A 57,671-nucleotide genomic window follows, 5' to 3' on the forward strand; every position below is an offset into this window, starting at 1 on the left:
CAAAACAGTTCAGGCAAGAAGAACAAAAGTAAAAGTAAGGGTAAACCTGCCGTCGGTCAGATCTTCAAACAAATGGCCCAGGGCTTGCTGAACAGCAAATACATTGGCTGGGGTGCGTTTGCCAGGCGGCTAAGGGGACGTAAAGGGCCGGCAGTCGCCATAAAGGCTACTGCAAGAAAACTTGCCGCTCAATATTGGCGCCTGATCGTCAAGGGAAACGAGTTCGTTGAAAGAGGTATGGAGGCCTATCAAACGATCCTTATCCAGCAGAAAAAGAAGCGCTTAGAAAAGTTAGCCCTCGAATTAGATATGAAACTTGTACCTGCTTAATTAAGTATGTCATGGGTAGCCTGTCGAAGGGCGCGCGCAGAGGCCCTGCCCACCATGCTTCGACAAGCTCAGCATGACAGCCTTTTATATTTTATCCCAGCAAACTCTTAAAATACCCATCCGTGAAATCTGCCGCGAAATGCAGTACGTTGGACAGTTTTTCAAATTCATGTGGTTCATGAGTAGTGGTGATCACAACGGCATTCATCCCGGCATTGGCGGCTGCTTCGGCGCCTTTGGGTACATCTTCAAATACGGTACAGTCTGTAGGATTTGTGTTAAGCAGGGCCGCGGCCTTTAAAAATGTTTCGGGATGGGGTTTGCTTAACAATACATCATCGGCGCTTACAATGGCCTTAAAATAGTGCCTGATGTTCAGATTATCCAACACAAAATCAATATTAAAAGGGATAGCTGCCGAACCGATGGCCATGGGGATGCCTTGCTGATAAGCTGCTTCTAAAAACTCTGGTAAACCGGGCAAGAGAGCCAGGTACGGTAAAAACTCCTTTTGATATTTTTCCTCTTTTTCGTACGATAATTTGTTCATCTCCTCTAAAGTGAACCTGTCGGGGCCAAACATCCGTACCAGCACTTCGGGGTTTTTGCCATACATCTGCTGTTTTACTTCGTCCCAGGTAAAGCTGCCACCCAGCTGGTCATTCAGTAAGGTTTGCCAGGCTTTGGTATGGTAAGGCATATCATTAATCATGGTTCCGTTAAGGTCGAAAATAAAGGCTTTCATGTACGCGATTTTTTTTGGCAAACATACCCATTTTGAAAATTAACCCGGATGCAGTATCGCTCATGATCCGGTGATTTTTTTTAAATGACATTATGGTCTGTAAATAAGGTGTTTAACTAATTGTGGCGATGGTGGATTTACGCCACAGACTTGGGTTTATAAAATATTGTTGTACCTTGCGGCCTTTAATAAATAAAATAATGCAAAAAGAAGGAACAGTAAAATTTTTCAATGAAACAAAAGGTTTTGGTTTTATTACACCAGCTGGTGGTGGTCAAGACATCTTTGTTCATTCAACAGGCCTGATCGATGAAATCCGTGAAAATGATAAAGTAGAGTTTGAAGTTGAGAACGGAAGAAAAGGTTTAAATGCGGTAAATGTAAAAGTTATTTAATTATAATATAACCATTAAGCATACAGGCATCCACTTAGTGGATGCCTTTTTTTATGCACCTCACCCAACCCGCTCCAAAGGAGAGGGCTTTAATAAATGTGTTTACTCCGCCTTTCCACCGTAGGCGAAGCGACGACAGGGCGGGTAGATTCGTGAACAGTTTTATTTCTAAATCCTTGTTCCTTGCTCCCCTAATCCTTCCATCCCCAGAAAACTGGCATTGTTGTTGTTTACATCTATACAGATTAAGTCATCTAACTAAAAAATTGAAAATGAAAGATCAAGCAAAAATTATAGCAGCACTTTTAGTAGGCGCGGCAGCTGGTGCCGCACTGGGTTTATTATTGGCTCCTGAAAAGGGCGGTGACCTGAGAGAAGACATTGCCGATTATGTTAATGACCTGGTTGGTGCCGCTAAAAACAAAGCGCAATCAACCGCTCATGATATCAAAGAATATGGCAGCAATGCCGTTGACAAGGCAAAATCAAGGTTTAGCGGTACTGTTAGCGATTTGCGTGATCGTGGCGAAGATGTAGTTGACGCTGTAAGATCAAAGGTGCATGATGTTGCTGGTAAGGCAAAAGATGCAGGTGAAGATGCTGTAAATGAGGCCAAATCAAAAGTGAAAAATACTGCCGACAACTGGAACGATTCTGTACAGGGCGCATAATTTTTAGGACTACTATACAACAAAAAAGCCCGGCATTTGCCGGGCTTTTTTGTTGGCTGTATGAATATTTTATTATTTAACAGTGAATTTATTGTTGCTTACATCTGCATCCATAAATATGCCGCCATCTAGTTCGGCTGATTGTATGGCTTTTGTAGTTTTGATATTCACACTAATCTGCTTTTGATTTTTCTCCCAAACGCCTGGCGTTTGGTGTATGCTTTCGGTTGTTCCGTCGGTGTAAGTTAGTTTAATATCAAACGGAACGGCAAAACCGCCAATGTTTTTGATGGATGCGGTATAGCCACCGTTCGCTTTGCTGATGTTTTGCAGCCCCAGGTCGATATAATAATTAGTGAAGAACCAGTTGTTAAAGAACCAGTTGAGGTTACGACCCGATACACTGCTCATGGAGTTAAAATAATCCCATGGGATAGGGTGTTTGCCATGCCAGCGATCCATATAGCCATGCAAGGCCTTTTTGAACAGGGCATCGCCCAGCATATCTTTTAACGCGAAATAGCTTAAGGATGGTTTACCATAAGAGTTATTGCCATAACCAGCTTTTAACTCGCTCGATGGAGTAATAATAGGCAGATCTTCGGCCGTAGAGGCGTCATTGATCCATCTTTCAACCCTGAAGTTTTTATACAAGGCATCGGCTTTTTCCTGGCCTACTTCTGATGCACCTATCAGGCGTTCAAAGGTTGTAGCCCAGCCTTCGTCCATAAAGGCATAACGGCTCTCGTTTATACCCATATAAAAAGGGAAGTAGGTATGCGCTATTTCATGATCCTGTACAAATTGCGAAAACCGTACGTCTTCGGTATGGCTGTCGTTTACCATCATAGGATATTCCATATCGGCAAAGCCCTGAAAAGAGGTCATTTTTGGGAACGGATAAGGCACACCCGGCCAGTTGTGTGATAGCCAGCTTAAGGAGTTACGGCCGTTTTGCACCGCATGGTGAAAATCAATAGCATTATCCAGAAAAGCTGCCTGCATGCTGGCTCTGCGATGTGTAGCATCATCAACAATGGTGCTGGCTGCATCCCAAACATAATGATCGCTAATGCCTACAGCCATATCGCTGATGTCATTAGCTTTCCATAACCAGGTATTCACATCGTTTTGTGCGGTGATGTTTTTAGTGGCCAGGTCGGCAGCGGTAGCCACGTGGATGGTGGAGTCGCTGGTCATAGATGCCTGTAAACGTTTGGCATATTCTGGCTGTAGTACCTGGTTAGGGTTTTGCAGTGTTCCGGTGGCCCAAACAATGTAATTTTTAGGCGCTTTTATCTGCAGGGTATAATCGTTAAAGTCGTTATAAAATTCCTGACCGTCTGTGAAAGGGAGCCTGTCCCAGCCATTATAATCGTCATATACCGATACGCGGGGGTAAAAATAAGCCAGGTAATAGGTAGTCGAGTCGATCATTCCTTCGCGGCCACTCTCTTTGGAGATCTGGAAATGCCAGGCTATATCCAGCTTAACCGAATCATGGGGCATCAGCGGTTTTAACAGGCCCACCATCTGGTTGGTAGAGGCTGTGGCATTGTTTACCTTTTTAACTTTACCATTGATCAGGAAAGTATCAATCTGTATGCCCGGAGTTAAATAATCTGCCTGTGCGCCGCCAAAACGGGCAGCTCCTGGTCTGTGTACATTTAATATGAGCTTCATATTAAGCGATCTCAAGGTATCCGGACTATTGTTAATATAAGTGATCTGCTCGGTGCCCTTAATGTCCCTGCTGGGTGGCAGGGCGGTAATGGTGATGTTATACCGGCCATAGTTTTGCCAGTAGTTTTTTCCGGGTTTGCCATCGGCAGAGCGGGTTCCATTTTTGAAGGCATGTTGTATATCCCGCGGCATATACAAATCCTGCGCCTGTACCTGTGCCAGCATCAGACAGGCAAAGGCTGATAGAATAATAGATTTGATCATGTTTTTAGTTAATTCAAATGCAAATTAATGTAAATCAATTGATAATTAATAAGCGATTATCACGAAATTAAAGCGAAGGAAGAGTAGCCCGGAGTAATTGGGGCGAGTCAGTATTTATGATTTCGTAACAAATTTGTAACAAAGGTGAATTTCACACGAAATCGGTTGCGTGGTTGGGATATATTTTTTTACTTTGCTTAAGTTATTTTAATAGGGGTATTAAATAACTAATATTTAAGCCATCCGCTTTAGTGCGGATGGCTTTTTTTATATGACCCAACTCATATGGGTTGTTGAGTTAGGTAATTAGAAAAATCTGCATTAATTTTTTATTTAAAGCCATTTACCAGCTTTTGGCTTTCATCTTTAAGCATTCCGCGTCTATTAGTTTTCTGTAAGGTACTCTTTCGATATCAGCATAAAAAGCTGGTCGTTATCAATAGATTCATCAAAACACTCGGTAAGCAATTGTTGGGCACCATCATATTTTAATAGCTTGGCTACCATAATGAGCATACGACAGGAGGTAATGTTGATATGTTCCAGCAGTTGCAGGTACATGATGAGGTCCATATCACCCAGCATAGACATGGCATGCTTTTCATCCAGACAAAATTCATCTCTGACGATTGATTTGATGGGGTTGCAATTTTTATCAGACGGGGTTTCATCAATGAGTTTATATATCTCATCCATCCTGGTTATTTGTTTCTTTACATCATCCCAAAATTCCTGTATAGCCTGTTGCAGGGCGGTAAATGATGCCTGTTTTATCAAGTGAGCCAAATTATTGTCGAGATAGCGCTTCCCAAAATATATACGGTTAAGATTATGTATAAATACTTCTTTTAACAAGCTGGTGTCTAAAGCTTCGGCTTTCAAATTATCCATGATATGAATTTTTAAATGGTGCAGTAATTCAACTATAAAAAAGCCAAATTGTTTAGGTTAATGCCATATTACCCCACATGGTTTTATTTATATACCCGTTTGCAGATATAAACTAACTTTGCAGCCTGACACAGACTACTATGAAATATAAATTGGGCGACTTTGTGCGCTTTGTTGACGAAAAGATGGAGGGTTTTGTAACCCGTATAATTGACGACCAGATGATAGGCGTTACCGGCGAGGATGAGTTTGAAATACCCGTGCTGGCCAGCAAAGTAACCTCTGTACATGGCTATGAACCTGCCGGTGCAAAAAAAGCTGCTGTTGATAACGAAGCACCGGTACTTGCCGGTGAATTTGAAAAAAAGGGAATTTACCTGGGTGTGGTTGCCGATACTAAAGCCAACTCGGTAGTACATTTTCATTTGGTGAATACCACCTCGTTTACGCTGCTGGCGGCGCTCACTACCGAAAAGCAACAGGTGTTTAAAGGTGAGTTTGCCGAAGCGGTATCGCCGGGATCGGTTGTGAAGATCTACTCGGCTCAACTGGCCGATCTGCAATTGTGGCCTACGTTTATTTTTAATGTGGTTTACAGCACCAAACAAAACATAGAACCACCTGCACCACTGGTAGTACGCGAAAAGTTTAAGGCCAAGGATTTTTCGACTAGCAAAAAGCAGATCCCTTTACTGAAAGATACCGGCTGGCTCATTCGCCTGGATGAACCTGAAGTGGTGATAGATGCGCAAAAACTAAAGGAAAGCTTTTTTAAATCGCCGGAAGAAAAGGTAGTATTGGACAAACCATCCAATGAGATCGATCTGCATATCGAAAAACTACGTGATGATTACCAGTTTTTACAAAATAGCGAGATGCTGAACATACAACTGGCACATTTTCATAAAACACTTGATGCGGCCATTGTACACCAATTACCCGATATGGTATTTATTCACGGTGCCGGAAACGGTGTATTACGCAACGAACTGCATAAGGCCCTGGGCAAACATCCTAAAGTACAAACCTTTATGGATGCCCGTAAAGAAAAGTTTGGCTATGGTGCTACTAAGGTGATATTTAAGTAAGTCTGAAGCCCGGAGTCGATAGTCTTGAGTTCTGAGTTTGAAGTCATCAAAATAAAACTTTGCAGTCGCTCGGCTCCAGTCCACGAGTGTTGGGAAGATAAAAAAACGTAATACCGGGGTTAGGCTAAAGCAGTAACTGTTTCTTTGTAGCCCGTTGGTTAAAACCAACGGCAATGAAAGATAAATCAACTGTTTTTTATTCATTGCCGTCTCATTTATGGAGCGGATAATAGCAGTATTTTCTGGCTTTAGCCTAAAAACAATCTTCCCTCTGCCGTCGCTCGGCTCCAGCTGAGTGACGGCTATTACCCGGCCTCCGGCCGCAGTAAAAACAAGGTTATATTTAACTCGCAGGCCGGAGGCCTGAAAATAATTGTCATTCGGCCGGAGCTGAGCGACTGCGTACGGTGTTAATTATGTCAAAAATGGGCTGTCAGCCTGAGGCTTCGACGGAGCACCTTGAAAAATAAAAGCAAATAAGGTTTCATTGCTGTACAGATTTATAGGTTAATGGAAGGCGTTTATTGATGCTGAAATTTGCGCATTTATACCACCATAAAATGTTATCTACCAGTAAGTAGCACGGTTTTTGGGATATGTTTTTTGGGCTATAATAATATATTATTTATTAACGTTAGCATGATACAATAACTCATAAACCAATTTATCTTTTAACCAATTATTTACTTTGTATGAAAAAAATGCAACTAAAAGCCTCAAATATTGGAGGTGCTTTATCAAGAGAACAAATGAAAAAAATCGCAGGCGGAGGGTTTCATCCATGTGCGAGTCAATGTAGCAGCGATGCTGATTGCGCGTCTGGCCGGTGTGTGATAGCACCTGATCCAAATTGTCACAACAGGGACGGTTCTATTCAATATGTGGGAACTTGCGGGGCTTAGCTTTTATCCCGCTAAAAAAGTCAGTATATTTGTATACATAGCGGCCCGGTTTTCCTGAGTAAAAGGAGAACCGGGCCGTTGTATTAAAAATAAAACAAGGGTCAAAAACTGACTTTTTGCATATAGTTATTTGATAATCAATAATTTAATTCTTTTTAAAGTTTTCAAAATTGCTCAAAACCATGTTTAAATTTGTTAAAAAGTGTTAAAATCGATGGTTTTGAGTCAATTTTAGATGGTTTTAAACCCATTTTTGTGCAGAAAAGTGTTAAAATTTAAGGTTTAAAAAGTTTTAAAAAGCTATTTTAAACCAGGCAGGGAGTAGCAAAACGCGGCACCTTTCTGACTGCCATTTTCGACCCAGATGCGGCCGCTCATTTTTTCGATAAAATCTTTACAGATCATGAGGGCCACGCCGGCACCTTTTTCTTTTTCGTTGTTATAGTGCATGGCTACCTTAAAGTTAAATATCGACTCCATTTTTTCTGAAGAGATGCCTTTACCTTCGTCCAATACGCAAACTGTGGTTTCGCCCGAATGCGCTGAGGCAGAAATAGATATAGTAGAGTATCGGGGTGAAAACTTGATAGCATTGTGTATAAAGTTGCGGTGGATGAATTGCACCAGTTCTTTATCTGCATGTATCACGATATCGCCACCTACATTATTCAGAAATTTTAGCTGATATTCTTCGCCGATGAGGCTAAAGGGCTGTAGGGCATCATCAATCAATTCTTTGAGCCGTAATGGTTTAGGTTCATAACTAAAGCCAGAGAGTTGTTGTTTGATCCATTGTAAAATGTTCTCGAATATTTCGAGCGAGATACTGGAGGTGTGTTCCATAGTGTCTACCAGTTCCATCAACTCCTCGCGGGTAAATGAATCGGCATCTTTTAAAACCGTGGCTAAGGTTTTCAGGGTGCCTATCGGTTGCCTGAAATCATGCGCCAGGATGGATACCAGGCGGTTATTGAACTCATGATCGATCTCCAGTTTTTCGTTACGCAGCAATACCGACCGGTTAAGCGCTTCGAGGGTTACGGTATGTTTCTTCTTGAGGCGGTATAAACGATAAATGAAAAGCACGGTTACTGCCGTTAGTAAAAAAAGCACACCCAGTATAATGGCCACTATTTGCCGGTTTTTACTTCGGATGGTTATGGCCTCCAGCTGTTGGTCTTTTAAAGCATAATCAATATAGTCAAAGCCCGAAGTGTTGTTGAATTGTTCCTCGTCGTCATACAGTTTGAGTAGTTTCTTGCCGTAATATTGAACCTCGGGCAGATTGTTACGGGCTATATATATATCATATAAGCGCTTACCAAATATCTTTTGATACATATGGTAGCCTTTTACATCGGCAATGTTAAGACCCTGTTTATAGCGCGCAATAGCTTTAGCCGTGTCAACAGGATTATACAGGTCTCCCAGGGATTGGATAATATCAAGGCTCAGGTAATTCAGGTCCATGGCTATACCTTTAGCCGCTGTTTTTTCCAGCAGACTGATACCTTTTTCGCGTTGCTTACTTTTTAAATATAGCTGCGCCTGTATCTGGTCGGTAACCAGTAACGACCGGTTGTCTTTGTATTTGGTGGCCACCTGTCGGGCTTGGGTCAAATAAATGGTAATAGAATCTTTAGGAATACGATCTGGATATAAAAGCAAATAATCACAAAGCACAAGCGACATGATCGAATCTTTTTTTAGCTTGTTGCCCATGTTTATGGCCTTTCTTAATATCTCTATGGATTTTTTTTCTTCATTATTTTCACTGAAGACAAGACCTATATTCATGAGGGTTTGCACCACGTTTGCTGAGTCATGTATGGTCATATAATGATTATGGGCATCATTATAATAGCGCAGGGATAATTGAAGGTTGCCTCTCAGGTCATAAACTATACCGAGTGTGTTCAAAGCATCGGCAATACCCTGTCGGTATTTTAACCTTTCGGAGATGGCTCTGGCTCGTTTAGCGTAATAAAAGGTACTGTCGAGGTTATTCTCATACATTAATATCCCTAAACGGTTAAGTGCATCAGCATATTTAACACTATCGGTAATATGGGGCAGCGCTTTTTTAATTTTGGCAATATCCTGCACCTGGCTATAACTACAGATAGCAGCAAACAATAGCGGTATGAAACAAATTACGCGTTTTTGCATTAAATGGTATTTCGTTAACCAGCAACTTTTACGGAGTTGAGACTATAATATAAATATAATGTATACGAAATAAAATACGCAGGGTTGAATATATATTAAATAAAAATATCAGGCGAATAAGATGAATGATTGGCGGCAATAAAAATGAAAAGTTATTCGCCCCAGGCGGTAATAATCAGGTTACGTTGGCCACCATAATTGCGGTGTTCGCACAAATAAATACCCTGCCACATACCCAATGCCAGCCTGCCGTTACGGATGGGAATCATAACGGAACTACCCAGTAAGGCTGCCTTTAAATGCGCGGGCATATCATCAGGTCCCTCATCGTCATGATGATAGTCGGGATCATTTTCAGGAACGGTTTTACTGAAATACATTTCAAAATCGCGCCTAACGGTAGGGTCGGCATTTTCGTTGATAGTTAAGGAAGCGGAGGTGTGCTGGATAAAAACCTGCATGATGCCGGTTTTAATTTGCCCCAGTTGAGGCAGGGCATGTATAACTTCGGTGGTGATTAAATGAAAGCCTCTTTTTCGTTCTTTAAGCAGAAGCATTTGCTGATGTATTTGCATGAGATATAAAACAAATATTTGTATTTTAATAAATATAGTATTATTAAGGCTGCTTAATATAGTGTATTTTTTAATAGAGAGAGTTAATTACGACGTCTTTTTATATTTGTAAATAATAATTTTAATTTGTAGTATAGTGTGCGATTAAAAAACAGAAATTGGTAGATATTGAAACGGATTTTACAGCTGATGTTGAAGCTGTAAGCAGCATAGACGCGGTACCCTCCATATTAGAAGTTATTTGCCGAAGTACAGGGATGGGCTTTGCCGCCGTAGCCCGTGTTACTCCCGAAAGGTGGATTGCCTGCGCCGTTCGTGATGAGATACAATTTGGGCTCAAGCCCGGCGGTGAGTTAAAAGTAGAAACCACCATTTGCCATGAGATACGTCAAAATCATCAGGCTGTTGTAATTGATCATGTGGCCGAAGATGGGCTTTACGCGCATCATCATACCCCGGCAATGTATGGTATTCAAAGTTATATTTCTATACCTATTATGTTAAAGGATGGGAGCTTCTTTGGAACATTGTGTGCTATCGATCCCCGGCCGGCTCGTTTAAACAACCCTGAAACCATAGGCATGTTTAAACTTTTTGCCGAGTTGATTGCTTTTCATCTGAATGCCATAGAACGGCTTGCTATAAGCGAATCAAAATTGCAGGAGGAGCTCAAAACAGCAGAGCTGCGTGAGCAATTTATCGCTATACTGGGTCATGATCTGCGCAATCCGCTTGGAGCAGTGTCAAATGTGGCCCAGCTGTTATTGCGGATGCCGCTCGATGAACGTACAAAGCGTCTGGCTACCATTGTGCAGGACTCATCATATCGGATGAAGGAAATGATAGAGAATATTCTTGATTTTGCAAGCGGCCGGCTTGGTGGGGGAATTACTTTGGCCAGGAAAAATGATGAGCCTTTGTTAGATACACTTAGCCAGGTGCTCACCGAGCTAAAATTAATATGGCCTGATCGTGTTATCAATGCCCAGCTCAATATAACTCAACCGGTAAACTGCGATAGAAGGCGCATAGCCCAGCTGTTTTCAAATTTATTAAGTAACGCGCTCACGCATGGAGAAAAAGATACTCCGGTTGATGTAAAGGCTTTTAATGCAGAAAATGAATTTGTTTTGTCGGTATCTAATTCTGCCAAGCAAATATCCGATGAAATCATGGAACGACTTTTTCAACCATTTTCACGCGGAGATATCAAACCTGGTCAAAAAGGATTAGGACTGGGATTATATATTGCCTCTGAAATTGCTAATGCACATGGCGGCACACTTACCGTAAGCTCTGCCAATAACAAAGTTTGTTTTACTTTACAAATACCTACTACTATTTCCTGAATACGATTTCCAGCAATATGCCAGTAGGCGTATGCAAGAAGATACGCCGTTCACCAATATCGGGTAGATCCATCAGAGAGTGAGGTATTTTCAGACCAAATAGTTTCTGTTTAAAGGCATCATAATTTTCCAGGTAAAACGCGGTATGGTCAATAGCTTCGGAGGCATGGTCAGGTTGTTGATTATAATAAAAGGAGCTTTGGATCAAGTGTATGAGTGGGGAGCCTTTATGATACAGCCAATAACCAGGAATATTAGCCGCTATCACAGTTGGGCGCGGGCCTTCTGTCAAATCAAAAATGCTTATTAAAAAGTCCTTTGTTTTTTCCAGTTGCGTAGTGCGCAGGGTGGTATGATCTATGTGCATGGTCTTTGTGTTTAAACGATGCACAAAATTGGTTTACATAGGCACTGAAACCTATGTAATTAATAATGAAAATGTTGCATAAAAGATGGATGGTTACTTTTACTATACCCGGTTAGCCTTTTTGAAGGCTGAAGGGGTTTGTTGGAAATGTGCTTTAAAGGCATTGCTTAAATGGCTTTCATCGGTATAGCCAAATTCATCTGCCAGTTGCGACAGGGTTTTATCACGATGGATCAATTGATAGGCTATCAGCTTTAGGGCGTATTCCTGTATATATTTTTTATATGAACTGCCTGTAGCCTTACTAAAATACTGGTTGAAATAGGTTTTGCTGATATGAAATGTATCGGCAATGTTTTGCAGTGATAGTGATTGCTTGTTGGTTATATGCTGGTCAATATAATTGAGTATGGTCTGTATTTTATCATCTTTTGGCTTAACCGTATTTTGATCGGTTTCTTTAGCCATAATGGACAGCACCAATGCCAGTGCATTTTTGATGATGATATTTTGATAGCTGTTTTCTTTCCGGTGTTCGGCTATAATCAAATTCATCAGTTGAATGATGTGATCCCGGCTACTCGCGAGATCCATTTTACGATGTGGTGATGATAAGCGTGTGAATACCTGTTTAAAATCGGCATCCAACAACAGATCCTGGAAAAAGCCTTCGTGAAATTTAATGATGCAAATCACACATTTTTCCTCAAAAACAAAAAAGTGGGTATCCTGTGGTGCCAGTACAAATAGGTCGCCTTTTTGGTATGGATAACTACGATTGTTAATCATGTGCTGCCCTTTGCCGCGCATAATATATTGCAGTTCATAATGGGTGTGTTTATGCACAGGCAGGTGCCATTCATTTTTAATGACATAGGCGATGTCGAACTTTTGAGTAAGATTCCTGATATGCATGGACGAAAATTACGACTTAAATTTAATTTTCGCCTACAGATAAAAAAGGGCAGCCTACCAGGCCACCCCATTTTAAACCATAAAAGGTGTGTTTTATACTAATAGCATCCCACCATCTATAATAAATTCAGAACCGGTGATAAAACCAGCCGCATCAGCACAAAGGTAAGTTACCACGCTGGCAACCTCTGCGGATGTACCCATGCGTTTCAAAGGTGATTTAGTGATCAGGCTATCTTTTATGATACCCAGGGTGGCATCGTCTAACCCGGCTTTGTGCATAATCTCGGTTGTTATAGGGCCAGGGCTTACCGCGTTCACCCTGATCTTGCGTGGTGCCAACTCCAATGCTGCCGACTTCATTACTGAGTTTAATGCCGCCTTACTGGCCGAATATATAGATGAGGCAGGACTGGTTGTACTGGCAACTATAGACGACAGGAAAACAACGGAACCGCCATCGCGCAAAACAGGGATAAACTTGCTCAGCGTAAAATAGGCCCCCTTGAAATTAATATTCATGATATCATCAAAGTGCTGTTCTGAAGCGTGTTCAATGGGAGATATGGCAGCGATGCCTGCATTGATGAATAGAATATCAACTTGGCCATAACTTTCGGTAACGGTTGCCACCAGTTGCTCTGTTGCATGAATGTCAGACTGGTCGGCAACAATTCCAGTTACACCCAATTCAGAAGCGGCCTTCTCTATGGCGTCTTTTCTGCGCCCGGTGATAATCACGGTGGCACCTTTTTCTTTTAGTTCCCTGGCAGCTGCGTAACCAATGCCGCTATTGCCACCGGTAATTAAAGCTATTTTGTTCTGAAAATTGTTCATTTCTGTATTTTTTTATTTAATGATGCAAATGTATCTCTGAAATGGTATAATTTTGTAACCAGTATCACAGAGTATACCAGCAACAATATGGGAACAGAATATACAACAGACAACATGACGCCAGAAATTAAAGCCATGCATGAGGTTATTTATGGCATTGATGGTCAAAGAAATCAGGCACGTGAAATACAGGCACTGCAGGATACCATTTATGTAATCGGTGGGAAATGGAAATTGCCCATTATCAACTCTATATGTAACGGCAACAAACGTTTCAGGGAAATTGAACGGAGCATACCGGGCATAACCACAAGGATGCTATCCAGAGAATTACGGGACATGGAATTGAACAAGTTAATAACCCGCACAGTGAGCCCTGGTCCGCCGGTTTTGGTAGAATATGAATCAACCAGTTATTGTAAAACTTTTGGTCATATCATATTTGAAATGATCAAATGGGGGATTGATCACCGCGAAAAGCTTAAAAGGGAGCAATAGTTTAACTCGTTTCATCTGCTAAACCCAATCGCATGGTTAGCATGTGCGGTGCAAATCCTACTTTTTCGTAGGCTTTTAACGCGGCGGTGTTAAAAGCGTAAACCTCCAATCTTATTTCGGTGATACCCTGCTGCTTCGACCATTGTTTTAGTGCATGGATGATCAGTTTATTTACACCTTTGCCCCTGTGCTCGGGCATTACATACATAAAACCGAGGTGGGTGTGCTGCTGATGTTTTAAATAAGGTTTCGAATCCACAATATGGGCATAGCCACAACCAATAAGTTTTGAATCGATCTCGGCTACCATCATTCTGGCGCCTGCTGCCTCAATTAATTCAGGGATATTATAATAATAAAGCGGTCCAGGTTTTAGGGTAGGATCAAAGGGACGTTCAGCTTCTACTAAAGCTTGTTTAAATTCAAACAACACGTCCAGGTCTTTTAACTCTGCTTTTCTGATATTTATTTGCTCCATTTTATAGCCTCCGATATCAGGTAAAATTATAAGTTTGTTTTGGAATTCGGGATCACTCCATGATTTTCCATCGCCTTAAAAATATTTTGACCAATTTGTCCAGTTTTGAAAACGGTGTTCGTCATCTGTTTTTAAAACTTAAAAACTTAATAAAATGAAAGAGTTCCTATTTGTATTCAGAAACAATTCTGTTGGTGCACCACAGGGTTCACCAGAAGAAATGCAGGCCGTTACCCAGAAATGGATGGATTGGGTTGGGGGTATAGCTGCCCAAAATAAATTGGTTAATCGTGGAAATCGCCTGTTTGGGGATGGTAAAGTGGTACGAAGCAATAATGTTATTACCGATGGCCCCTATACCGAAATTAAAGAACTGATAGGTGGCTACACCCTGGTTAAAGCCGAATCATTAGAAGAGGCTGCTGAACTGGCTAAAGGCTGCCCAATTTTAGCATTCGGAGGTAATGTAGAAGTAAGAGAAATTAACCCTTTATAAAATAATAGGGTTTAAACAAGGGGCCTTTACCTGGCGTAAAGGCTTCTTGTTTTTTAGTAATTGGCTTGCCCAATATCCAGGCGGCTTATTCTGCCTTCGGGGTTAATGATTGATCACCATTAATTAAAATACCCGCATCATATCAATAGCAACCTTAAATCGTTCGCTTTTCATAGCTGATAGCATTGTATTCAGCAATATTTTACCATACTGTAGTTTACCTTCATAGGTATCCAGCAATATTTTTCCGCTCATCAGCATTGCCCCAAACTCTGGCATATTAGGTTGGTTCATATCAGGATCATGCAGGTGATCTGCCGGTTTTTGGGCAGCTGCTAACTTGAGCATGATCATAGCATAATACATGCGGCATATTTGCTGCATCAGGAAAAAGCGTGCTTTTTTATATTCATCCAATTCCTCCCCAAAATAAGTCTGCAGAAAAATAAATTCCTCCTCCTGATTGTGGACAAAAGTTTGAGCTACAATGGCCAGATCCACATATCTATCGTTTTGAAAAGCGGCCTCCCAGTCAATCGCCCAGATCTTTTTTCCATCAAACAAAATGTTATTGGGGTTCAAATCGTTATGGCTCGATACCAGGTCGGTATCATACCGAGGATAAACTTTTTGAATTTCGGCATATAAAGAAAAATGTTCCGCAGTGACATGTCCTGGGAACATATTCAATGATTTAAATTGCTGTATAAAAGTATCAACCCCATCTAAAAAGTTTACCAGCTTGGGGAAAAGGGGCAACTCATGTATAGTTTTAATGGTGCTTCCCAGCGCTGTAATAAGATCCTCGCCAGAAGCAAAACCCTCACGCACAGGTTTATTTTGCACGAAATCGGTTATAGCCAAAGCATCTTCATCATTGGAATAATAAACATGTGGCGCAATGTTAGCCGAAGCAGCTAAACCCATGCAAATATGCTGGCGTTGTGGATCATGCACTTCATCAGCACGCATCACGATACGAAGTAGATAATCTTTGCCTGCTATTGTTATCCGGTATACCAATGCCGATGAAAGGCCACCAGTAAGTAGTTGTATATCCTCAATATCGCTCTGATTAAATAGGTATTTAAGCGCATTTTGTACCGCAGGCAATTTACCTTCAGGTATAGCATTAGTCAATAGATTCGTTTTCATAAAAGGCCTCCTATGCCATCCAATATTTCAGGAAGCTTTTCAATTTTTTTAGTTTTTGATTTTGGGAAAATATCGAGTGCTACGTGTTCGGCTGTTTTTACTGATTCTTCCAGCAAACGTTTACCACCCGGAGCCAGCACCACATAACTTACCCGGGCATCGCGTTCATTGCTTTCTCGGGATACCAGCCCGATTTTTTCCATGGGAGCCAGCATTCGGGTAATGCCCGATGCGGTAAAGCCAACTTTATCGGCCAGGTCAACCCTCCTCATTTTTTCATGAGGTGCCTGCGACAGGTGATATAGAATTACAAAATCATTAAATCCTAAGCCGTAACTGCTCAACTGGGCGTCAAAGCGGCGATTTACTATGGTTTGCGCTTTTGCCAGGTTGATGATGAATTTTAATGTTGAATTAATATCAGTCATTTTTATTGTAAAGTGCTTGATTTGTCAAGTATTTTACAAATATATAAATATTTGGAACATCAAAGTGTATTTCTTAAAATAGGTCAGGATTCGAAATATTCAACTGGTTCCAGATCATTTAATTCATCATCGGTAAATAATCTCGACCGGATGATAAAACGGATGCCCATAGGTATTTCCAACGAAAAGCTGGAACCTCGGCCGGGGGTAACATCAAGTGTTAAGTGTGTATGCTTCCAGTACTCAAACTGATCAATGCTCATGAAAAATTCACAACCATAAATGTCGCCTATTTTAACATCGCTGCTGCCTATTTTGAACTCGCCCTTTTCAAAACACATCGGCGATGAGCCATCGCAGCATCCGCCGCTTTGGTGAAACATCAGCTCGCCAAATCTGCCGCGTAAGTCGTCAATCACTTTTTCGGCCGCGGGTGTAATAGAAACTCTTTTAGTCATGATCATTAATTAAAAAAGGCGCTGCAAAACCCAATCTTTTGCAGCTGCCTTTTATTACAGACTAAAAGAAGCCCAGTTTGTTTTTATTATAAGAGATCAGCATGTTTTTTGTCTGGCGATAATAGTTCAGCATCATTTTATGATTTTCCCTGCCAAAGCCCGATTTTTTATAACCGCCAAATGGTGCATGAGCGGGATAGGCATGATAGCAATTTACCCAAACGCGACCGGCTTGTATGGCACGGGGTACCTGGTAAATCTCATGCGCGTCGCGGGTCCATACGCCGGCGCCTAAACCATATAGGGTGTCGTTAGCAATGGCAATAGCTTCTTCGGTGGTTTTAAAGGTGGTCACAGAAACTACGGGGCCAAAGATTTCTTCCTGAAAAATACGCATCTTGTTATGACCTTTAAATATGGTAGGTTTTATATAGTAACCACCACCCAGCTCGCCACCAAGTTTTTGTGCATCGCCACCAGCAAGCACTTCGGCACCCTCTTTTTTACCAATGTCCAGATAGCTCAGTATTTTTTCATACTGATCATTAGAAGCCTGGGCGCCCATCATGGTATCTGAATCAAGTGGATCGCCCATTTTGATGGCATTGGTACGGGCCAGAACACGCTCCATAAATTTGTCGTAGATTTTTTCGTGCACCAGCATCCGCGACGGACAGGTACAAACCTCGCCCTGGTTAAGTGCAAACAGAACGGCGCCTTCTACAGCCTTGTCAAAAAACTCATCATCTGCATCTCCTACCGATTCAAAGAATATATTAGGTGATTTACCCCCAAGTTCCATAGTTACCGGGATCAGGTTTTCTGAAGCATATTGCATGATCAGGCGACCCGTAGTGGTTTCGCCGGTAAAGGCAACTTTACTTATTTTGGATGATGTGGCCAGGGGTTTACCGGCTTCAGGTCCGAATCCTGTTACTACGTTCAATACTCCGGGAGGCAGTATATCGCCAATCAGTTCCATCAAAATCATGATGCTGGTTGGTGTTTGCTCGGCAGGCTTCACTACGGTACAGCACCCAGCTGCCAGGGCAGGCGCAATTTTCCAGGTAGCCATTAACAATGGGAAATTCCAGGGTATAATTTGTCCTACTACACCCAAGGGCTCCTGTAGATTAATGCTTACGGTAAACTCGTCATGTTCAGATATGCTGCTTTCTTCTGCACGTATAGCACCGGCAAAATATCTGAAATGATCAACCACCAGGGGCAGATCGGCGGCCATGGTTTCGCGAATGGCTTTACCATTATCAATAGTTTCTACTGTTGCCAGGTAGGAGAGGTTGTCTTCCACCACCTGCGCTATCTTCAACAGCAGGTTACTCCGGGTTGTGGCTGATGTTTTGCTCCATGTTTTAAAGGCTTCGGTAGCGGCATCAACGGCGGCATCAATGTCTTCTTTGGTTGAGCGGGCCGCTTTGGTAAAAGGTTTACCATCAATAGGCGATATATTATCAAAATATTCTCCCTTAATCGGTGGCACAAATTTGCCTCCAATAAAATTGTCGTACTTATCCTTAAAGGATGGTCTTTGTGCAATACTCATAGTTGTTTTTCAGTTTAATTGGTAGCACTAAGTTAGTTGCTTGCGCCCTAAAGTTTTTGCACTATACTATCAATTAAGTGCACTATTGTTACATTTTATAAAATGATTGCCAACTGTCATAAACTATCCCTAACTTGTTTTAAAATAAGCCCGTTATGAATGAGAGAAACCTGGTATCGCCTTTTGCCCTTACCGGTAAAAAGGAACTCAGAACATTGGTTGAAAACCGTAAAGCTTATACCTTAAATCATTGCGAACTGAATATATACGAAACCTATGAACGCAGTGAACTGGTTCCCTTAACTTTTAGCGACCTGGTAATTACCAGCATGTTGAGGGGCAAAAAAGTAATGCATTTGTTTGATAAACCCGGGTTTGATTATTTACCAGGCGAAACTGTTATTGTACCGCCAAACGTAACCATGACTATTGATTTTCCGGAAGCGTCAGAAATAAACCCATCGCAATGTACAGCCCTGGCCATCAACCAACAGGAAATACGCAATACGCTCGATTTTTTGAATGAAAATTATCCGCGGGCCAATAATGATCTTTGGCAGCTTAATTACCAGCAATTTCACTTTTTTAACAATTACGAATTGGCCCAGTTGATCAATAAACTTATTGGTATCAGTACTGGTGATAATTTAGCTAAAGATGTGCTTGCCAATTTAACGCTCAAAGAATTATTGATCCGCATTATGCAAATGCAAAATCTGCATGAAATGAAAGACAATCTTACCCAAATGTCAACAAGCAACCGTTTTGCTTATATTTTACAATACATCAAAGCACACCTGACTGAAAAACTAAACATTGATGCCTTGAGCCAGATGGCTTATATGAGCAAAGCCAGCTTTTTTAGAACGTTTAAACATGAACTAGGTGTTTCGCCGGTTGATTATATCATTAAGGAAAGAATACAACTGGCTAAGCAATTTATGCAAAACCCTTATTGTAGTATTGCTGATGCCTGTTTTAAAGCGGGATTTAATAATCAGCATTATTTTAGCAGGGTTTTTCGTAAAATGGTGGGTACTACGCCAAGTCTTTACAAAGCAGGGATCGTCAAAACAATCAATTAGTATTTCTGTGAGGATAACATATTCTTAAATAAACGATTTGATAGCCGCAATCACTGCCCTGGGGGAGCTGATATGAGGAAAATGCCCTTGTGCATCAATGAATTTTAATTTGCTGTTTTCGATGTGCGCGTGCAGATAATAGGCTACTTCTGCAGGTACAGCGATGTCATCCCAGGATTGTAGCAGCAGTACTTCTTTTTTGAGTTGGTGTAGCTGTTCGCGAACATCAGATTCAAATATGACCCGGGCTACCTCTAAAGCAATATCGGGCCTAATGGCCGATAAGGTATAGGCAAATTGTTGCGCCAGTTCTGGCTGCTCTGGGTTGCCCATGGCCACTTCAGAAAAGCCATTGGCCCAGGCGCAATAATTACCAGCCATTGACCCATACATAGCATCCAAAACGGCTTGGGTAAAGCCTCCTGTATAATGATCCTGTTCGTCATTTAAATATCGTGGTGAGGCACCAATAAATACCAGCTTTGAAAAATGTTCGGGCTTTTGAGCAGCGGCAAGTAGGGTGACCATCGAGCTGACGGAGTGTGCAATTATAATGGCATTTTGTAAATTCAAATCGGTCAGTATATCCAGCATATCATCAGCATAAGCCGAAAGCTTGTTGTATCTCTCAGGAATATACTCATCGGGGTCTGCGCTGCCTGCGCCAACATTATCAAACAACACAATACGGTAATCGGCTTTGAAATCGTCTTTAACCCAGTTCCAGGCGGTTTGGTCTGTTCCAAAACCATGGGCAAATACAATTGTTTCGGCGGCATTAAGGTTACCCTCAATAGTTATATTATTCTTTTTTTGAATTATACTATTCATAAAACAGATACATAAATATTCAGGCAGATGGGGCTCTAAGATATCATTTCTATTGATGAAAATATAGGAAAACTAAATAATCTGTTTTAAATGTTAATTATACAGTATATATTAGCCCTGCTTAAACCAAGCACCATTATATAGCTAAATCGATCTGCCCTGCAGGTATTCTAAATCTAAAACCAATGAAAAAACTACTTTTGTGTGCTTTCTTTTTAAATATGGTAACCGTGGCAATGGCGGCCGGGCCCAGGCTGGCTGATACCGTGGTTAAAGGCGCCCCTGTGCCAACGGAGATTGAAGATCCGCGAAATATCGGTATCAATAAAGAGCCCGCGCATGCTTCATTAATGCCTTATGCCAATTTGCAGGAAGCACTTAAAGCAAACAGGCATGCTTCGTCATTATGCAGAAGTTTGAATGGTTTGTGGAAGTTTAATTGGGTATCATGGCCGCAACAACGCCCTGTTGATTTTTATAAAACAGCTTACGATGTATCTGCCTGGAAAGATATCAAAGTTCCCTCAAACTGGCAGATAGAAGGTTATGGCACACCTTATTACAGCAATTTTACCTACATCTTTAAAAAGGACTTTCCTCATATCATGAGCGAACCACCCAGAAAATATACGGCCTATGCCGAACGCAACCCTGTAGGTAGTTACCGCCGCGATTTTGAGGTGCCTGCTGACTGGAAGGGCCGCAGGATATTTATCACTTTTGATGGCGTAGACGCGGGCTTTTTTATCTGGGTAAACGGCAAAAAAGTAGGTTATAGCGTAAATAGCCGTAATGCTGCCGAGTTTGATATAACCAAATATGTACAACCGGGAAAAAATATGGTAGCTGTTGAGGTTTACCGGTTTACCACCGGTAGTTACCTGGAAGATCAGGATATGTGGAGGTTGAGCGGAATTTTTCGTAATGTAAGCCTATGGAGTACTCCACAGGAGCATATCAGGGATTATTTTATTAAAACCAATCTGGATAAACAATATAAGAACGCCGTGGTTGAGGTAAATGCCCAGGTAAAAAATTATGGCAGCAGTGCTACTAAAGCTAATCAATTAAGTGCAACGCTTTATAATGGCAGTACCGTGGTAAAAGGCGCTACCGGTAATGTACCAGCTTTAAAACCGGGCGAAGAGACGACTGTAAAACTAAGCTTCCCGGTTAATAACCCGCAGAAATGGACTGCTGAAACACCCAAATTGTATACTACCGTATTGAGCTTAAAAAACGGAAATAATACAAGCGAAACCATTTCCTCACGTACCGGTTTCCGCACAATTGAGATCAAAGGGCGCATATTTACCATCAATGGGGTGCGTGTTAAGCTAAAAGGTGTTAACCGCCATGAGAACTGGCCGGAGGTGGGGCATGCGGTTACCGAAGAGCAAATGATCAGGGATATTGTGCTGATTAAACAAGCCAATTGTAACCATGTGCGTACCTGTCATTATTCTGATGATCCGCGTTGGTATGAACTATGTGATCAATACGGCATTTACCTGGTAGCCGAAGCTAATCTCGAAAACCACGGTGCCTGGGATGATTTTAATGAAGACCCACGAATAAAAGATGCTATTATCGACAGAAACGTGGCCAACGTGCAAAACTTTAAGAACCATCCGTCGGTAATCATTTGGTCGTTAGGTAACGAATGTGGCAGCGGGGGCTCCAATTTCAGAGCAGCTTTGGATATGGTGAAAAAGCTCGATCCAACACGCCCTACGCACTACCAGGGCTTTGGCATCGGCGAAAAAAATCCGGCAGATATCGACAGTGATATGTATACCGATTTGGAAAACACCGAAAAGATAGCTAATGATGATAAATACACCAAGCCATTTTATTTATGCGAGTACGCCCATGCTATGTTTAACTCTATGGGCTCTGTTGATGAGTATAATGACCTGTTTGACAAATACCCAACGCTTTTAGGTGGTTGTATATGGGAATGGCAGGATCAGGGCATCTGGAACAGGCGCGATCCGAAGCATCCGATACTGGCTTTTGGTGGCGGCTTTGGAGAGTATCCCAATGATCATTATTTTATCCACAAAGGGGTGGTTGCATCAGACCGTTCACTTAAACCACATTATCCCCAGTTAAAACATGCTTATCAATGGATAGGGGTAAAAGCCAAAGATATAACCAAGGGCATCATCACCATTAAAAACAAGTATCAATTTATTAATCTCGATGGTTTTAGCGGTAACTGGGAACTAAGTGAAAATGGAGTGGTAACTACTAAAGGTAATTTTGATATAGGTAAAATAAATCCCGGAGAAGAAAAAGATGTGAAGATTCCTTATGATATTATCAGTAAACCTAAACCCGACGTGGAATACTTTCTGCGGATATCGTTTACCTATAAAGCCGATAAGATGTGGGCCAAAAAGGGCTTTGAGGCGGCATCGCAGCAGTTGGAGTTTCCAGTAAAGAGCATTGCTTTGAAGAAAGACCCTGCGAGTGAACAACCGCTTGAATTGTCAAACGGGAATAGCGAGATAAAAGTAAAAGGCAAAAACTTTAAAATAGAGTTTGATAAAAAGACTGGCACATTCAGTAAGCTGGAAAAGAATGGCGAGAACGTATTGGAAGATAACGGAGGACCTAAGTTACACTTATGGCGTGCTCCGCACCGTAATGACGACATGTGGGCTAATGAAGGCTGGGAGAAAAATGGCATCAAAAGCCTTACGTGGGTAGCTGATAGTATTACAGCAACTCAGCCCGCTCCTAACAGAGTAGTGATTAGCGCCAGCTTAACCGGTACAGGTAAACAAGGTTTTACAGTACATCATAAGGTAACTTATGAAATATGGGGTAATGGTGTTATCAAGGCTCAAAACAAGGTGTCTTTTAGTGATCCTAAAGTAGTTTTGGCCAGGTTAGGCGTGCGTTTGTTCCTTAAAAAAGATCTTGATCAGTTCTCTTATTTTGGTCGTGGCCCAATGGAAAACTATGCTGATAGAAAAAGCGGCTTCGATATAGGTGTGTATTCAAGTACGGTAAAACAGCAGGTAACGCCATATGAAAAACCAATGGAGAACGGCAATCACGAGGATATTCGCTGGGCAAAACTTACTGGTAAGGATGGATCGGCTTTAACGGTTAAACATGTTAGCGGATTTCTGCAGGTTTCGGCACAACCCCATAGCGATGAAGAAATGGAGCCGGTTGAATATAAAATAGATCTTCCAAAAAGCAAGGCTACAGTGTTAACCATAAGTACCCATACTCTCGGTGTAGGCTCAAATTCCTGCGGACCGCGACCGTTGGAGAAATATACGGTATATGCGAAACCAGATAATTTTACGTATGAGATAGATCTGTAAGCAAATATGCTTTTACTTTTATAAGCAATAAAAAGAGACCGTGTGATAAATCAAATTGACCACCTTTATGAAAACAAACAGCACTGGTGTTCTGTCGCCTGTGAATTGGCGTTTAGCCAGTAATATTGATAAATAAAGTGGGTTTACACTTTTTGTATAGAAAAATATATAATAAATTGATTATCAATTATATAAGTTGATGTTAACCATGAATTGTGTAAACCATGTAAACCCACTTTTTTTAATGGAGTCAATCCAAGATTATACACCAATTCGTGATTGACATAACACAAAGTATTCGTATAAACCAAAGAAAAAGAGGCTGATCATGATTTATGATACAGCCTCTTAATTGTTATGAAAAAAACTAAATTAATTAGGCGCAACAGGTGAACTAGCATTGGTATAAGGCCAGGTACCCGGAGTTGGTACCGATACACCTTTATTATTGCCGCGTTGGTTGTTGTCAGCACCGAAGTAATATAATGGCCAGCCTTTATAAACCAATTGTGTTTTTCCAAATACGGTTATGGTTTGAAACTGGGTTTTATCCAAAACAGAAGGTACATTCAAAACTGTTTTAATGGTATCAATAGGCCAAACCTTATTATTGCTGAAAGTGGAGTTTGTAAAGTTGTTGGTTTTGAACTTATCATGGCTGAATGAGTATAGCGTTTGACCACGATCATCAACAATGTATTGAGTTATGCCATCACCTGCTTTAAGATCACTGTTATATTTAACACCATCATTGCCGGTTAACTGGTTGTTACTTACCATAACGGTATAGTCAGGTTTGGCAACAAACCAGGTGCTGCCTATTTTATCACCATTAACATCACCTGCATTAGTATCATTCTGATAATAATAAAGCGGCCAGCCTTTGTAAGTGGTTTGTTTTGACCCATCGGTGCGGGTTATGGTACCAAAATCTTTGGTATCTAAACCATTGTCCAAAGTGAGATTTGCCTGATAAAAAGTGGGCCAAACTACAGAACATCCACCATTGCAGCCTGAACTGCCGTTGGCATCAATGGCAAAAAAGTAAAGTGTTTTTCCTTTGGAGTCGGTAAGGACATTACCAAATTTTGCGTTTGCTGATAATTTAACTGCATTAGCCGGAGCAGGCTGATCTGGTGTGTTTGTATTATTGTTGTTTTTTGAGCATGATGAGCTGGCAAACATCACAGCAATGCCGGCAATTGCGAGGGGTAGATTTTTAAGTAAATTCATTGTACTGGTTAAAAATGGTTAATAATAATCCTTTATAACTCCAATACGTTGTGAAAATGACCTTTGGTTGCCTGCAACGAAAAATAATATCAGTAGAAATAATTTATTGTAAACATCGATCTCAAATACGAGGCTTTCTGATATAGTCTCCAGATGGCTACGCTTTTAAATGCTAACACCTTATTGTTAATTTAGCAACAATAAGGTGTTAGCATTTGTATCTTTTTATTTTTTGTAACACTTTAATGTAATTTTGTTCCAATAGTGGCGTTTTATCGGCAAATACTTTAAACTTTATCACCAAATCTAGGCCAAGGCATTTTAGAGATAATTTTTATCAAGAAAAATGGATTGCTTGTTATGTTTAGATGAATTACTACGTCCTTATCAATAATTATGAAGAAAAATTTATTACTAGCCGTTGTACTAATATTTTTAGGTATAAAAGCCTTTTCACAAACTATACAGGTAGGGAGCTACGCGGAGGATATTGCCAGGCGAAACCAGTTATTGGGCAAAAGTGATAATACTTCATCTTTTACTGTAAGGCCTGTAAATGATGAATGGCATGATATCGACTCATCTTTTAAACAACTTTTAGCCAGCAAGACATACGGTCATTTTCAGTTTATGGGAAAGCCGTCTGGTATTCAAATATTACCATTTAACTGGTTAAATGATTATAATGTTAAAAGACCTTATGGCTATAATAACTCTTCCTTATATCCTGCCGCCGGGTATCAGACCAGAGTTAGCGGAGGATTTTTATTAAAAGCGGGCATATTTACAGTGCAGGTGAAACCAGAGTTTGTATATGCGCAAAACAAAAGATTTGACACTTTTGCCGATGTACAGGTCAATAGTACCAACACACGACTTATAGGTTCGTATTATTTCAACATAAATGGTATTGATGCCCCTGAAAGATTCGGTCAAAAATCGCTACAGCATTTATATCCGGGACAATCAAAAATAACGGTCAACTTTAAAAATATAGAAGCAGGTGTTTCAACGGAAAATATATGGTGGGGGCCTGGTGTTCAAAATTCCATCATGATGAGTAATTCTGCACCGGGTTTTTTGCACTGGACATTTAATTCAGTTAGGCCCATTAAAACTATAATAGGCTCATTTGAATGGCAGATAATAGGAGGTAACTTAAAACAATCAGGCTATCTTCCAATTGATACAAACAGAATAGTGAATCGTAAAGGTTTATTTAGCCCTAAGCCAGTGGTTACTCGTTATATATCGGCTTATACGGTTAACTGGCAACCTAAATGGTTAAAAGGCTTATATCTAGGACTCACAGGATATGATTATCTGGACAAGGATTCACTTTATCATAATAGGAATATTTTTCGGAAATTATTTCCTGTAATTACGGGCTCGTCGCTCAAAGCTAACGACGCTTCTAATAGTACCAATGGCGATGGTCAGGATTTTGCCTTCGCGCTTAATATACGCCAGTTATTGCCTCTTTATAACGCCGAGCTTTACTTTGAATGGGCAAGAAATGACAGAACAGGTAGCATTAACGATTTTTTGCAGGAGCCTGATCATTCGGCTGCGACTACCTTAGGTGGCCGTAAGTTATTCGAGCTTTCTAAAGATAGTTATATACAAGTAAAAGCCGAATTAACTCGCTTGCAGCGGCCATCTACGTTTCTGTTAAGGGATGAACCTTCCTGGTACACACATTCTCAGAGTCCTCGTGATGGATATACTAATGATGGAAGGTATATTGGTGCTGGCATAGGACCGGGTGGGAACAGCTTTATGTTTGATATCAGTTATTTAAAAGGTATGAATTCCTTTGGTTTAACACTGGAGCGACAGGTTCATAATAATGATCTGTATTATAATGCTTTTAGTGGTACCGGTGATTTTAGCTCGCATTGGGTAGATATAAACAGTACTTTTTATACTAATATAAAATTGAAGAGGTATTTGGTTTCGGCCGAAGTAACGCCTGTTTACTCTTTAAATTATCAATATAACCATGGAAATAGCTTTAACTTACATGCAAGACTTAATCTTACCTATTACTTTGAATAACTAATAAGGTGAATTTATTGGAAAAGGGAATGTTATATTTTGTGTTTAGGTTGCGTATTGTAACTAACATAGTTTAGAAATTGATATGAAAGATTGCCCAAAATATTATTAACTTAAAAAAATAGCCTTAAAAAATTATCTTTGCGAAATTTTTTAAACTTTTAATAATACTACATTATTAAAACAAACTGTAATAAATGGTTATTAACAGTTAATGATCTGTGAGTTTTAAATAAATGATGAACAAGATACATTCTATACAGTCATCTACCCGTAAACCCAATATACTTGTTATCGGCGACCTCATGATTGATCATTATATTACTGGCAGTGCATCCCGGTTATCACCAGAAGCACCGGTGCCTATTGTTAATGTGAAAAATGAGTCGATTACTTTGGGAGGTGCCGGTAACGTTGTGCAAAACCTGGTAGCCTTAGGGGCGCAGGTGACTGTTGCTGGTGTGATAGGGAATGACACCGCTGGCGTTCAATTGATAGAGATACTTTCTAATGAAGGGGTGCAAACCCATACCATAATTAAAGATGAATCCCGGCCTACTACAGTTAAAACACGGGTACTTGCAGGTAGCCACCAATTGGTACGGATAGATCGTGAAATTACAGATCCGGTGTCAGAAGCTATTGCTGATAAGTTGCTTAAAGAGCTGGTTAACTATTTAGAAAAAGCGGATATTGTGGTGTTATCAGACTATAATAAAGGTTTATTTTCCTCATCATTCACTCAAAAATTAATTCAGGAGGCCACGCGTTATAATAAAAGAGTGATTATTGATCCTAAGGGATTAAATTACGAGAAATACAAAGGGGCATATATCATCAAGCCAAATCGTAAGGAACTGGCAGAGGCTGCCCAATTGGAAAAGGTAGATTCCTTAGAAAGCCTGCAGCATGCGGCAAAAATTATTTTTAAACAAACTGGAGCAGTTTATCTGGTAGTAACACTTTCAGAGGAGGGTATGCTGATATTAAGTGAGTCGGGATACAAATTATTGCCAGTAAAAGCCACGGAGGTATTTGATGTAACCGGTGCCGGAGATACTGTTTTAGCTACCATGGCTTACTTTATTGCCGCTGGTTTGACTATTGAAGAGGCAGGCGAACTTGCTAACCATGCTGCTGCCATAGTTATACGACAGGTAGGTAGCGCCACTACAACCATTGATGAGATCATTCAGGATATGAAAAACTCAACTTTGTGAAAAAACAAACAACAAAAGAAAAGACAAAAAGTTGTATAAAGTACAATATTGCCAACCAATATAAACCATAATGATTTTAGAAGCATTACAGGATCATCAAAATACAACGCAATTAGTAATAGATAAACTTACGGGTAGTATTGAACAAGCCTGTAAAATGATATCAGATACTATTAAGAGTGGTAACAAGGTTTTACTTGCAGGTAACGGTGGCAGTGCTGCCGACGCCCAACATATTGCAGCTGAGTTGAGTGGAAGATTTGTTAAAGAACGAAGGGCCCTGCCAGGTATTGCCTTAACTGTTGATACATCGGCACTTACGGCAATAGCCAATGATTATGGCTACGATCACGTGTTTTCACGCCAAGTAGAGGCTTTTGCACATGGGGGCGATTTGTTTATTGGCATTTCAACCAGCGGTAATAGCCAGGGTATACTTAACGCTTTTGAAACAGCCACAAAGCTTAATTGCAAAACCCTGGGATTATCGGGTCGAGATGGAGGCAAAATGAACGGTATATGTGATTTGAATATCGTTGTTCCATCAAATGTAACCGCCCGCATACAAGAAATGCACATATTGATAGGGCATATACTTTGTCAGTCAGTTGATAACTTGTTTGAATAATATATCAGTCATACACGCGCAACAAGAAATAATAGATGAGAATTGACCTCGAAAAAACGCTGGTAGGAAAAATAACCAATATCTCTTTACTTAAAACTCAAGTGCAAAGTTGGCAAAGATTGGGCCAAAAGGTTGTTTTTACCAATGGCGTATTTGATCTCCTGCATATAGGTCATATTACCTATCTGGCTAAAGCCGCCGAACTTGGCGAAAAACTCATCATTGGCTTGAATGCAGATAGCTCGGTAAGACGCCTTAAAGGAGAAAACCGGCCTGTTAATGATCAAAATAATCGAGCTGCAATATTGGCGGCTCTGTTTTTTGTTGATGCTGTTGTACTTTTTGACGAAGACACTCCGCTTAATCTCATCAGCACTTTATTACCCGATATATTGGTAAAAGGAGCCGACTATTCTGTAGAGAATATTGTAGGAAGCAAAGAAGTACTGGCTAATGGTGGCGAGGTAAAAACCATTGATTTTGTGAAAGGTTACTCGTCAACCGCTATAATTGAAAAAATTCGACAACAAATTCCGGGAAAGGCTTAAAAATTAATATACCGGTTATTCTTTTCAGGATATGTCTGCTTAAATAAGTGGTTAACGAAATGATAAGTGAACATTAAATAATATAAAATTTTACAATCGTCTTCAATAATAAATTGGTTTACCTTTGCAAAAATCTAAATCAATTTATTGCAAGATTCTGGATTCCGATATTTTTCAAAAATGATTAAAACTAATTTCCTCATATTTCTGTTTGTTGTAGTGTTTTGTTTTGGAGCAATTAACCATGTTTCTGCTCAAATTAATATTCAAAATTTATCGTCTGTCAATATAGATGACGTACCAGACCAACAAATTATCCAATTACTACAACAAGCTCAGAATAGTGGTTTAAGTGATGCAGAATTAATCAGACAGGCGCAGTCACGAGGAATGTCAAGCGCGCAGATTCAAAAACTGCAAACAAGGATACAGGATATACGTGACAAAGCAACCGGAAAGAAGGTGCAAGCTGATACAACAGAAGATTCGGATGGTCGTATAACAGCAGGACGTAAGCTAAATTACAAGCCCGATAGTCTCGACTCTGCATATCTTAACAAAGATATGTTTGAGAACCTAAGGCCTAAAATATTTGGAGCCGACCTGTTCAAAAATAAAAACAGTTCTTTTGAGCCCAATTTAAAACTGGCTACCCCGGTAAATTATATTATCGGTCCTGATGACCAGTTAAGTGTTAATGTTTATGGAAATTCATCAGTTAACTGGAAATTGGAGGTATCACCAGAGGGAAATATTACTATTCCGAATGTTGGCGTAATAAATGTTGGCGGGAAATCCATTGAACAGGCAACAGCACAAATCAAAAGCCGGCTTTCGGCTAGCAATTATGCCATTGGTCACGGCACCAGTGTACAGATAACGTTAGGTAATATCAGGAGTATTAAAGTAATTATAGTAGGGCAGGTACAAAAACCAGGTACTTATACTTTGCCTTCGCTTGCTACTGTTTTTAATGCTTTATATATGTCGGGCGGTCCAACGGATAATGGTAGTCTGCGCCAAATTGAGGTTATCAGAAATAACAGGATCATCAGGCATCTGGATGTATATGATTTTATAGTAAAAGGCAGTCAGAAGGATAATATTTCATTACAAGATCAGGATATAGTGCGTGTACCCACTTATCGTACAAGGGTGCAACTGGTAGGGCAAATAAAAATACCCGCATTATTTGAGGTTTTGCCTGGAGAAACTCTTGATAATATCTTGAACTATGCAGGTGGTTTTACCGATAGCGCCTACACGGCACGTATAAAAGTTTCACAAATTAGTGATCAACAACGTAAAATAACTGATGTTGTAGAAGCTGATTATAAAAACTATATACCGCTACGGGGTGATAAATATACCATAGAATCAGTTATTGATCGTTTTGAGAACAGGGTTGTAATAAGAGGTGCAGTTTTTAAACCAGGTGATTATGAATTGCAGAATGGTTTAACATTAAACCAGTTAATCACCAATGCAGCTGGTTTAAAAGAAGACGCCTTTATGGAGCGGGGAACCATTACTCGGCTAAAGAGTGATAATAGCACCGAGATAATTGGCTTTAATGTTCGCGATGTTATTAACAAGACTGTAAATATTTCTTTGCAACGAGAAGACATTGTTAATATATCATCCATATTTGACCTACGCGATAAATATCAGATAGTTATTAACGGTAGTGTACGGAAACCTGGCAAATTCGCTTTCTCCGAAAATATGAAGGTAGAAGATTTGATATTTAAAGCCGGCGGCTTTGCTGAAGGTGCCAGCACCAAACGTATTGAAGTTGCCAGAAGAATAAGTGACGCCGATCCAAATTCAAAAAATAGTTCGGTTGCACAGGTTTTTAGTGTCAATGTGGATGGGCAATTGAAGCCATCTGAGGGCAATTTTGTATTACAGCCTTTTGACATAGTATCGGTTTATACATTGCCAGGCTTTGAAAAGCAAAAAACAGTTAAAGTAGAAGGAGAGGTAATGTATCCCGGTTCTTATACCATAAAGACAAAAAATGAAAAGATTTCTGATCTGGTTGTTCGTGCAGGAGGCCTAACCGCATCGGCTGATCCGGAAGGAGGGTCTTTGAAAAGGGAAAACATTGCTATACTGGGTATAGACAAGCGCAAAGCCGATACGTTAGAAATAGCCCGTGAAAGAATGGATCGCTTATCCCGCTTAAAAAGAAGCTATAAGGACTCCACAAGAAATGAAGATACTGTAATGCGTAATAATTTTGTAGGCATTGATCTTCCTAAAATCTTAAAATCGCCTGGTTCAAAAGACGACTTGCTATTGGAAGATGGCGATATTTTAAGGATCCCGAAACAACAACAAATAGTTCGGGTTAACGGTCAGGTATTATACCCAAGTGCTGTTGTATATGACCGGTCAAAATCATTTAATGACTTTGTATCTAATGCCGGTGGTTATGGCCCCGATGCTTTAAGACGGGGGGCCTATATTGTTTATGCTAACGGAACGGTAAAAGGCACTCGCAAAGTTTTATTCTTTAATAGCCACCCATCTGTAAAACCAGGTAGTGAAATTTATGTGCCTAAAAAATCTGAAGCTAAGAATAATACAGCTCAAAGCATTTTAGGATTTACTACAGGACTGGCCTCGTTGGGGGCGATTATTTTGGGTATACTAAGCTTGAATAAATAACCACGAAATATAAAAAAAGTATTCATAACTTATATGAGCAAGGGTAAAGCTGATGAAATATCGGTAAAGGATTTTATAGACAAAATAGTTTCAATAAGCAGATATCTTAAAACTAAATGGTTGGTGATATTGGCGGGTGGTATTTTGGGTGGAGCTTTAGGCTTTGGTTACGCGATAATTAATAAACCATCTTACACAGCGTCAAGCACCTTTGTTTTAGACGAAAGCAATAAAGGGGCAGGTTTGAACCAATACGCTGGCTTAGCATCAATCGCCGGTATTGATTTAGGCGGAAATAGTGGCGGAGGGATATTTCAAAGTGATAATATTTTAGAATTATACAAATCGCGCTTAATGATCGAAAAAGCATTATTAAGCGTAGCCAGTTTTAATGGTAAAAGGCAACAATTAATAGAGAGGTATATTGATTTTAATCATTTACGTGAAAAATGGATCGAAGATGATCACGTTGGGAATATTTCGTTTAATGGTAATCCGGGTAATTTTAACCGTGTTCAGGATAGCATTATTACAAGTATTGTTAACCTGTTTAATAAACGGCTGCTTACGGTATCCAAGCCTGATAAAAAGATAAGTATTATCAGAGTTGATGTGATAAATAAGGACGAGCTATTTGCGCGCGAGTTTAATATGAAACTTGTTGATAACGTGAACTCATTTTACTCGCAAACAAAAACTAAAAAGAGTTACCAGAGTGTTCGTGTGCTACAGTATCAAGCAGATAGTGTAAAAGATGTTTTAAACAGATCCATTAACGGGGTGGCTTCTGCTATTGATGCAGCGCCCAATGCCAATCCCTCACTTCAAATATTAAGAGTTCCATCACAAAGAAGACAAGTAGATGTACAGGCAAGCACAGCTATTTATAGCGAGATTGTAAAAAATTTAGAACTGTCAAAGATGTCGTTACGGCAGGAAACCCCATTAATTCAACTGATTGATTCGCCTGTTTTACCTTTAACAGTTGATAAGGTAAGTAAGGTGAAAGGTTTTGCAGTAGGAATAATTGCCGGTTTTTTTCTCACTGTTCTGATACTTTTCATTAAAAAAGTGATTTCTAAAATAATGGAAAACGATTGATCTTATAAAAGATTATACGCTTTAGATAGTCAATATAAGATAATATTTGCAATGAGTTTTTAACGGTAGGTTTTATGCAAATGCCCAATATTGGAAATTGAGGAATGAGAAATATGGATGTAAGTGTGAATTAATATTGGGATTATCCGTAAATGAAATCAATTGTGATTACAATGCTTATAGTAATTAAAACTTACATAATTTAAGGTGATTATAACCATAAAAAAGTTACTGAACAAGGTTGGTATTGACGGTGCTGTTGCTCTAACTATTTTAACTCGTGTTATACAGGCGGGTGGTGGAATAATTTCAATCATCTTTGTATCGAGATATTTATCACCTCATGAAATAGGCTATTATTATACTTTTTCGAGCATTTTAGCTATTCAGATTTTTTTTGAGCTGGGATTAAGCGGTATTATTACGCAATATACTGCCTATGAATCAGCTCATTTAAAGTGGACCGATAATTTTGAACTTAGCGGTGAGATTCATTATCAATCCAGATTATCGTCATTGCTTATATTTTGTGTTAAATGGTTCGCAATAATTGCAGCTATTCTATTCTTTGCATTATTATACGCAGGTTTTACCTTTTTCTCTAATTATGGGAAAGGTTTAAATATTGAGTGGAAGGGTGCGTGGATTATACTTTGCCTTACAACCTCCCTTAATTTATTTATTGACCCCTTACTCGCTTTTTTTGACGGATTGGGCCATGTAAAGGATATGTCAAAAATAAGATTGGTGCAAAAAACAGTCTACATCGTATTAATGTTCATATTTTTTATCTGTGGTTTGAAACTTTACTCAGCTGCATTAGCGTCATTAATAGCTATTTGTGTAAACTACGTGCAAATTATATTTACAAGGCGTATTAAATATTTAAAGGTAATATGGGGGGCTAAGTCAGAATGGGTAATCAGTTATTATAAGGAAATATTCCCTTTCCAATGGCGAATTGCATTAAGCTGGATAAGTGGGTATTTTATTTTTCAATTGTTTAATCCCATTTTATTTGCCACTGAGGGTGCTGTTGTAGCTGGGCAAATGGGAATGAGTATAGCTGCGCTTACCGGTATATTATCTATATCTATGAGCTGGATAAATACCAAAGTTCCTTTTTTGTCAAACCTAATCTCGAAACGGGATTACGCCCTTTTGGATGTAAATTTTAACAGAATAGCGTTCCAGGCTACGGGTATTAACTTGCTTATTACAATATGTTTTATAGTTGTAGTACAAACGCTCAAATATTTACATATAAGCTTGGCAGATAGGTTTTTGACTTTTGTTCCACTGGTATGCATGTGTTTAGCCAGTATAACAAATCAGCTTATATATGCTTTTGCAACTTATTTGCGATGTCATAAAAAAGAGCCTATGCTAATACAGTCAATCACAATGGGCTTATTGGTGTGTGCATCTACATTTGTTTTTGGACGGAAATTCGGGCTGATAGGAATTACAACGAGTTATGTTTTTTTAACCTGTATTGTTGCTCTACCCTGGACAATTTATTTATTTATTACAAAAAAGAGGGCATGGCACAATGAATAATTTCTTATTAACAATAGCCATTCCTACTTATAATCGGGAAGTTTATTTAAGAAGATTACTTGAAAGTCTTTTTAATCAGCAAAGCGATTTTAAAGATCAGGTTGAAATCATAATATCAGATAACGCATCTACAGATAATACTCAAGCTGTTATTGAGGATTTTATGAATAGGGAGTTAAAAATTAATTTAATAACAAATCCTGAAAACATAGGAAGTGATAGGAATATTGCTCAATGTTATGCAAAAGCTAAAGGAAAATATGTTGTTGCTTTTGGTGATGATGACGTACTTTACCCAAATTCTGTTGCGATTATTTTAGATATAATTAATAAGGTTAAGGACTTTGGTGTTTTATATCTTAATTGGGAGGTTATTAAAAAGGATAAATTGATTGTCGAATCGGATATATTATTGATAGATGATTATCTCCAATTTTATAATAAAGTGAGTCATAATTCAACATTTATATCCGGAAATGTAGTGAATTCAAAATATGTTAGCAGTGTGAATTTCGATCAATATTTTGGTACTAGCCTGGTGCAATGGCCATTTATATTAACGGCTTCATTAAGCGAACCATATAATATTTTTCATATACAGCCATTGGTTGGCGTACAACCCGATAATAGTGGCGGCTTTAGCGTATGTAAAGTTTTTGGTGAAAATCTTAATCAAATTGTTAATGAATTTGATGTGAATCCCAAAACAAACAGAGTATTTAATTTAATTAAGGTAAGGCTATTAATTGAATCTTTTCCCAATTGGATATACAGAATAAAAACTACTAACCATTCTTTTTCTGACGATAATAACTTGCATAAAACGTTATCACCAGTATATTCTAAATTTCCTCAGTATTGGTTTCTCGTTTATCCTTTAATTATTTTAAATAAATCTATAATTAAAGTATTATGGCCGTTTTATCAGATTTACGTTAAAGTACTCGGCCATTTATTAAATAAAAAAGAAAAGAATCAACTTGATAAAATAATCAAAATAAGATGATGAATAAGGTTTTAATTATATTTGGAACCCGTCCGGAAGCAATAAAGATGGCTCCGCTGGTACAAGCGTTTCAAAACTCTGATAAATTTATTACAAAAGTTTGTGTTACAGCTCAACATAGACAAATGCTTGATCAGGTTTTACAGTTCTTTGAAATAACACCTGATTTTGATTTGAACTTGATGAAACCTAATCAAAATCTTTATACCATATCATCTGAAATATTATTGGGTCTCAAACCAGTGTTGGATGATTTTAAACCTGACTATGTTTATGTACATGGTGATACCACCACATCAACATTTGCTGCTATTGCGGCTTTTTATAGTGGCGCTAAAGTATGTCATATAGAAGCTGGTTTAAGAACCTATGAAAAATTGTCCCCTTTTCCGGAAGAAGTTAACCGACAATTAACGTCAAGAATTGCTGATTTGCACTTGGCGCCAACGCCAAAAGCGAAGCAAAACCTGATAAACGAAGGAATAAAAGAAGACACCATTATAATTACTGGAAATACGGTAATAGATGCGTTGTTTTATGCTGTTCAAAAACTGGAAAATTATGAAGATAGTGAAATCAATTATTTAAACACGATTCTTGACAACACTAAAAGGCTTATTTTGGTTACAGGGCACAGGCGGGAAAACTTTGGAAAGGGTTTTCTTAATATTTGTAATGCTTTAAAAAAGATAGCCACTCATGAAGATGTACAGATAATATACCCCGTTCATTTAAATCCGAATGTTTTAGAGCCGGTGCATACTTTATTAAACGGTATAGATAACATTAAATTAATTGAACCACTTTCGTATCCTGCATTTGTCTATCTTATGAAAAAAAGCTATTTGATATTAACTGATAGCGGTGGCGTACAGGAAGAAGCTCCAAGCTTGGGGAAACCAGTATTGGTAATGCGAGATACTACAGAGCGTCCGGAAGCTTTGACTGCTGGCTGTGTGATTTTAGTTGGTACCGATCCTGATGTTATAATATTCGAAGCAGAAAGGCTTTTAAATGATGAAGCGCATTATAAAAGCATGTCTGGAGCAATTAACCCTTATGGTGACGGTAATGCATCAAACAGAGTGCTTGAAAGTTTAATTCAAGCCATATGAAAACTCGGATTTTAATTATTTCCTCTTATTATAATGAAGAAAACATAAAAGATGGAATGATGCAGCGCGTAAAATCCGTTGATGATAATTTGATGAACTTTGAAAGGATCTATTTAAATGTAAGAATTCACAAGTTCTTTAAAAAGAAAACAGTTCATCAACAGGAAAACGTGAAAAGCTACGATATAAATGCTGTTTTTCATTTATTTTTTCTTTTAAGATGCATTGCCAAAAGTGATATCATATATTTTCATTCTATATATAATGTTATCAGGGTATTTCCATGGTTTTTGTTATTTAGGAAAAAAACTATTTTAGATGTCCATGGTGTTGTGCCAGAAGAACTGGCTAGCATGGGACGGGGTTTTAGGGCTGGTATATATTCCTTTCTAGAAAAGATTGCCTTTAAAAAAATATCATTGATGATATTTGTAACTGAAAGCATGGCCGATTATTACAAAAAGAAATATCCGAAATGGCATGGAGCTTACAAGATATTTTATATTGTGCCTGCTAATTTGGTTGTTGACAATAATACAACCATTGAAAATAACGGAAAGATAAATGTTATATATAGCGGCAATACCCAAAAATGGCAAAACATTGAATTGATGCTTAACGTTATAAAAAATAATTTATCTGAAAAAATTAATTATTTGATATTAACAGGCGAACCGGAAGTGTTTAATGAACAAATTAAAAATTTAAATATAGATGCCACTAAAATTTCAATAAAAAGTGTTCATCCTAATGAGCTTGCTCAGTATTATGAAAAAGCGCATTACGGCTTTATACTCAGAGATGATGTTGTGGTAAACAGGGTTGCAAACCCAACAAAACTTATCGAATATTTGTGTTACGGATTAATACCGATTGTAAAGTCTGCCGAAATAGGCGACTTTATGAAGCTAAAATATGAATACCTTAGTTATGAAAATTTTTCAGATAGGGTGCTTCCGGTAAAAAGCCAAATTAATCTCAGCATAGCTCAGTCTATTATAGAAAGTTACAACCCTCAAAAAATATTTGATGAAATATTTGAAGCTTTATTATGACAGGATATCTTCTTTTTTTTATCCCTTTGGCTATACTTGCCTTTTTTGAGTCATCAAAGTTTAAAGACGAATATGTTAATTATGTAATAAAATTACTTTGGCCGGTAACAATTGTTGCGGCTTTTATTTTTATCGGTCTCCGTTATAAAGTTGGACTTGATTGGTTTCAATATTATGATTTTATGGATCATACAGAAAACCTTGGGCAAGTTATATCCGGCCCCGATAACGCCCCTATATTTTACGATGCACCATTTGAGATAGGATATAAATGGCTTTGTCTTATCATTAAAACTCTAGGTATAGGATTTCCTGGTCTTGTAGCAATTATATCTGCATATAATCTTTTTTGTTTAACATGGTTTATTAAGCGATATATTCCCGACTACCGTTACATGTTTATGTTGATTTTATATTCAATCAACATTTTCAGGGAGTTTGATATATTAAGACAAAGTTTAGCATTTTACACTTTATTGTTTGCCATACCGCAAATAAATAAGTCATTCTTTAAATACCTTTTAATTTGTTCAGTGGCTACACTTTTCCATAACAGTGCTTTAATATTTATACCTGTATATGGCATATTTAAACTGCGTCTCTCAAAGAATTTAATTCTCGTAACCTCTTTTTTATATATACTTAACTTTATAATCCCTTTTAAAATTTTAAGTACGATAAGTCGAATTTTTTTGTTGGTCCCATCGTCATCAAGCTTTTTAGTGGAGAAGTTTTTATCATATATCGAATTGTTTCCCAATAGTATCCATTTTAATTTTCTGGCGTTTACCAATATTTTCATGCTGTTTTCCATGTGGTTATTTTATGATAAAGTGGTTAGGGATAGTAAACAGCACCATAATTTATTTATGATGTTCATCGCATACATTTTTGTCGTTATATTTTTTTCACAGGTAGACGAAATTAGCGGTAGATTTGCCTATTATTTTACCATTGAATCTGCTTTTATATTAGCTATAATGTCACAATGTTATAGTAAATACAGTCGCATATTTTATAATGCATGTTTGTTGGGAATAGCTTGTATCAAATTTATCTCGCCACTTAAAAATGAGGCTTCTTATTTAACGTATTTCCCCTATAATAATTATTTGTTAATTGATGATGCTGAAGACCTTCGGATAATGAATAATTTTTACAAAGCACAGGAAAAAACAAAAGAGTTTTATGATAACCAGGCCAAGTAATATGATGGTTTTAGAGGTAGGTTACCTATATGAAAATAATGATTTGTTAATTATATAGCCAGTTGATGGATAAAGTTTATGTTGTTGTTGTTAACTATAAAAAATACAACGATACTATAGAGTGCTGTGAAAGTGTTCTAAAAAGTAGCTATAAAAATTGTCAGATTTTGTTAATTGATAATTCGCCAGATTCAGAATCTAGTGTAAATCTGGTAAAGTGGCTAAATAACAAAAGTTTTGAAGTAGATACATCTTATGTTGAATTGGTTTATCCACTAATAGATAAACCAATACCTCATGTTTATATATATGAAACAGAATTTTTAGAAAGGACTACAGGTTTCGAGGAACAGGTAGTATTGATCAAGGCGGAGAATCGTGGATTTGCCGCTGCAAATAATATTGCGCTAAAACATATCCATAAAACTGCAGGTCTGGATAGTTTTATATGGATACTTAATAATGATACCGTTGTAGAGCGCAGCTGCATGGAAAATCTGAAACGCTTTTTTGATAATCATGACCGTAAATATATTGTAGGAAGCAAGCTCATGTATTACTATCAGAAAGATAGGATACAGGCTATTGCGGGCCTGTATAATAAATGGCTGGGAAGTACTTATCATGTAGGTGATCATGAAGTTGACTTAGGGCAGTACGATGAATTTATTTTTGATAGCAATAACTATGTGGTGGGTGCTTCTATGTTTATTAGCAAACAGTTCATAGACACTGTAGGTTTAATGAACGAAGAGTATTTTTTATACTTTGAGGAGATGGATTGGGGATTAACCGCCGGGCAGTTTGGGTTTAGATTAGGTTTTCAACCTCTGGCTGTGGTTTACCATAAAGAAGGCTCTTCTATTATAAAAGGTAATAACGACAATAAATTTATTGCCGATTATTACTCAATAGTTAACCGGGTGAAGTTTACGAAAAAATGGTATAGCGGATACTTAGTTATAGTGATGGGTGGAGTTGTGTATGCCCTTCTTAAACGATTATTTAAAGGTAAATTTAACTTAGTAAAGAAAATCATTAACTCCCTTTATAAAGTCCTTTTTTCTAAACATAAATAATATCAATTAAGTCTTCGTGAATGCTTGTTTATGAATTATTATTATGGAAATTGTTAGATTGATCTCCTGGATTGGTGTTGTTATTATTGATGAAATCAAATGGATATATTGATTAATGCCAGGTTTCTGACCCAAAAACTAACAGGTGTACAGCGTTTTGCGGTTGAGATAGCTAAACAAATAAAGCAAATAATGCCTTCAGTGGTATTTGTTACCCCTGCTAATATCATTCATAAAGAACTATTTATTGAATTAGGGGCAAAGATTATTGGAAGTAATAAAGGCGTATTGTGGGAGCAGGTTGATTTACCTCTGTTTCTTATTAAATCAGGTAAACCGCTGCTTATTAACTTATGTAATTTAGCTCCATTATTTTATAGTAATCAGGTTATAACTTTGCACGATGTAGCATTTTTTGTGAATCCGGCTTGGTTTAGCAAAAAATTCGTTAGTTACTATAAATTTTTAATACCCCAAATTAGTAAAAAAGCAAAACTGATATTTACAGTTAGCCATTTTTCAAAAAGTGAAATTATAAAGTATATTAATGTTGATCCGGAAAAGATAAAGGTAATTTATAACAGTGTATCTGATCTTCCCGAAGTTTCTAAGCACGAAATTGACTATGGCCGATACGTGCTGATAGTTGGTTCAATAGATAAAAGGAAAAATATCACCAATCTGATTGCGGCATTTAATTTAATATTACAAAAAGATTTCAAACTTATTATTGTTGGCGATGTTAACGCTATTTTCAATAATACGGGTAATGAAAATTTCAAAAAACAAGATGATATTGTTTTTTTAGGTAGAGTGAATGATACTGAATTAGCTGGATTATATTCAAATGCGTTGATGTTTGTATATCCAAGCTTATACGAAGGATTTGGCATTCCTCCATTAGAAGCGATGGCGTACGGTTGTCCTACAATCGTTTCTGATATTGATAGCTTGAAAGAGATTTGTGGTGATGCCAGTTTATATGTAGACCCGTATAATATTGAGGATATTTCAAAAAGCATCAATTTGTTGGCACAGGACAGAGCATTACGTAATAATCTTATATCAAGAGGGAGGCAAAATATAAATAGATTTAGTTGGAAAGACTCCGCTAAACAAATAATTGATTCAATAGCGTTTTAAAACACATAACAATTGAAAGTTGCATTAGTACACGAATGGCTCACCGTTATAGGTGGCTCTGAAAATGTTTTTAAAGAAATAGCTTCTCTTTACCCTCAAGCTGATATTTATACCCTTGTAGCACGTAACGAGACGGTAAAAGCTTTAAATCTGGCCGATCATAAAGTTACTACCTCCTTTATCCAAAATCTACCATTCGCAAAATCTAAATACCGCTCATATCTGCCACTTTTTCCATTGGCTATTGAACAGTTTGATTTATCTGATTATGATCTGATCATATCCTCATCCCACGCTGTTGCAAAAGGGGTTTTAACAAATTCAAACCAGGTACATATTTGCTATTGCCACTCGCCAATCAGGTATGCCTGGGATTTACATCATCAATATCTTAAAGAAACGGGCTTAAACAAAGGTCTAAAAGGATTTATAGCCAAATATCTGTTGCATCGTATCAGGCAATGGGATATTATAAGCACCAACAGAGTTGATCATTTTATCGCCAACTCAAAATATATAGGTAAACGTATAAAGAAAGTGTACAATCGGGAAAGTACGGTTATATACCCTAATGTATCTACAGAAGAGTTTTTGCCTGTATATGAAAAGAAAGATTATTATGTAACATGTTCAAGATTTGTCCCATATAAAAAGATCGATTTAATTGTGGAAGCATTTGCCCAAATGCCTGACAAAAAACTGTATGTAATTGGTGATGGTCCCGATTTTAAAAAAGTGAGTAAATTGGCAAAATCTAACGTTACTTTACTGGGCTATCAACCGTTTGATATGTTAAAGAAATATCTCTCAGAAGCAAGAGCTTTTGTTTTTGCTGCTGAAGAAGACTTTGGAATTTTGCCGGTAGAAGCTCAAGCTTGTGGTACGCCGGTTATTGCTTATAAAAAAGGCGGTGCCCTTGAAAGCGTTGTTGAAAATGAAACCGGGATCTTTTTTAAAGATCAAACAGCTTCTTCTATTAAAGACGCAGTTGAGTGGTTTGATATTAATTTATCATTATTTAATTATAAAAAAATTGCAGATCATGCTGCCGGTTTTTCAACTGCGCGTTTTAAAAGTGAGTTTTTGACCTTCATAAATAGCAAAATAGATAACAAATAACCCTTATTTCGATATTTTCTATTGTAATAAAATAAAATTCTAAAACTTAAACGCCTTTGTAGCGTTATACACTTAATCAACGTATTGGTATTAAAATACAAACTTTATCGTTATGTAAATAATATAACATATAAAGTGCTATATTTGCAAAACTAAATCTATGTCAATACGATACTCGAAATTTCTTCAGCCCGTTACTTTTATAAGTGATTTAATAGTATTAAATATTGCTTTGCAATGCGCCCATTCATTGGTGTTTAAATACTACTCATCCGAGATACAATCTGTAAATTTTGTACTACTGGTTAATTTAGTATGGGTGTCTGTTTCAACCATTACCAAAAATTATACTATTTCCAGACCGTTGGTATTAAAGGATAATCTTAACCGGTTTCTATCGTCCTTACTTTACCATTTGCTTGTAGTACTTGGTGTTATTTATTTTTTCAGGCTGTACGAAGTTAGTCGGTGGGAAATGTTCTTTACTTATTCCCTGTTCTTCTTCTTTATCATTATACAGCGATCAATTATATTCTTTATCCTGGATTATATTCGGAAAAAAGGATACAACAGAAGGCATGTGCTTGTTATAGGGGATCAAGATATCGCTAATCGACTGATCAGGTCATTCTCTAAGCACCCAGAATATGGTTATTACTTTACCGATTTTATTTCGGAGGATATGATAAAGGATTTTCCTGAACAGGCTTTGATGGAGAAACTGGTTAGTAAAAGTCCGGATGAGGTATTTGTATGCTATAAATATCTGCACCCATTATTATTGCAAAAGCTAGTTGATTTTGGGGAGCAAAATGCTGTTAAAATAAAATTAGTGTCAGATTTGATACTAAATAACAACTATGCTAGTATTGTTAATTATGAAAACCTTCCGGTTATTCAGCTTTCAGCAAACCCTGAACTGAGTTTTAAAGTAATATTTTTTAAGCGGAGTTTCGATATCGTGTTTTCATTAAGTGTAATGATTGTTGGGCTTCCGGTATTCCTTTTGTTGATGTTAATTACTAGAATGACATCAAAAGGCCCTGCTTTTTATAAACAAGAAAGGATAGGCAAGAATCATAAACCATTTACCATATACAAGTTCAGAAGCATGTATATAAATGCCGAGAAAGCAGGTCCGCAATTATCAAGTGACCGGGATCCTCGTATAACTGGATGGGGAAGGATATTAAGGAAATCAAGACTGGATGAACTACCTCAGTTCTGGAATGTACTTAAAGGTGAAATGTCTGTAGTAGGACCTAGACCCGAAAGACAGCATTTTATTGAACAACTCATTGAAAAATCGCCCAGCTATAGAAAGCTGTTACGTATTAAACCCGGTCTTACTTCTATAGGGCAAGTATCTTACGGCTATGCCGAAAACTTGGATCAAATGCATAGCCGCATTCGTTATGACCTCATTTATCTCAACAATATCAACTTTAATAGTGATATGGGGATAATTTTGAAGACCATCAGGGTAATGGTGCAATTAAAAGGTAAATAGCCCCAATAGGCTGGTTGGCGTTTATTGTGTTTACCTGTTGTTTTAAAGTAAAAAGGCTCAAATACTTAACAAAGCATCCCTTGCGTATAGTATGATTAGATGATTTTCTTGTAAACTTGCGTACTTGCTGTGTAACGAATACGGCAATTGATTGTCATACTCTTATATGGAGCGCTACCAAACAGCAACAGATAGCCAGTTATTGGAATTGATCCGTAAGGATGACCGGGTAGCCTTTACCGAACTATATAATCGTTATTGGGATAAACTGTTCACAGTAGCTATGCACAGGCTAAATGATGAGCATGAAGCCGAAGAAGTAGTACAGGAAGTTTTTTTGAGCCTTTGGCAACGACGGTTAACCATCGAACTTACGCATAGTTTGAATACCTATTTGTCGGTTGCCGTTAAGTATCGTATCATCAATCATCTGGATAAGCAGTTTCGTAAAAAGCAGCATATAGATCACCTAACCATTCATGCGCCGCGTGAGCTGGATAGTACCAGTCAATGGTTATCAGAAAAAGAGCTCCGTGTACAGCTCGAACAAAGCATCAGCCGCTTACCCGAAAAGTGCCGGATAGTTTTTTTATTGAGTCGTGAACAGAATAAAACAAACGCCGAAATTGCTGCCGAACTCAACATTGCCGAAAAAACGGTAGAGGCACATATGACCAAGGCTTTAAGTACACTCAGACAAACATTAAATATCACCATTCCTTTGCTGATTTACCTGATAGATAAATAATTTTCATTTTATCACACATAGTTGTCTTACGATGAGTTTTAAATGCTAAAAGACAACTATTTACGGTCTTTGTTTTTACAAAAAAGCAAAGACCGTATTTGTTTCCCTAATGTATCTCTTGAGTTGGTTCGTCAATTGCCTCTTGCTTAAACCGTTTAATGGTTTCCTGAATGCCTTCTTCTGTTTCGGGAACTGAAAAGTTTAACCCACGTACAATTCTTGCCTGAATGCTTTCCACAAATGGCTTGTACGACTCATAATATTTTGAAAATGCTGATTTGTAATCTCCTTTTGATGCCTGAAGTTCCTGCGCTAAAATGCTTGCGCCCTGCATTGCCAAACTTGTACCCATTCCTGTAGGGAAGCTCGTTGTATGCGCTGCATCGCCAACCACGGCAACACGCCCTTTTGACCAGGTTGGCATGTGAATCTGGCAAACTTCATCAAAATATAAATTATCGGAATGAAGCATCGTATCTAAAATTTCAGGTATTTTCCAGGAGTTGTTTTTAAAATTGTCTTTCAAAATTTGTTTGTGTTGCTCATCGTTCCTATAATCCCAATCTAGCTTAGGCGACCTGAAAACAAGCAGCGCGTTCACTGTTTTCTTAAACGGATAAAGCGCCGCCATTTTGCCCGGTTCCTGGTAAAGTACTCCTGAATTTGGCTTATTAGGTTTTATATTTGGGGCTTCAACAAAGGCAAAGTAAGCTCCGAAGAATTTGGAATAATTTTCTTCATCACCGAAAACAAGTTTTCTTACGGTAGAGTGCGTTCCGTCTGCGCCAAAAACAAAGTCAAAATTCCTGCTCCCGGCACCTTTTAAGGTTACTTCAACTTTGTCTTCGTGCTGGATCAATTTTTCAATCCTGCTTTCAAAAAGAAATTCAACTTCATTTGCCGGGATATTTTCAAAAAGTATATCTACCAGGTCATCCCGGTGAATTTCAATATCACCGTGGTATTCGGCTTGGGCATTTATAGCAAAATTAACCAGCGTTTCGTTTTTGGCGTTTACAATTTCATCAGTATGTATAAGTTCCTTCGCTTTAATTTTTCCCAATATGCCCATTTTTTCGGCCACGTTTAAGGCATCGCCTCTTACGTCAATGGGTGAACCGCCTCTTCTTAGTCCTTTTGTAATTTCAATTAGGGTTACCTGGTAGCCATACCGGTTTAGCCAATATGCTAATGTTAATCCGGCAATACTTGCTCCTGATATTAAAACTTGGTTTTTCATCACTTTTAAATTTTCGTGTTTCTGAAGCAAAACTATATGTATTTTTACGGTCAAAATAACTATATGAGTAATAAAAATAGTCGTAAAAATTATGTTAGAAGCAAATGATACACAAAGCCTTATTCAATTTATAAATAAAATCGGCTACGATATTGGGGAAAAGACGGTGCAAAATCTGGAGGTACACTATCAAAAAGGCTTCGATTTTTTGCCCGAATTAGCTATGTTCATTGCTTCTTATGTGGTAAAGAAAACCTTCACACGCCAAACAACTGCCCCCAGGTTTATTAAAAACAGCATCTGTTTTTTCTTCGTCAACATGTTTGATCACGATGAACAAACAAGCGGGAAAAGAAGGCCTAAAACGCAAAAAGAAATGGCATACGTGCACGTGTTTCCATTTACACACTCGCACCAAAGTCTTTTCAAAAAAAATGCGCATATAAAAATTGCTGCTGTGGTTATCAGTGCTGATTATCTGAAAAGTTTTTTAGGAAATGATATTTCGGATTTTCAATTTCTGTTTGACAACGACAATAATTTTTTGATTGAAGAAATTATGACCGACGACATTTTGCGCACCGTGAATGACATTGCTAAAAAGGAAGAGCCAGGCATACTCAAAAGCTATCATTACAAATTGAAAGCAATGGAATTACTGTTTTATTTTTTTCAAAGTTTGGGTAAACGTGAAAAAGCTGTTCACCAAAAACTAAACGAAAAAGATATAAAGGCCGTTTACAAAGTGCGCGATAAAATAATCTCGTCATTGAACAAACCAAGTACCATTGTGGAGTTGAAACAAATTGCAGGAATGAATGAATTGAAAATGCGCAAACTCTTCACGCAAGTTTTCGGAATGGGGATTTATGACTACTATCAGCACCTGCGAATGAAAGAAGCTGCAAGGCTTTTACGCGATGAAAAACTATCGGTATCGGAAGTGGGCTATCAGATGGGCTTTGAAAACTTAAGCCATTTTACAAGAGTATTTGAAAAGCACATTGGTAAAAAGCCGAAAAGGTACAGTAGCGAATTGACATAAAGAATGTTCGTTGGCCAACCCGGTGTACAGACATACAGGGTGATGAGTAAAATTAAAGACATTTATTACAATTTATATTTTTTTCATTTACCACTAAGGGTAAAGCGCCCCATACCTGACTATATGTATAAACATACCAATTAAACCATGGATAGTAATAGCTTTAACCCTGAAGAGCTGGGCCATAAATGGCTAACAGACACACTCACTCCCGACGAAAAGTTGCGGTTTGAGCAATGGTATGCCGATTTTAATGATGAAGAACTCCTGATTTCAGATAGTCAATATTTCTCCGCCGAACAGATTAAAGAAAGCATTTTAAATCAGATTAACTCCAAAATAGATGAAAATCAGGCTCCTAAAGTAAAAATATATAAGCTGTGGCGGAATTTGGCTGCTGCGGCAGCTGTTGTTTTAGCTGTAGGCGCTGCGGTGCTTTACCGGGCTCCTATACTCAATCTGGTTGATCCTGTAAAACAGCTTACATTGACTACCAATCCGGGAGAATACAGGCAGATATACCTGCCCGATGGCACCCATATTTGGCTTAGCCCGGCAACTACACTTAGTTATCCAGAAAAGTTTAGAGGTACATTGCGTAATGTAGATATTGAAGGCGAAGCCTATTTTGAAGTTAAGCATGATACCGATCATCCTTTTGTTATACAATCCGGTGCTGTAAAAACGGTGGTATTAGGTACTAGTTTTGATATTCAGGCTTATGCGCACGCTAAATCTATCGATGTAACTGTGGTTAGTGGTAAAGTAGGCGTATCTGCAAAAACAGGTACTACTACTGAAATGTTAACAGCCAATCAAAGAACAGTGTATCAAAAGACAACTGCTAGCCTGATTAAGGAAAACTATCCTAACGCCGCAAAATTTCTTGACCGGCGTAAAGGAATCTTTGATTTCAACGGAGCATCCCTGGCCGAAGTTATTCATGACCTCGAAGTTCAATATGGTACCCACATAACCCTGTCGCCTGGTTTAACATCAAAAACCTTTTATGGTCGTTTGCAAACCACCAATCCAATTAACCATACGCTTGATAAGCTCGGTAAGGTTATGGAGCTACGCTGGGAAAAACAAAACGGAACTTACCTGCTTCACCCTTAATACAAATATGATTTATTTACCCCTATCATTTCAGAAACCTGCAACTATGACATCTTAAAATTTTGCCCCCTACACACCTATGAAAAAAAAGCCCGGCTCAGGGAAACAGAACCGGGCTTGTATTTAAAACCTTGATCAGTCATGGCCTTCGAAACTAATGACTGGTTAGCTTAAACCTTTTAAAGTTATGAAAAAAACCGGACCTCTACGGTTCTCTAACCCGATTTATCCTTTAATGAAACTACCCCAATTTTTAAGCGTATTTCTTTGTATAACCCTTATCTTGATGTTTGGCAACTTGCGGGCTTTTGCCCAGTCGCCGCTTGATAAAACCATCACTATCAAGTTAAATAATGTACCGTTACGGCAAGCTCTTGATAAGATAACCGCTGCTACTGGTGTGCGCTTCACCTACAATGAATCCGTAGCTGCCAGTAACATTAAATTAACCATTAATGCAAAGGAGCAAAGCCTGAAACAAGTACTTGATGCTGCACTGGCCAATTATCCTTATAGCTATTCCCAATTGGATCAGGATATACTGATCCGCTATGATGCGACAAAGCTAAAAAAGCCGGTCGCCGAACCGGCGGCAAAACCGGCAGCAGAAAAGTTCACCATCAGCGGAACAGTGACATCAAAACAGTCTGGGGAAACGATAATAGGAGCCAGTATACGGCTGGTAGATGGCGCGCAGGGAACTTCAACCAATGGGTATGGATTTTACTCGATCACACTGCCGGCCGGTGACCATCAGTTACTGATCAGCGCGATAGGGCAGAAAAGCCTGATTGTACCGGTTTCGCTAACAAGCGATCAAAGGTTGAATATTACCATGGAGGATAATGCGCAGGAGCTGCAAACCGTAACCATAACCGCTACGCAAAAAGGCGCCCGCGATTTAAAAAGCCCGCAAATGGGTGTCGAAAAATTGAACATCAAGGAAATAAATGATGTACCTGTATTGCTGGGGGAGCACGATGTGATGAAAACCATACAGCTGTTCCCCGGTATTAAATCGGCAGGGGAGGGCAGCGGTGGTTTTTATGTGCGTGGCGGCGCTACCGACCAGAACCTGCTGATGCTGGACGAAGCTACGGTATACAATGCCTACCACCTTTTGGGTTTCTTCTCCACCTTTAATTCCGATGCTATTAAAAACGTAAGTATTTATAAAGGCGATATGCCCGCGCAATACGGTGGCAGGCTGTCATCGGTAATAGATGTGAAGATGAATGATGGTAACAACCAAAAGTTTGGTGTAAGCGGCGGGGTAGGTATGATAGCTGCCCGTTTGAATATCGAAGGTCCCATCCAAAAGGGGAAATCATCCTTCCTGATATCTGCCCGGCGTACTTATGCCGATGCATTTTTGAAACTGTCAAAAGATACTGTAGTCAAAAACAGTAAGCTTTACTTTTATGATATTAATGCCAAGGCTAACCTGGTTTTAGGCGATAAGGACAGGATTTATATTTCGGGATACTTGGGCAAGGATGTACTTTCGGCTAATAACGTGAACGGCATCAACTGGGGCAATACCACCGCAACCCTGCGTTGGAACCACATTTTTAATAACCGCTTTTTCTCTAATACCTCTTTCATCTACAGTAATTACGATTATGAGATTAAAGTAAAACAGGATGTAAATACCTATGGCATTACATCGCGCATCAAAGACTGGAATTTTAAAGAGGATATGCAATATGATATCGGTTCTGATCATTCCTTAAGTTTTGGCGTCAACAGCGTTTATCATACCATTAAGCCTGGCGAAATATCAGCCACAGGTAACTCAGGTTTTATATCTCAAAAATTGGAAACCCGTTATGCCTGGGATAATGCGGCTTATGTAAGCGATACCTGGAAAGCAACTGATCGTTTTACGCTTACCTATGGTTTGCGCGTCTCCGCTTTTTCTATTATAGGCCCCGGTACTTACTATGATGTGGATGCTGATGGCGGGATAACCGGCTCAAAGCATTACAACTCTGGTCAGATAGTTAAAACCTATTTAAATCTGGAGCCCCGAGTTGCCGCAGCTTTTCAGCTCAATGATATCAGCTCCATAAAGGCTTCTTATGCCCGTAACGCGCAAAACCTGCACTTGGTCAGCAACTCAACAGCGGGTTCGCCAACTGATAAATGGATAGCCAGTACCAATTTGATCAAGCCAGAACTGGCCGATCAATTTTCTGTAGGGTACTACCGCGACCTGGCCGAGCATAAATATGAGTTTACCTTTGAAACCTATTATAAAAAGCTGCAAAACCAGCTGGATTATCGTAACGATGCCAACATTTTCACCAATCAGCCTATTGAAACGCAATTATTGTATGGCAAGGGGCGTGCTTACGGCGCTGAGTTTTTACTGCGAAAAAAGACAGGCCGTTTAACCGGCTGGATAAGTTATACGCTATCTAAATCGGAACGCCTGATTGATGGTATCAATAATAATCAATGGTATAATGCTCGCCAGGACCGTACACATGACCTGGCCATAGTGGGTATTTATAAGCTGAATGAAAAGTGGACATTATCTGCCAATTTCGTGCTCTATACCGGCGATGCTGTTACCTACCCAAGCGGCAAATACCTGGTAGATGGGGCAACCTATTATTACTATACCAATCGTAACGCTTCGAGGCTTCCAACTTATAACCGGCTTGATTTGGGGGCAACCAAACAACTCAAGAAAACCAAAAAATACAGCTCGGAGATCAACTTTAGTTTGTATAACGCTTATGGTAACCGCAATGCTTACCGTATATATTTCAGAGATAACAAAACAGATCCTAACAAAACAGAGGCCGTACGCACTACTTTATTTACCTATGTGCCATCTGTTACTTATAACTTTAAATTTTAACACATGCATACCATACGTTTTTCGGCCATATTGATGATCCTGCTGGGATTGTTGAGCTCTTGCGATAAAGTTATCAACCTTAAGCTTAATAACAGTGGCCCCCAAACAGTGATAGAAGGTACCGTGAGCAATGAAGCCGGTGGCGCCAAGGTATCTATAAGCCAGTCGCAAAATTTTTACGACGAAACTTCTTTTACCGGCATCAGTGGTGCGCAGGTTACTGTTGATGTGGATGGCACGGTTTATAATTTTGATCCAACTGCTGCTGGCGTTTACCAGAATAGCACCCTTATTGGCGTACCGGGACACACTTATCATTTAACCGTTAAGCTGAATGATAAAACCTATACCTCAACCAGCACCATGCCCCAGGTTGTTAAGCTGGACAGTATTTATGTGGTTGATGATGAGTTTGGCACCAATAAAGATAAAACCAAACTGCGGGTAGCTACCGTGAAGTATCAGGACCCGGCCAATGAGCAAAACTATTACCGCTTTATTGAATACATTGACGGCAGAAAAGAAAAAAGCTTATTTGTAGATGACGATGAATTTACCAACGGGCAAACCGTAAACAGCCGGCTTAACTTTAGTAATGATAATGACGATCCCGCGCGCGAGATCAGGACTGGCAAACAGCTCATGATAGAGATGGAATGTATTGATGCCGCGGTTTACAAATACTTTTTTAGTTTAAACTCCAACTCCACAGGTAGCGGCAACAGCGCGGCCCCATCCAACCCAACCAGTAACATTACCGGTGGTGCACTAGGCTATTTCAGCGCCTACCCCATTACGCGTAAAACCATAACGGTACCGGCTAATTAAAATTAACAAACAAAAAGCCCCTTCAATTGAAGGGGCTTTTTGTTTGGGGACATACTACAGATGTCCCCAAATATTGTATTCTATTAAAAAAGTTGTCATTTCGATAGAGCATGGGTAAGGATGAGCGTTGTGCGAAAGAGAAATCTTCTACACCATGTAAAGTCGCAATTGCAAGTCGCAGAAGATTTCTCCTCGTTCCTCGTCGAAATGACATCCTTTTTATTTCTCCCGTATGTCTGGCTGGTATACCGGACCCCAACTACCCTAGTTCAAAAATCGTGATATTTTATGCTAAGCTAACATTGAGTTAAAGGTGCTGATATAAGTTTGCGGCATGATGCGTGGCAGGTTTATTTCGGATACTGATTTACTGACCCGGCTTCAGGATGATGATGAACAGGCCCTGCTGGCGCTGATGCAGCGGTACGATAAAGCCCTTTTTCGATATATTCTCTCCAAAACCAATTCGCTCGAAGCCTCGGAAGAAGCTGTGCAGGATATTTTTATTTCCCTTTGGCATAACCGTTACGCAGTAGCTATCGACGACACACTTTCACCCTATTTATTTAAAGCCGCCAAAAATAAAACCATTGATTTTTACCTGGCTGGTAATAAAAAATTAGCTCATTTTGAAACGCTGTTGCCTGATTATGAGCACATGGTGTCTCCATCGCCAGAAAATGAAGTTATTGAGGCCGAACTGGAAGACTGGCTAAGCTCCGAAGTTGATAAAATGCCCGACAATGTCCGCAATGTATTTAAACTAAGCCGGGTGGAGCAACTACCGGTTAAGGAAATTGCCGGTAGGCTAGCCTTGTCCGAACAAACGGTAAAAAACAACCTCACTATAGCGCTCAAGCGCCTGCAACTACGGTTAAAACGGATGGAAAGTTTCCCGGTATTTTTGATCGTAGTGAAGATCCTTCTTCATCAAAGCTGATCGATTTTAGATTATGGGATTTTGAGACTATAAGACTTGGGGATTATGGGATTTTCTTTGTTCACTTCTCCCCAAAATATAGCTCCTTGTTCTCTCAATCCCATAGTCCAAAAATCCCATAATCTAAAATTTGGGTAACGTTGAGTTAATAAACACTTGATGATTATTTAACGGTACTATTTTAGGTAAGCACCGATTATATGGGCAGATGAACACAAAAGAATCTGCAGAGATCAAAGCATTATTACAAAAGTACCAGGCGGACGAATGTACACCCGACGAAAGGGCCCGTGTAGAGGCCTGGCTGGAACAATTAGGTAAAACCTCACTAACCGGCATTACTCCGTCGGCAGAAGAGCGCATTTTAAACCGCATCCGGAAACGGGTAATCAAAGGTATACCATCACGGTCGGCAGGGCGAAGGGTATATGTACTCCAATATCTTAAAGTAGCCGCCCTGTTATTACTGGTGCCCGGCGGCTTTTTACTGTATTCCAAATGGAAGCAACCAGCCCCGCAGGCCTTGCAGCAATATTCCACAGCACGCGGCGAGCGTAAGGTGCTCACCCTGCCCGATAGCACCATCGTAACTCTCAATTCCTCATCAGTTTTAACCATCAGCGCCGATTTTGGCGAAAAAAAGCGGATAGTAAAACTCACAGGCGAAGGCTTTTTTCAGGTAAAGCACGATGCTTCCAAACCTTTTATTGTAAGCACCGGAAACATACAAACCCAGGTATTGGGAACCCAGTTTAACGTGCATGCCTATAATAACGAAAGCGAATACAAGATAGCCGTAGTGAGCGGTATGGTAAGTGTAGGCGAAAAGCAAGCAGCCAACAAAGTGGTGACTATAGGCAAAGTGCTTACCCGCAACTTAATGCTGGTTTATAATCTTAAAGCACACCAGCATTATATTAAAACCGCTGATGCCGACAAGCTGAGCGCCTGGCAAAACGGGCAACTTTATTTTGACGAAGCTACTATCCCAGAAATAACTTCAACACTATCCAGAATGTATAATATAGATGTGCAGCTGCAGGATAAGCCCGGCCGCAACTGCAAATACACTATTGGTTTTAACAGCCAGCCTTTAGACAAGGTACTCCACGTGTTAAGTCAGCTTACAGGCATTACCTATCAGTACACCAACCATAAAGTTTTTATTCAATCACAAAATTGCCATTAAGCTTATGTAGCCTATCCCCTCAAAAAAACAGGCAGATGCGCGAACACCTGCCTGCTATATGGCTGCTGTAGCAGCAGACCATGTCATTTTTAACGATTCTTTTTTATCACATAAAATAACATTATAAAAATGAGAAATCTATATCAAATATTTTCATTAAAAAATCACCTTAAATGGCTGGCAACCTACTGCATCATACTGGTCATTATTGGCGTATGCTCTACACCATCTTTTTCGGCGGCTGCACAAACTATGAATACTGTACGTATCAGTTTTACGGCCAAAAACTTAAGCATCAAAAGCGTTTTCAGGATGATCGAACAAAAGACCTCATTTAAAATAGGTTACAACTCTACCAGCTTTGATGCCGATAAAGAAATTTCCATATCAGCCGACAATGAACTGCTGATTGATGTGCTGAAAGAACTAATCAAAGGATACAAAGGAAACATCAGACAGGTTGACGACGAGCATATATTATTGCAGGTTGAAAAACAACAACCGATAGTAAAGGCCAAAGAAAAAGAACTGGTGGTAAAGGCCATCACCGTTACCGGAAAAGTAACCGACGAAAGCGGCGAAACCCTGATAGGCGTTAGCGTTGCCGTAAAAGGAACAAGCGCCGGCACCATGACCAATACCGAAGGCAAGTACTCCCTGAGCACTGACGAGAGCTCAATACTGGTTTTTAAATACATCGGTTACGACAGTCAGGAAGTTGCGGTAAAAGGTCAGCAAAATATTGATGTGGTGCTAAAAGCCAACAGCCAGTCTTTAAAAGAAGTGGTAGTTATAGGTTACGGTACGCAAACCCGTTCAACCTTATCCGGAGCGGTATCAACCGTTGGCTTGGATAAAGTAAGCTCACGCTCATTCAATAATCTGCAGGAAGCTTTACAAGGCAAAGCGGCGGGTGTGGTTGTGAATAACAATGGCGGCGATCCTACCAATGCACCTATGGTAAACATCCGTGGTCTGGGTGGTATCAACGGTGAACAACCTTTATATGTTATCGACGGATCGGTTTTTTATCCCGGCACCCCGGTTATTAACCCCAACGATGTAGAGGCGATTTCGGTTTTGAAGGATGCATCGGCAGCTATTTATGGTGCCCGTGCATCTGGCGGTGTTATCCTCATCACTACCAAAAAAGGCACCAAAGGCAAAATGGCTATCTCTTTTGATGCCAAACAAGGCTTTTCGAATGCCTGGAGAAAACTAGAGGCACTAGATGCCAAAGAATATGCCGATGTATATAACACCGCTGCAGATAACGCAGGCAAACCACGCCTGCCGGCTTTTGATGCTACCAAATATCCCGACGGACAGATAACCCGCACCAATTGGGTTGATGCGGTATTCAGAACAGGGCATACCCAGGATTATAACGTAAACCTGAACGGCGGTAACGATAAATCCAACTATTTCATGAGTTTTAACTATCGCAAAGGAACAGGGATATTATTGAATACCTATTCCGAGCGTTATGCTTACCGTATCAACTCCACTCATCAGTTGAATAACTGGTTAAAGGTTGGCGAAAACTTATCTTATACCTATTCAGATGGTCGTGGTACCAACACCTTCAGCGGTTATACTGGCGCTATCCAGGCGGCCATATTTTATCCGCCAAGCATTACGGTACGTACACCATCAGGTGCGTATTCAGGTTTGCCAATAACCTATGCAGGCTCATACGGCGACGTAGTTAACCCGGTGGCCAACCTGGAGCGTATTGACACCAGCAACCCGGTAAATACCATTATCGCTAACCCATATTTTGAGGCCAGCATCATCCCCGGTCTTAAATTCAGGTCGAACTATTCGGTTACCAAGAACTTTTATTATTTCAAAGGCTTTTCGCCGATTGTGCCCGAGGTTGGTAAACCCAGCTTAACCAACACCTTAAATGAATCATCATCACAGGATTCCCGTTTCCTGACCGAGCAAACCTTAAACTACAAAAAATCATTAGGTAAAAATAACCTGGATGTATTGGCAGGTTACACTTACCAGAAAAACAGCAGTATGGGCCTGTCTGCTTCCCTTTCGGGTTTTAGCAATGAAGATCCCTTGTTTCGTTATTTTATCAACGGTACCGGAACCCCGGTTCCAAAACCTGGTGATTACCGGACTGATGAAGCTTTGATCTCCTACCTTGCCCGTGTTAATTATGATTATGATGGCAAATACCTGTTATCGTTCACCGGTCGTAGGGATGGCTCATCATTGGTGGCTCCCCAGAACAGGTTCCAGAACTTTGGTTCGGTATCTGGTGGATGGGTAGTAAGCCGCGAGAATTTTATGCAGAAGCTAACCTGGTTAAGCAATTTAAAGATCAGGGGCAGCTATGGTGTATTAGGTAACTTATCATCTGTAAGCACAACAGCGGTGAGCCCTAACCTGAGCGTAGGTAGTGTTTACTTAGGTTCAGATCCTGCCCAGTTAAACGGCTATTACAGCTATGACCGCGCCAACCCGAACCTGACCTGGGCACGTTCAAAACAAACCGATATAGGTTTAGATCTGGGCTTCCTGAACGAACGCATTACCTTAACAGCCGATTATTTTGTTAAAAAAACCGAGAATATGCTGATGAACATACCGGCAGGTATTGGCCTGGGCAGTGTATGGGTTAACGGCGGCGAAGCACGTGATAATGGTATTGAATTGAGCCTGGGTTATAACAGTGATCCTAAAAAAGCATTCCGTTACGGTGTTAATGCCAACGTCAGTACACTCACCAATAAATTACTATCATTACCTAATGGCAACACCACCATTCCGGGTGTAAGTCCGAGCGTGCGTGGCTTGCTGGCACCTGCCTGGGTGCAGGTTGGTCAGCCGCTTTATTCGTACTACTCTATCAAAACCAATGGTTTGTTCCAGAGCCAGGCAGAGGTGGATGCTTACAGAGGTCCGAACGGGCAGTTGATTCAACCTAATGCCAAACCGGGTGATATCCGTTTTGTGGATGCCAACGGTGATGGTAAAATTGATGATAACGACCGTCAGTTCCTGGGCAGCGCTTATCCTAAATTTACCTATGGCCTGAGCCTGAATGCCAGCTACAAAGGTTTCGATCTGAATATCTTTTTACAAGGCGTACAAGGCAATAAACTGTACAATGCCTTAAAATATACCAGCTTAAACGCCGGCGGTTTGGGACAAAATTACAACCTGCTGAAAGATGTACTGAACGCCTGGACACCACAGCATACCAATACCACCATCCCACGTGTAACCGCCAGCGATGCTAACGGTAACTTTGGTACCAACTCCGATTTTTATATCGAGAACGGTTCATACCTGCGCTTTAAGAACGTAACCCTGGGTTACACCTTTTCGCCAGCATTGTTAACCCGTGCGGGTATTAGCAGCTTGCGCGTTTACGCTACTTCAAACAATCTGTTCACCATTACCAAATACAAAGGTTTTGATCCGGAAGTTGGGTTTGACAACTATGGTATCGATGTAGGCCGTTATCCGCAATCACGCTCATTTATTTTCGGTATCAATTTAAATCTGTAAGTAAAGCAATCATGAAAAAGATCAGCAATATTATATTAGCACTATCGGCAAGCATGCTTTTGGGTGCTTGCTCCAAAAATCTGAATATCAAACCGCAAGGTGCCGTTTCCGAAATTAATTTCTGGCAAACCGGCGACGATGCCTTACTAGGTGTAAACGCCATGTACGAGCCTTTTGACGGCGAAGAGTTTTATGGCCGCGGTTATATGTGGTTCATTAACGCCAGCGATGATATGGTGACTGGCCGTATCAACACCAACGCCGATGCCATCAAAAATTTCAGTCCGACTTATTATTCCGGCGGTTATACCGTTGACCAGTGGGATATGCGTTATTCGGTGATCAGGCGCGCCAATGACGTGATCAACAAAGTGCCCGCCATCAGCAT

48 protein-coding genes and 1 pseudogene (1 of these 49 running past the window's edge) are annotated in these 57,671 nt (G+C 39.4%); 33 read left to right on the plus strand and 16 right to left on the minus strand.

The genetic code is table 11. The annotated features are described in order from the left end of the window. Nucleotides 1-330 (plus strand): annotated as a pseudogene (locus BW976_RS29560) (hypothetical protein); the annotation flags it as partial. Nucleotides 331-421: 91 nt separating this feature from the next. On the opposite strand, the gene BW976_RS24725 reads toward BW976_RS29560, so the two are convergent. After that, nucleotides 422-1,075 carry an HAD family hydrolase gene (locus BW976_RS24725; protein WP_076377603.1) on the minus strand — a complete coding sequence of 218 codons (654 nt, stop codon included), beginning with the start codon at nucleotides 1,073-1,075 and terminating at the stop codon, nucleotides 422-424. Nucleotides 1,076-1,275: 200 nt separating this feature from the next. On the opposite strand from BW976_RS24725, the gene BW976_RS24730 reads away from it, so the two are divergent. Beyond that, nucleotides 1,276-1,470 (plus strand): cold-shock protein, encoded by a 195-nt coding sequence (locus tag BW976_RS24730; RefSeq protein WP_076377605.1) that lies wholly within the window; start codon nucleotides 1,276-1,278, stop codon nucleotides 1,468-1,470. A gap of 272 nt (nucleotides 1,471-1,742) precedes the next feature. After that, on the plus strand, nucleotides 1,743-2,141 hold the full coding sequence (locus tag BW976_RS29145) for a YtxH domain-containing protein (protein ID WP_076377607.1): 399 nt from the start codon (nucleotides 1,743-1,745) through the stop codon (nucleotides 2,139-2,141). A gap of 72 nt (nucleotides 2,142-2,213) precedes the next feature. Here BW976_RS29145 and BW976_RS24740 read toward each other — a convergent pair whose 3' ends face one another. Both BW976_RS24740 and BW976_RS24745 read right to left on the minus strand, forming a co-directional pair. After that, nucleotides 2,214-4,088 carry a M1 family metallopeptidase gene (locus BW976_RS24740; protein WP_076377609.1) on the minus strand — a complete coding sequence of 625 codons (1,875 nt, stop codon included), beginning with the start codon at nucleotides 4,086-4,088 and terminating at the stop codon, nucleotides 2,214-2,216. A gap of 384 nt (nucleotides 4,089-4,472) precedes the next feature. Continuing rightward, the gene (locus tag BW976_RS24745) at nucleotides 4,473-4,979 is read right to left on the minus strand and encodes a DUF892 family protein (RefSeq protein ID WP_076377611.1); all 507 of its coding nucleotides are present in this window, start codon (nucleotides 4,977-4,979) and stop codon (nucleotides 4,473-4,475) included. Nucleotides 4,980-5,119: 140 nt separating this feature from the next. Here BW976_RS24745 and BW976_RS24750 point away from each other — a divergent pair, with 140 nt between their 5' ends. After that, on the plus strand, nucleotides 5,120-6,067 hold the full coding sequence (locus BW976_RS24750) for a Smr/MutS family protein (RefSeq protein WP_076377613.1): 948 nt from the start codon (nucleotides 5,120-5,122) through the stop codon (nucleotides 6,065-6,067). Nucleotides 6,068-7,269: 1,202 nt separating this feature from the next. Here the strand turns inward: BW976_RS24750 and BW976_RS24755 are convergent. Both BW976_RS24755 and BW976_RS24760 read right to left on the minus strand, forming a co-directional pair. Then, nucleotides 7,270-9,138 (minus strand): ATP-binding protein, encoded by a 1,869-nt coding sequence (locus BW976_RS24755; RefSeq protein ID WP_084192345.1) that lies wholly within the window; start codon nucleotides 9,136-9,138, stop codon nucleotides 7,270-7,272. Between the two features lie 152 nt (nucleotides 9,139-9,290). After that, a complete protein-coding gene (locus BW976_RS24760) occupies nucleotides 9,291-9,713 on the minus strand; it encodes a secondary thiamine-phosphate synthase enzyme YjbQ (protein WP_076377617.1) in 423 nt (140 codons plus the stop codon). Nucleotides 9,714-9,871: 158 nt separating this feature from the next. Between BW976_RS24760 and BW976_RS24765 the strand changes: the two genes are divergently transcribed. Beyond that, nucleotides 9,872-11,062, plus strand: coding sequence for a GAF domain-containing sensor histidine kinase (locus tag BW976_RS24765; RefSeq protein WP_245834781.1), 1,191 nt, complete (start codon nucleotides 9,872-9,874; stop codon nucleotides 11,060-11,062). Here BW976_RS24765 and BW976_RS24770 read toward each other — a convergent pair. From BW976_RS24770 to BW976_RS24780, 3 genes are all read right to left on the minus strand, one after another. Continuing rightward, nucleotides 11,052-11,429, minus strand: coding sequence for a VOC family protein (locus BW976_RS24770; protein ID WP_076377619.1), 378 nt, complete (start codon nucleotides 11,427-11,429; stop codon nucleotides 11,052-11,054). The two genes, BW976_RS24765 and BW976_RS24770, sit on opposite strands and share 11 nt — an antisense overlap. Nucleotides 11,430-11,531: 102 nt before the next feature. Then, a complete protein-coding gene (locus BW976_RS24775; protein ID WP_076377621.1) occupies nucleotides 11,532-12,344 on the minus strand; it encodes a helix-turn-helix domain-containing protein in 813 nt (270 codons plus the stop codon). 93 nt (nucleotides 12,345-12,437) lie between these two features. Further along, entirely contained in the window at nucleotides 12,438-13,181 is a 744-nt protein-coding gene (locus tag BW976_RS24780) for a glucose 1-dehydrogenase (RefSeq protein ID WP_076377623.1), read from the minus strand. A gap of 87 nt (nucleotides 13,182-13,268) precedes the next feature. On the opposite strand from BW976_RS24780, the gene BW976_RS24785 reads away from it, so the two are divergent. After that, the gene (locus BW976_RS24785; protein WP_245834782.1) at nucleotides 13,269-13,679 is read left to right on the plus strand and encodes a winged helix-turn-helix transcriptional regulator; all 411 of its coding nucleotides are present in this window, start codon (nucleotides 13,269-13,271) and stop codon (nucleotides 13,677-13,679) included. Nucleotide 13,680: 1 nt separating this feature from the next. On the opposite strand, the gene BW976_RS24790 is transcribed toward BW976_RS24785, so the two are convergent. Further along, nucleotides 13,681-14,157 (minus strand): GNAT family N-acetyltransferase, encoded by a 477-nt coding sequence (locus BW976_RS24790; RefSeq protein WP_076377625.1) that lies wholly within the window; start codon nucleotides 14,155-14,157, stop codon nucleotides 13,681-13,683. 154 nt (nucleotides 14,158-14,311) lie between these two features. Between BW976_RS24790 and BW976_RS24795 the strand changes: the two genes are divergently transcribed. Beyond that, nucleotides 14,312-14,653, plus strand: a complete 342-nt coding sequence (locus BW976_RS24795) for a YciI family protein (RefSeq protein ID WP_076377627.1) — start codon at nucleotides 14,312-14,314, stop codon at nucleotides 14,651-14,653. Nucleotides 14,654-14,776: 123 nt separating this feature from the next. Here BW976_RS24795 and BW976_RS24800 read toward each other — a convergent pair whose 3' ends face one another. From BW976_RS24800 to BW976_RS24815, 4 genes are all read right to left on the minus strand, one after another. Then, the gene (locus BW976_RS24800; protein WP_076377629.1) at nucleotides 14,777-15,808 is read right to left on the minus strand and encodes a phosphotransferase; all 1,032 of its coding nucleotides are present in this window, start codon (nucleotides 15,806-15,808) and stop codon (nucleotides 14,777-14,779) included. Next, nucleotides 15,805-16,236: a MarR family winged helix-turn-helix transcriptional regulator gene (locus BW976_RS24805; protein ID WP_076377631.1), complete on the minus strand. Its 432-nt coding sequence runs from the start codon at nucleotides 16,234-16,236 to the stop codon at nucleotides 15,805-15,807. Before BW976_RS24805 ends, BW976_RS24800 begins: the two co-directional genes overlap by 4 nt. An 83-nt stretch (nucleotides 16,237-16,319) precedes the next feature. Then, nucleotides 16,320-16,694 carry a DUF779 domain-containing protein gene (locus BW976_RS24810; protein ID WP_217696296.1) on the minus strand — a complete coding sequence of 125 codons (375 nt, stop codon included), beginning with the start codon at nucleotides 16,692-16,694 and terminating at the stop codon, nucleotides 16,320-16,322. A 61-nt stretch (nucleotides 16,695-16,755) separates the two neighbouring features. After that, nucleotides 16,756-18,258 carry an aldehyde dehydrogenase family protein gene (locus BW976_RS24815; protein ID WP_076377635.1) on the minus strand — a complete coding sequence of 501 codons (1,503 nt, stop codon included), beginning with the start codon at nucleotides 18,256-18,258 and terminating at the stop codon, nucleotides 16,756-16,758. Between the two features lie 155 nt (nucleotides 18,259-18,413). On the opposite strand from BW976_RS24815, the gene BW976_RS24820 reads away from it, so the two are divergent. Further along, the gene (locus tag BW976_RS24820) at nucleotides 18,414-19,343 is read left to right on the plus strand and encodes an AraC family transcriptional regulator (protein WP_076377637.1); all 930 of its coding nucleotides are present in this window, start codon (nucleotides 18,414-18,416) and stop codon (nucleotides 19,341-19,343) included. A 24-nt stretch (nucleotides 19,344-19,367) separates the two neighbouring features. Here BW976_RS24820 and BW976_RS24825 read toward each other — a convergent pair whose 3' ends face one another. After that, nucleotides 19,368-20,174 carry an alpha/beta fold hydrolase gene (locus BW976_RS24825; RefSeq protein ID WP_076377639.1) on the minus strand — a complete coding sequence of 269 codons (807 nt, stop codon included), beginning with the start codon at nucleotides 20,172-20,174 and terminating at the stop codon, nucleotides 19,368-19,370. 185 nt (nucleotides 20,175-20,359) lie between these two features. On the opposite strand from BW976_RS24825, the gene BW976_RS24830 reads away from it, so the two are divergent. Further along, nucleotides 20,360-23,518: a glycoside hydrolase family 2 TIM barrel-domain containing protein gene (locus BW976_RS24830; protein ID WP_084192346.1), complete on the plus strand. Its 3,159-nt coding sequence runs from the start codon at nucleotides 20,360-20,362 to the stop codon at nucleotides 23,516-23,518. Nucleotides 23,519-23,890: 372 nt separating this feature from the next. Here the strand turns inward: BW976_RS24830 and BW976_RS24835 are convergent, their stop codons facing one another. After that, a complete protein-coding gene (locus BW976_RS24835) occupies nucleotides 23,891-24,751 on the minus strand; it encodes a hypothetical protein (RefSeq protein ID WP_217696297.1) in 861 nt (286 codons plus the stop codon). Nucleotides 24,752-25,147: 396 nt separating this feature from the next. Between BW976_RS24835 and BW976_RS24840 the strand changes: the two genes are divergently transcribed. The 16 genes from BW976_RS24840 to BW976_RS24915 all read left to right on the plus strand — a co-directional run bounded on the left by BW976_RS24840 (nucleotide 25,148) and on the right by BW976_RS24915 (nucleotide 44,522). Further along, complete coding sequence (locus tag BW976_RS24840) at nucleotides 25,148-26,809, plus strand: capsule assembly Wzi family protein (protein WP_076377641.1); 1,662 nt, start codon at nucleotides 25,148-25,150, stop codon at nucleotides 26,807-26,809. A gap of 236 nt (nucleotides 26,810-27,045) precedes the next feature. Beyond that, entirely contained in the window at nucleotides 27,046-28,029 is a 984-nt protein-coding gene (gene rfaE1 / locus BW976_RS24845; protein ID WP_076377643.1) for a D-glycero-beta-D-manno-heptose-7-phosphate kinase, read from the plus strand. Nucleotides 28,030-28,099: 70 nt separating this feature from the next. Next, the gene (locus BW976_RS24850) at nucleotides 28,100-28,657 is read left to right on the plus strand and encodes a D-sedoheptulose 7-phosphate isomerase (RefSeq protein ID WP_076377645.1); all 558 of its coding nucleotides are present in this window, start codon (nucleotides 28,100-28,102) and stop codon (nucleotides 28,655-28,657) included. 35 nt (nucleotides 28,658-28,692) lie between these two features. Then, nucleotides 28,693-29,205 carry a D-glycero-beta-D-manno-heptose 1-phosphate adenylyltransferase gene (gene rfaE2 / locus BW976_RS24855; RefSeq protein ID WP_076377647.1) on the plus strand — a complete coding sequence of 171 codons (513 nt, stop codon included), beginning with the start codon at nucleotides 28,693-28,695 and terminating at the stop codon, nucleotides 29,203-29,205. Nucleotides 29,206-29,385: 180 nt separating this feature from the next. Continuing rightward, complete coding sequence (locus BW976_RS24860) at nucleotides 29,386-31,878, plus strand: SLBB domain-containing protein (protein WP_076377649.1); 2,493 nt, start codon at nucleotides 29,386-29,388, stop codon at nucleotides 31,876-31,878. A gap of 33 nt (nucleotides 31,879-31,911) precedes the next feature. Beyond that, nucleotides 31,912-32,979, plus strand: coding sequence for a Wzz/FepE/Etk N-terminal domain-containing protein (locus BW976_RS24865; protein WP_076377651.1), 1,068 nt, complete (start codon nucleotides 31,912-31,914; stop codon nucleotides 32,977-32,979). Between the two features lie 207 nt (nucleotides 32,980-33,186). Then, entirely contained in the window at nucleotides 33,187-34,539 is a 1,353-nt protein-coding gene (locus BW976_RS24870) for an MATE family efflux transporter (RefSeq protein WP_084192347.1), read from the plus strand. After that, entirely contained in the window at nucleotides 34,532-35,545 is a 1,014-nt protein-coding gene (locus tag BW976_RS24875) for a glycosyltransferase family 2 protein (RefSeq protein ID WP_076377653.1), read from the plus strand. The genes BW976_RS24870 and BW976_RS24875 overlap by 8 nt, the downstream gene beginning before the upstream one ends. Further along, nucleotides 35,542-36,660 (plus strand): non-hydrolyzing UDP-N-acetylglucosamine 2-epimerase, encoded by a 1,119-nt coding sequence (gene wecB, locus BW976_RS24880; protein ID WP_317042962.1) that lies wholly within the window; start codon nucleotides 35,542-35,544, stop codon nucleotides 36,658-36,660. The genes BW976_RS24875 and wecB overlap by 4 nt, the downstream gene beginning before the upstream one ends. Further along, nucleotides 36,657-37,715: a glycosyltransferase family protein gene (locus tag BW976_RS24885; protein ID WP_076377657.1), complete on the plus strand. Its 1,059-nt coding sequence runs from the start codon at nucleotides 36,657-36,659 to the stop codon at nucleotides 37,713-37,715. Before wecB ends, BW976_RS24885 begins: the two co-directional genes overlap by 4 nt. Further along, entirely contained in the window at nucleotides 37,712-38,923 is a 1,212-nt protein-coding gene (locus BW976_RS24890) for an EpsG family protein (protein ID WP_076377659.1), read from the plus strand. The genes BW976_RS24885 and BW976_RS24890 overlap by 4 nt, the downstream gene beginning before the upstream one ends. A gap of 65 nt (nucleotides 38,924-38,988) precedes the next feature. Next, nucleotides 38,989-40,002 carry a glycosyltransferase gene (locus tag BW976_RS24895; protein ID WP_076377661.1) on the plus strand — a complete coding sequence of 338 codons (1,014 nt, stop codon included), beginning with the start codon at nucleotides 38,989-38,991 and terminating at the stop codon, nucleotides 40,000-40,002. A 99-nt stretch (nucleotides 40,003-40,101) separates the two neighbouring features. Continuing rightward, nucleotides 40,102-41,145, plus strand: coding sequence for a glycosyltransferase family 4 protein (locus tag BW976_RS24900; RefSeq protein WP_076377663.1), 1,044 nt, complete (start codon nucleotides 40,102-40,104; stop codon nucleotides 41,143-41,145). Nucleotides 41,146-41,157: 12 nt separating this feature from the next. Next, nucleotides 41,158-42,264: a glycosyltransferase family 4 protein gene (locus BW976_RS24905; protein WP_076377665.1), complete on the plus strand. Its 1,107-nt coding sequence runs from the start codon at nucleotides 41,158-41,160 to the stop codon at nucleotides 42,262-42,264. Between the two features lie 160 nt (nucleotides 42,265-42,424). After that, nucleotides 42,425-43,774 (plus strand): sugar transferase, encoded by a 1,350-nt coding sequence (locus BW976_RS24910; protein WP_076377667.1) that lies wholly within the window; start codon nucleotides 42,425-42,427, stop codon nucleotides 43,772-43,774. A gap of 166 nt (nucleotides 43,775-43,940) precedes the next feature. Further along, nucleotides 43,941-44,522, plus strand: coding sequence for an RNA polymerase sigma-70 factor (locus tag BW976_RS24915; RefSeq protein WP_076377669.1), 582 nt, complete (start codon nucleotides 43,941-43,943; stop codon nucleotides 44,520-44,522). A gap of 106 nt (nucleotides 44,523-44,628) precedes the next feature. On the opposite strand, the gene BW976_RS24920 is transcribed toward BW976_RS24915, so the two are convergent. Next, entirely contained in the window at nucleotides 44,629-45,762 is a 1,134-nt protein-coding gene (locus tag BW976_RS24920) for an FAD-dependent monooxygenase (protein ID WP_076377671.1), read from the minus strand. A gap of 91 nt (nucleotides 45,763-45,853) precedes the next feature. Here BW976_RS24920 and BW976_RS24925 point away from each other — a divergent pair, with 91 nt between their 5' ends. The 8 genes from BW976_RS24925 to BW976_RS24960 form a co-directional block, all read left to right on the plus strand. Then, a complete protein-coding gene (locus tag BW976_RS24925) occupies nucleotides 45,854-46,807 on the plus strand; it encodes a helix-turn-helix domain-containing protein (protein WP_076377673.1) in 954 nt (317 codons plus the stop codon). 147 nt (nucleotides 46,808-46,954) lie between these two features. After that, entirely contained in the window at nucleotides 46,955-47,926 is a 972-nt protein-coding gene (locus tag BW976_RS24930) for a FecR family protein (protein WP_076377675.1), read from the plus strand. Nucleotides 47,927-48,212: 286 nt separating this feature from the next. After that, on the plus strand, nucleotides 48,213-50,795 hold the full coding sequence (locus BW976_RS24935) for a TonB-dependent receptor (protein ID WP_084192348.1): 2,583 nt from the start codon (nucleotides 48,213-48,215) through the stop codon (nucleotides 50,793-50,795). Between the two features lie 3 nt (nucleotides 50,796-50,798). Then, nucleotides 50,799-51,623 carry a DUF4249 domain-containing protein gene (locus BW976_RS24940; protein ID WP_076377677.1) on the plus strand — a complete coding sequence of 275 codons (825 nt, stop codon included), beginning with the start codon at nucleotides 50,799-50,801 and terminating at the stop codon, nucleotides 51,621-51,623. Nucleotides 51,624-51,957: 334 nt separating this feature from the next. Next, the gene (locus tag BW976_RS24945) at nucleotides 51,958-52,563 is read left to right on the plus strand and encodes an RNA polymerase sigma factor (RefSeq protein WP_084192349.1); all 606 of its coding nucleotides are present in this window, start codon (nucleotides 51,958-51,960) and stop codon (nucleotides 52,561-52,563) included. A gap of 208 nt (nucleotides 52,564-52,771) precedes the next feature. Beyond that, the gene (locus BW976_RS24950; protein WP_076377679.1) at nucleotides 52,772-53,752 is read left to right on the plus strand and encodes a FecR family protein; all 981 of its coding nucleotides are present in this window, start codon (nucleotides 52,772-52,774) and stop codon (nucleotides 53,750-53,752) included. 129 nt (nucleotides 53,753-53,881) lie between these two features. After that, on the plus strand, nucleotides 53,882-57,283 hold the full coding sequence (locus tag BW976_RS24955) for a SusC/RagA family TonB-linked outer membrane protein (RefSeq protein WP_076377681.1): 3,402 nt from the start codon (nucleotides 53,882-53,884) through the stop codon (nucleotides 57,281-57,283). Between the two features lie 11 nt (nucleotides 57,284-57,294). Next, nucleotides 57,295-57,671: the beginning of a RagB/SusD family nutrient uptake outer membrane protein gene (locus tag BW976_RS24960; RefSeq protein WP_076377683.1), read on the plus strand. Its footprint extends 1,138 nt past the window's final position; 377 of the gene's 1,515 nt are visible here — the first part of the coding sequence; it begins with the start codon at nucleotides 57,295-57,297; its stop codon lies off the right edge, out of view.

The sequence above is a fragment of the Mucilaginibacter lappiensis genome, assembly GCF_900155965.1.
GTDB classification, from domain to species: domain Bacteria; phylum Bacteroidota; class Bacteroidia; order Sphingobacteriales; family Sphingobacteriaceae; genus Mucilaginibacter; species Mucilaginibacter lappiensis.

What these genes read in the sequence shown, in the direction of transcription:
- BW976_RS24825 (WP_076377639.1), bottom strand. Translation starts at nt 20,174, where the DNA reads ATGAATAGTATAATTCAAAAAAAGAATAATATAACTATTGAGGGTAAC.
- BW976_RS24885 (WP_076377657.1), top strand. Translation starts at nt 36,657, where the DNA reads ATGAAAACTCGGATTTTAATTATTTCCTCTTATTATAATGAAGAAAAC.
- BW976_RS24920 (WP_076377671.1), bottom strand. Translation starts at nt 45,762, where the DNA reads ATGAAAAACCAAGTTTTAATATCAGGAGCAAGTATTGCCGGATTAACA.
- BW976_RS24770 (WP_076377619.1), bottom strand. Translation starts at nt 11,429, where the DNA reads ATGCACATAGATCATACCACCCTGCGCACTACGCAACTGGAAAAAACA.
- BW976_RS24800 (WP_076377629.1), bottom strand. Translation starts at nt 15,808, where the DNA reads ATGAAAACGAATCTATTGACTAATGCTATACCTGAAGGTAAATTGCCT.
- BW976_RS24750 (WP_076377613.1), top strand. Translation starts at nt 5,120, where the DNA reads ATGAAATATAAATTGGGCGACTTTGTGCGCTTTGTTGACGAAAAGATG.
- BW976_RS24815 (WP_076377635.1), bottom strand. Translation starts at nt 18,258, where the DNA reads ATGAGTATTGCACAAAGACCATCCTTTAAGGATAAGTACGACAATTTT.
- BW976_RS24945 (WP_084192349.1), top strand. Translation starts at nt 51,958, where the DNA reads ATGATGCGTGGCAGGTTTATTTCGGATACTGATTTACTGACCCGGCTT.
- BW976_RS24830 (WP_084192346.1), top strand. Translation starts at nt 20,360, where the DNA reads ATGAAAAAACTACTTTTGTGTGCTTTCTTTTTAAATATGGTAACCGTG.
- BW976_RS24900 (WP_076377663.1), top strand. Translation starts at nt 40,102, where the DNA reads ATGGATATATTGATTAATGCCAGGTTTCTGACCCAAAAACTAACAGGT.
- BW976_RS24740 (WP_076377609.1), bottom strand. Translation starts at nt 4,088, where the DNA reads ATGATCAAATCTATTATTCTATCAGCCTTTGCCTGTCTGATGCTGGCA.
- wecB (WP_317042962.1), top strand. Translation starts at nt 35,542, where the DNA reads ATGATGAATAAGGTTTTAATTATATTTGGAACCCGTCCGGAAGCAATA.
- BW976_RS24840 (WP_076377641.1), top strand. Translation starts at nt 25,148, where the DNA reads ATGAAGAAAAATTTATTACTAGCCGTTGTACTAATATTTTTAGGTATA.
- BW976_RS24775 (WP_076377621.1), bottom strand. Translation starts at nt 12,344, where the DNA reads ATGCATATCAGGAATCTTACTCAAAAGTTCGACATCGCCTATGTCATT.
- BW976_RS24745 (WP_076377611.1), bottom strand. Translation starts at nt 4,979, where the DNA reads ATGGATAATTTGAAAGCCGAAGCTTTAGACACCAGCTTGTTAAAAGAA.
- BW976_RS24730 (WP_076377605.1), top strand. Translation starts at nt 1,276, where the DNA reads ATGCAAAAAGAAGGAACAGTAAAATTTTTCAATGAAACAAAAGGTTTT.
- BW976_RS24895 (WP_076377661.1), top strand. Translation starts at nt 38,989, where the DNA reads ATGGATAAAGTTTATGTTGTTGTTGTTAACTATAAAAAATACAACGAT.
- BW976_RS24760 (WP_076377617.1), bottom strand. Translation starts at nt 9,713, where the DNA reads ATGCAAATACATCAGCAAATGCTTCTGCTTAAAGAACGAAAAAGAGGC.
- BW976_RS24810 (WP_217696296.1), bottom strand. Translation starts at nt 16,694, where the DNA reads ATGACTAAAAGAGTTTCTATTACACCCGCGGCCGAAAAAGTGATTGAC.
- BW976_RS24935 (WP_084192348.1), top strand. Translation starts at nt 48,213, where the DNA reads ATGTTTGGCAACTTGCGGGCTTTTGCCCAGTCGCCGCTTGATAAAACC.
- BW976_RS24865 (WP_076377651.1), top strand. Translation starts at nt 31,912, where the DNA reads ATGAGCAAGGGTAAAGCTGATGAAATATCGGTAAAGGATTTTATAGAC.
- BW976_RS29145 (WP_076377607.1), top strand. Translation starts at nt 1,743, where the DNA reads ATGAAAGATCAAGCAAAAATTATAGCAGCACTTTTAGTAGGCGCGGCA.
- BW976_RS24795 (WP_076377627.1), top strand. Translation starts at nt 14,312, where the DNA reads ATGAAAGAGTTCCTATTTGTATTCAGAAACAATTCTGTTGGTGCACCA.
- rfaE1 (WP_076377643.1), top strand. Translation starts at nt 27,046, where the DNA reads ATGATGAACAAGATACATTCTATACAGTCATCTACCCGTAAACCCAAT.
- BW976_RS24755 (WP_084192345.1), bottom strand. Translation starts at nt 9,138, where the DNA reads ATGCAAAAACGCGTAATTTGTTTCATACCGCTATTGTTTGCTGCTATC.
- BW976_RS24890 (WP_076377659.1), top strand. Translation starts at nt 37,712, where the DNA reads ATGACAGGATATCTTCTTTTTTTTATCCCTTTGGCTATACTTGCCTTT.
- BW976_RS24820 (WP_076377637.1), top strand. Translation starts at nt 18,414, where the DNA reads ATGAATGAGAGAAACCTGGTATCGCCTTTTGCCCTTACCGGTAAAAAG.
- BW976_RS24785 (WP_245834782.1), top strand. Translation starts at nt 13,269, where the DNA reads ATGGGAACAGAATATACAACAGACAACATGACGCCAGAAATTAAAGCC.
- BW976_RS24915 (WP_076377669.1), top strand. Translation starts at nt 43,941, where the DNA reads ATGGAGCGCTACCAAACAGCAACAGATAGCCAGTTATTGGAATTGATC.
- rfaE2 (WP_076377647.1), top strand. Translation starts at nt 28,693, where the DNA reads ATGAGAATTGACCTCGAAAAAACGCTGGTAGGAAAAATAACCAATATC.
- BW976_RS24805 (WP_076377631.1), bottom strand. Translation starts at nt 16,236, where the DNA reads ATGACTGATATTAATTCAACATTAAAATTCATCATCAACCTGGCAAAA.
- BW976_RS24925 (WP_076377673.1), top strand. Translation starts at nt 45,854, where the DNA reads ATGTTAGAAGCAAATGATACACAAAGCCTTATTCAATTTATAAATAAA.
- BW976_RS24875 (WP_076377653.1), top strand. Translation starts at nt 34,532, where the DNA reads ATGAATAATTTCTTATTAACAATAGCCATTCCTACTTATAATCGGGAA.
- BW976_RS24910 (WP_076377667.1), top strand. Translation starts at nt 42,425, where the DNA reads ATGTCAATACGATACTCGAAATTTCTTCAGCCCGTTACTTTTATAAGT.
- BW976_RS24835 (WP_217696297.1), bottom strand. Translation starts at nt 24,751, where the DNA reads ATGAATTTACTTAAAAATCTACCCCTCGCAATTGCCGGCATTGCTGTG.
- BW976_RS24850 (WP_076377645.1), top strand. Translation starts at nt 28,100, where the DNA reads ATGATTTTAGAAGCATTACAGGATCATCAAAATACAACGCAATTAGTA.
- BW976_RS24860 (WP_076377649.1), top strand. Translation starts at nt 29,386, where the DNA reads ATGATTAAAACTAATTTCCTCATATTTCTGTTTGTTGTAGTGTTTTGT.
- BW976_RS24950 (WP_076377679.1), top strand. Translation starts at nt 52,772, where the DNA reads ATGAACACAAAAGAATCTGCAGAGATCAAAGCATTATTACAAAAGTAC.
- BW976_RS24955 (WP_076377681.1), top strand. Translation starts at nt 53,882, where the DNA reads ATGAGAAATCTATATCAAATATTTTCATTAAAAAATCACCTTAAATGG.
- BW976_RS24930 (WP_076377675.1), top strand. Translation starts at nt 46,955, where the DNA reads ATGGATAGTAATAGCTTTAACCCTGAAGAGCTGGGCCATAAATGGCTA.
- BW976_RS24940 (WP_076377677.1), top strand. Translation starts at nt 50,799, where the DNA reads ATGCATACCATACGTTTTTCGGCCATATTGATGATCCTGCTGGGATTG.
- BW976_RS24790 (WP_076377625.1), bottom strand. Translation starts at nt 14,157, where the DNA reads ATGGAGCAAATAAATATCAGAAAAGCAGAGTTAAAAGACCTGGACGTG.
- BW976_RS24725 (WP_076377603.1), bottom strand. Translation starts at nt 1,075, where the DNA reads ATGAAAGCCTTTATTTTCGACCTTAACGGAACCATGATTAATGATATG.
- BW976_RS24780 (WP_076377623.1), bottom strand. Translation starts at nt 13,181, where the DNA reads ATGAACAATTTTCAGAACAAAATAGCTTTAATTACCGGTGGCAATAGC.